The following is a 56,497-nucleotide window of genomic DNA, read 5'->3' on the forward strand; positions in this document are numbered from 1 at the left end:
TCGGCGCTCTTGGCCTGGCCGGCGCGGCCGCCAGTCGCGGAGGCGGTGGTGCGATAGAGGATAGGCATGGCAGTCTCCTTCGATGATCGTTGTCGATACGCATTCTATATCGCAACATTAAATTGCACGCAAATTAATTTTGCAAATTGCATTACGGCCGTGAATTTGCGACAATGCCGATCATGACGACCAAGCCGGCAAAATTTGAGGCAATATCCGATGAAGCGCTGACGCTGGGCCAGCAATTGTGCTTTGCGGTTTATTCGGCTGGGCACGCGTTCAACCGCACCTATAAGCCGCTGCTTGATCGCTTTGGCCTCACCTATCCACAATATCTCGTGCTGCTTGCGCTCTGGCAACAGGACAAGATGACGGTGAAGCGGATCGGCGAGGACATGGGCCTCGATTCCGGCACCCTTTCCCCCTTGCTGAAGCGGCTGGAAGCCGCCGGCTACGTCACCCGGCTCCGCGATCGCGACGACGAGCGGCAGGTGATCGTCAGCCTCACGGAAAAGGGTAGGAACCTGAAACCCGAAGCCTTCGGCATCCTTGCCGACATCAGCAAGGCGACCGGATGCACGCTGGAAGAAGTCCGTGAGTTACGCGAGGCGCTGCAGCGCCTAACCCAACGAATGACCAACAGTCAGCGAGAAAGCTGACCGGATTCGTCAACGGCGGTCGTTTCAGACCGGAGCACGCCTCAGTTGGCTAGATCATTTCATTGTTTCATTGAAGCAGTGAAATGATCTAACTCTTTGAAATAACATAATTCCGGACGGAAAACCGTTACACACTTTTCCTGGAATTGCTCTAGATCACGAGGATCGGCGCCTTGCCGCGGACGCGGTCGTAGAGATCCATGACATCCTGGTTGAGCATGCGCACGCAGCCGGAGGAAACGGCCTTGCCGATCGATTGCCACTCGGGCGTTCCGTGTACGCGATATAAGGTGTCCTGGCCGTTCTGGAAGATATAGAGCGCGCGTGAGCCGAGCGGATTGTTCAAGCCGGGCGGCATGCCGCCTGCGCTTTCCGAATAACGCGCGAGCTCCGGCTGGCGGTCAATCATCGTACCCGGCGGCGTCCAGCGCGGCCACTTCTGCTTCCACTGAATGACACCGCGTCCCGACCAGGCGAAACCCTCACGACCGAGGCCGACGCCGTAACGCATGGCCCTTCCGCCCGGCTGGACCAGATAGAGAAAGCGATCGGCAGTGTCGACCACGATCGTGCCCGGCTGCTCGCCGAACGGGTCGTCGACTTCCTGGCGGTAAAATCGAGCGTCGATCTGCTGGTAAGGCACGGCCGGGACCAGATAACCGCCATCGTCCACTCCGGCATAAATTTGCGAGTAATAAGGATCCTGCGGTGGCAGGCCGGTCGGCATTGCCGCCTCCTCGACCGGGCCTTCCAGCAAGGCGCCGGTACGCGGATCGATCCAGCGTCCCTCCAGCGCCGGATTGCGGTAAACCGGCATGGTTTGCTGACGGAAGCGGTCCGTATTCATCGACGACGTGCAGCTCGCAAGTCCAGCGGAGATGGCTACGAGTCCGGATGTACGGAGAAACTGGCGGCGGGAAAAATTGGGCATCGAACTCTAACGGGTTTGAGTGCAGCAGGCGGAAGGCAATGGCGCGACCGGTATCGGCGATTCGCGCCTCCTCGCTCTGGTCAGGAAGATCATGACGATCGCGGATTAAATCAATCCAAAATCATCGTGATCGATTCTCAGGTCGGGATGCGAACAGAACGGCTCTTGTGCTTTTCCTCACCCTCTCCGGTGGCAGGCATTGCATCTACGGCTGGAACGAAACTTATGTCAGCAAAACTCCAATCACAATCGCGGCATCGCACTCTGCAAGCCACGGCACCGCCACTCAGATAGCGTCCGCGTGGAGGCTGGGCTGGCCAAGCAGCGCTTCGAAAGCCCGGGCGGCAAGCGGCGGGCTGAAGAAATAGCCCTGGATCTCATCGCAACCGCTTTGCCGCAGGAAATCGACCTGCGCTTCCGTTTCCACGCCTTCGGCGATGACCCGCAGACCAAGATTCTGCGCGAGCGAAATGATCGCCGAAGTGATGGCCTTGTCGTCGGCGTCCAAGGGAATGTCCTCGACGAAGGAGCGGTCGATCTTCAGCCGTTGCACGGGGAACCGTTTAAGCGCGCTGAGGCTCGAATAACCCGTCCCGAAGTCGTCGATCGCGAGGTGCACACCGATCGCCTCCAACTCATGCATCGTCGCGATCGCGCCGGGCACGTCCTGCATGATCAGGCTTTCGGTCAGTTCGAGTTCGAGATAACGCGCCTCCAGGCCGGTTTCCGCGAGCACAGCCGCCACGCGGCTCGCCCAGTTGCGTTCGAGGAACTGTCGGGCGGAAACATTAACGCTGATAATCAGCGGCGGCAGCCCAGCTTCCTGCCAGGCCTTGCACTGACGGCATGCGGTTTTCAGGACCCAATCGCCAATCGGCACGATCAGGCCGGTTTCCTCCGCCAGCGGGATGAAGGCACCGGGCGAGACCACGCCATGCACCGGGTGCTGCCAGCGCAGCAATGCCTCTGCGGCGAAGATACGGCCGCTTGCAAGATTCATCTGCGGCTGGAAATGCAGGAAAAATTCGTCGCGGGCGATCGCCTCGCGCAGTTCCTCCTGCCGCAAGAGCTTCTCGTGCGCCTTGGCCGCCATTTCTTCGGTGAAGACCTGCAGGTTGTTGCGCCCGAGCGCCTTGGCGCGGTACATGGCCGCATCGGCATTCGCAAGCAATTCGCTGACCGTCTGGCCCTGGTGGGGAAAGCAGGCGACGCCCATACTGCAAGTCACCTGCAGGCTGCGGCCGTTAAGTTGCAGCGGCGCGGCAATGGCCGCGCGGATATCCTCAAGGCGCGACAGGACGACGTCGCGCTCCGTCGGCAGGCCATTCAGGAGAAGTATGAACTCGTCGCCGCCGACCCGTACGACCATATCGGACTTGCGCACTGCCGCGCGCATGCGCTCGGAAACAGCCTTCAGCAATTCGTCGCCCGCCGTATGCCCGAGACTGTCATTGATGAGCTTGAAATTGTCGAGGTCCAGAAAGGCGAGCACGGCCCACTGATCGCGTCCGCGAATCGCCTCGAGCACGCCAGCCACTTGTTCCTCAAACAGAACGCGGTTGGGAAGGCCTGTCAGCGCATCGTGATGCGCCATGAAGCTTATCCTGTCTTCGGCTCGCTTGCGTTCGATCGCGATCCCGGCGAGATACGTCGCCATGGCGATCAGTTCCTTCTGCTGCTCGCTCGGAACCCCGGCCTCCCGCGAATAGAGCGCGAAAGTTCCGAGCACCTTGCGGTCGTGCGAGTGGATCGGCGTCGACCAGCAGGAACGGAAGCCATAGGGCCTCACAACCTCGGTGTAGCCTTCCCACAGCGGGTCGGCAAACACGTCCGCAACGATCACCTGCTCGCCACGCCAGGCTGCTGTCCCACACGAACCGGTTCTTGGACCAATCTCGACTCCGTGGATCGTGGCACAAAACACCTCGTCCAGGCTTGGAGCAGCGCCGTGCAGAAGATGCCGCCCGTCGTCGGAGAGAAGCAGGATGGAACCTTTAACGCCGGGCAGCAGCAATTCGATCAGCAAGATGAGGTCAGTGAAGAACTGATCGAGCGGCTCGCTCTTTGCGATCATCTCCAGCAGCCGCGCCTGCCCCTCGAGTAAGCGTTCGGCCGCTTTTCGATCGCTGATATCGCGCGAAACACCGACGACGCCGACGATCTGGCCGCTCTTGTTGCGCAGCGGCACCTTGGACGTCATCAGCCAGCGATCGCGCCCCTTGGTGACAATGGCCCGCTCTTCTATCCCGAAGATCGGTTCGCCGGTCTCGATCACGCGCTGTTCCACGTCGGCGATGGCCTGCGCGGCCTTCGCCGGGTGCAGGTCGAAATCCGTCTTGCCGACAAGATCCTGAAGGCTTTCGAGCCCGTTGTCCGCGACGGTCACCTCATTGGCGATGAGAAAACGGCCTTTCGTGTCCTTCGCATAGATATAATCCGGGACGTGATTGATCATCGTCTCCAGCCAATAGTGGCGGTCGGCGATGTCGGGCTCGGAAGGAAAAATGCGCGCCACCTCCTCCGCCAGACGATTGCCGGCATCGATGAGCCGGCGTGTCTCCACGTTGTCTGCGGCATTGAGGGCGGCGTAGCGGGTATTGCGGGACGTTTTCCTTGCCAAGCAAAGCCTCCGGAAGAGCAACGCCGACATATTGCGGATAATACCGGGCTCTGGTCTAGCCAACAGAGGTTATGCTTCTCTAAATGTTATCGGAAAAAACGTCTAAAGGTTGCATGTTGGTCGCGATAGCCGAAACAGGCACACCTGAACGAGCGCAGCGGCTGCGTTTCATCAAGAGATTTCATGGGCAACATCAACCAAGGGCGCTTCTGCCGGCCTCGGCAATCACCTATTGATTGCGCATCACACCGGTCGGGAGGAAGCCAGCATGCTGACAGTCTATGGGGTTTATCGTTCGCGCGCATCGCGTAACTATTGGATGGCGCGCGAACTTGGCGTTCCTTTCACATCCGTGCCGGTTATCCAGGCGCGCCGCGTCGCCGATCCGCTGGCCGCCGATGCGCCGCTCAACACCCGGTCGCCGAACTTTCTCGCGATCAATCCGATGGGTCTCATCCCGGCCATCGAGGACGACGGCCTGGTCCTGACAGAGTCACTCGCCAACAATCTCTATCTCGCCCGCAAATATGGCGGTCCCCTCGCGCCGGCCGATCTGCGCGAGGACGGACAGATGGGCAACTGGACGATGTGGGCGGCGACTGAGGTGGAGCCGAATGCGGTCAAGATCGTTCTCGCCTTTGACGACGGCATCGAGGACACGCCCGAGGGTCAAGCGCGCATTGCTGCTTGCACCCAATCACTCGCGAAAGCCTTCGCGGTTCTCGAGGCGCATCTTGAGAGCTGCGACTACGTGGTCGGCAATCGCTTCACCGTCGCCGATCTCAACCTTGCCGAGGTTTTCCGCTACACGATGAGCCAGACGGCGCTGTTCGACAGGCATCCGCGCATCAAGGCGTGGCTTGCGCGCTGCCAATCGCGGCCTTGCTTCATTGCCATGATGGAAGAGCGACTGAAGGAGCCGGACTAGGATTACCGAGCGCTACAGCGCCGCGCGTCTTATCTTTAGGCTCAATTGCCGAGATAGCTGGCAACCTTGGCGTTGAGCAGCCGCATTCCCTCTTCGACCTCATCGCGCACCCAGCGTTTGAAGGCCACGGCGGCCTTGCTCTCGCGCCGGGATCGCGAACGCACGAAATAATGGCCGAAGCCAGTCTTTGCGCGGATACCAAACGGAGCGACGAGGCTGCCTTCGGTCACGGCATAACCGGCAAGCGTCTGCCAGGCGAGCATGACCCCCTGGCCCGCAATCGTCGCATCGAGTGCGAGCGAGGCCTCGTTGAACGTGTGGCGCACTGTCATCTCGGAGCCCGACAGGCCAGCCTCCTTGAACCATGCTTCCCAAGTGAACATCGAGTGACCGTCGATCACCGCCGGCAACTTTAGAATATCTGCAGGAATGTGCAGGTCTGTAGCCATACTCGGCGAACAGACCGGGAAGATCTCCTGCTCCAGCAGCAGCTCGGCATGCACACCCGGCCAGTCACCGCTGCCGACGCGGATGCCAACATCCACGTCGGAGGTGTCCAGGTTCACGAGGGTCGTCGTCGCATCGATCCTCAACCGGATATCCGGATGCCGCTCGGCAAAACGGTTCAATCGGTAAACCAGCCACCGGGCCGCAAAGACCGGGGCCACTGAGATCGTCAGCACCGATTCATCCCGGCGGCGCGCCGATGCCACTGCGTCGGCAAGTTCGGCGAAGGCGTTTGAAAGACGCGCGAGGAACAGGCGTCCGAAATCCGTGGCGACGAGCCCGCGGGCGGTGCGCTCGAACAGCGTGCGGCCGAGTTGCGCTTCCGTCTTGGTAATCTGCTGGCTGACGGCGCCGGCCGTGACGCCGAGTTCTTCCGCCGCACTCGCCAGCGAGCCCAGGCGGCCGGCTGCTTCGACCGCACGCAGGCCGTTGAGATGGATGGCGTTCAGCTCTCTCATATAGTTTTTCTAAACCGCGGCGCCGGCAATCTCAATTGAAATCTTGCTGCAACGGGCAGATGCTCAGGAGCATCGAAAGGATGATCCGTCATGCTGAAGATGCTATCGATGTTCAACCGCGCCGCATCGGCCTCAGGCAATCGAACCGAGACCCTACTCAACTGGCAACGCGATCCGCTGCAACATCCGGACCTCGCCCGCATGGACGAACGCGAACTTGCCGATCTGCCGTTTCCCGGCTGGCCATGGCCGCGCGCCGTCGGCGAACATTGCGAATGTGCCTGACCTGGCGGTACCTTTGTTCGCGCTGCTGCATGTTTCCTTAGACCGTAGCCGACTAAGGATAAAAACATGCAGTAATTCAAAGTGCTACAGCGTCCTCTGCGCGGCTGAGAAGACGCGCGGCGCTGTCGGATGCCCGATGATGCGCGATGCACAGGCGAGGGTGAGACATGAACGATGATCTCGAACGCTCCTTCGAGCGCGTGCAGCGGCTGGCGGAGACGGCGGGACTGCCGGAAACGACCGTCGGCACGTCCTATGGGACACCGGCCCTGCTCGTCAAAGGCAAGAGCTTTGTGCGGATGAAGGACGCGCAAACGCTTGTGGTCATGTGCGCGCTCGAGGAGAAGGAGATGCTGATGGAACTCGATCCGCCGCTGTTCTTCGAGACCGACCACTACAAGGGCTGGCCCGCAATGTTGGTCCGTCTCGCGGCAATCGACGATGATACACTGACGCAAAGGTTGATCGCGGCCTGGCGCGAAAAGGCGCCGAGGCGTCTTGCAAGCCGCTTCGGCGCCACGGTGTCGAAGTGATCTAACTCTTTGAAATTACGCAATGCCGGACAGAAAACCGTTACCTACTTCCTTGCTCTAGGCCTGTACCGCGGCAAGGACCTTGGCAACGGCCGGCCGTGCGACCATGCGGTTGCGGTGGTCGAGAACTTTTGGGAAGCGCCCCGGATCGACACCATCACCCTCCAGCCAGTTGGCGATCGTGAAGAGGTAGGGATCGGCGATCGAATAGTTCTCGCCCATGACGAAGGGACCGGCAAACATCCTGCTTTCGATCAGCGCGAAGCAATCGCCCATGTTCTGCGGCACCTTGGCCTTCATTGCCTCATGTGCTGCCGGATCGTCCGCCCATCTCGGACCTCGCCGATTATGGGCATGGGCGACGTGCACCGTCGAGCAGAGATAGCTCAGGAACGACTGCAGCCGCGCAAACTCGAATGGGTCGTCGAGAGGCGCAAGCCGCTTCTCGGGAAAGCTCTGGGCGACATAGGCGAGAATAGCCGGCGTTTCGGTTAGGATCCCGCGGTCTGTCACGAGCGCAGGCACCCGCCCCTTCGGATTGATGGCGAGATATTCGGGCGTGGTCTGTTCGGCCTTCGCGAAATCGACGCGACGGGCTTCGTAGGTCGCTCCAGCCTCCTCGAGCGCGATGTGCGAGGCGAACGAACAGGTTCCTGGCGCATAAAATAGTTTCAGCATCGTGCTGCCTCCCATGACGGTATTGCGGCGCGGTACCGCAAGTTCGCCAGCAGAAATAATGAAATAGCTGCTGTTGACAAGGCCCCGAACGCCGCCGCTTCCCGCAATCTGCCACGCCTGTCCATGTCACGCGGCTACCATTCCCGCGCAGCCCGGCACGTCTTCGAGCCGATAATAGACCGGAATGCCGCGCTCGCGGGCGATACGCACATCGTTGTCCGCGCCCTTGGATTCGCCCGGCAATCGCAGGACTGCATCGCAGAGCGCAAGCAACCGCCCCGCAACGGGATGGAAGATCTCCTCATAAAGGTCGTCACCCACTCTGGCTCCGCCGGCCGCATGCCACACGGGCAAGGCGACCCATTCCCCGATCATCGGCACGTGCCCGGCCTTGAAGAGCGCATAGGACGGCTCCTCCAGACGCCTCAAGTTTTCCGCCATTTTCGCTGGGTCGTCACCCGTACCCGAGCGATAAGGACCTGCAATCAGGATCAGCATGCCTTCCTCCACGATATTACACGAATTTTCACGATATTTATGTACTTCGACCATAATTCGTGCAAGATCGTGAATAGTCAAGGAGGAATCGATGCTGACGACACAGAGACGGGCGATGATCTCGGCAAGGCTTGCGCGCGAGGGGCAAATCGTCGCCAAGGCGCTTGCGGACGAACTAGGGCTTTCGGAGGACACCATCCGCCGTGATCTCAGGGAAATGGCGACCGAGGGCCTGTTAAAGCGCGTTCATGGGGGAGCCCTGCCTCTGATGCCGCCGCTCCCGGATTTCGCCGCCCGCCAGGCGATCGACAGCGACGTCAAGCGCCGGCTCGGACGACGAGCAGCGCACCTCGTCAAGCCCGGACAAACGGTCTTTCTCGATGGTGGCACGACCAATGCCGAAATCGCTCGTGCCTTGCCGCCCGACTTGCGGGCCACCATCGTCACGCACAGCCCGACCATCGCCGTCGAATTTGAAAAACACGACGCCGAGGTGATCCTGATCGGCGGCAGGCTCTACAAACACTCCATGGTGGCAACCGGTGCGGCGGCTGTCGCCGCGATCGAACATATCCGCGTGGACACCTTCTTCCTCGGCGTCACCGCCATTCATCCGGCGCAGGGGCTTTCGACCGGAGACTACGAGGAGGCGGCGATCAAGCGGGCGATCGCCGGCCAAGCGGCGGACATCTACGTACTTGCGACGCCGGAGAAACTCGGCGCAGCCTCCCCTCACCGCATCATGAGCGTCAACGAGGTTACCGGCCTCGTCGTGCCCCCGGACATGTCGGACGAGGCCCTGTCGCCCTATCGCGGCAGCACAGCTTTGATCGTTGCCTAGGCGGAAAACGCCTCCGTCACGCGCACATCGCCCACATGGATGCCGTTCCAGTTGCGCATCGAATGGTTGGCCTGCGCCATCAGCGCCGTGCGGATCTCAGGCTCATCGGCGAAGAACCGGGCAAGCGTCGCGGTCACCATCGCCTCGGCGGCGCGGGTCGTGCCGTCCTCGCATTTAAGCGCAATGGCGATTCCCTTCTCGGGGATCGCCGCGCAGAAGACGCCTTCGGCGCCGGTCTTGGCGAAGATGCGGCCCGGCGCGGTCTTCATCATCCGCGTGCAGGCCCGCTTGGTGCCCGCGACGTAGAAGGGCTCGGCCATGCAGGCCTCGATCAGCCGCTTGGAGGCGCGCGCCCGCTCGGCCGCAAGCCCTGTCCCGGTTGCCATTTTGGCGAAGCCATGGGCAAGCCCCTTCAAGGGCACGGCATAGGTCGGGATCGAGCAGCCGTCGACCCCGCAATTGTCGTGCGCAAGGATGGCGCCCGTCAGGCTTTCCATGACGCCGCGGATTTCCTGCTGGATTGGATGGTCGTAGCCGACATAGCCGCGAACCTCCGTGCCCGAATGACAGCAGGCGCAGACGAAGCCCGCATGCTTGCCGGAACAATTGTTGTGCAAGGCGCTCGGCGCCTCGATCGAACGCGCCTGGCCGATCAAAGTCTTCTGGTCGGAGGACCAGTGCGCACCGCATTCGAGCGCTTCGACATCACGGCCAGCCGCCGCCAGCATTTCGGCCGCAAGCGCAACATGCTCTGGTTCGCCGGAATGCGAGGCACAGGCGAGCGCCAGCGCCTTGGCGCCGAACCCGTAGGCATCCGCCGCCCCGCTTTCAACCAGTGGCAGCGCCTGCATGGCCTTGCAGGCCGAACGCGGGAAAATGGCAGCATCCGTATCGCCCAATGAAAACACGGCGTTGCCGTCGCCGTCGACAGCGATGACCGTGCCGCGATGGCGGCTTTCGACAAGATTTCCGCGGGTTACTTCGACCAGGACGGGATTAGACATGCTTGCCCTCAAATTTCCTCTTTCGCCTCTGCATTTATCAGGAATCCGACCGCTGGGAACCGGGGTGTGCGATGAAATTCATCCGCAGGCTGTTTGTCGCCTTTATGCTCATCTACCTGCTTCCGGCGCTTGCCTCGGCCGGCTGGTGGTACATGAAGGAGAGGCCGCAGAGCTGGCGGGACGCGGACTGGTCGTCCGCCGCCCTTCTCCCCAAAGCGGCCGAAAGTCCCGAGGCGGCAGTCTATATCCTCTCGGCAACGACCGGCGGCATGAAGGGGGCTGTCGCCAGCCACGCGTGGATCGTCACCAAGGACGGAGGAGCGCTGGCCTACACCCGATATGAAAAGGTCGGCTGGGGTAAACCCATCCGCAAGAACGCCTACCAGGCCGATGGTCGCTGGTATTCGAACGAACCGCGCATCGTCGTGATGATCAAGGGAGAGGAGGCGCAGCGCCTGATCCCGAGGGTCGAGAGAGCGATTGCCGATTACCCCTATTCCTCGCCCGGCGCTTACCGGCTCTGGCCGGGACCGAATTCGAACACCTTCGTCGCGCACGTGCTTCGCTCGGTGCCCGAGCTTGACGCCGTGCTGCCGCCGAACGCCGTCGGCCGCGACTACCTGCCTGAGGGTAGGCTTTTCCAGATCGACGCCGATGGCCGCGACCTGCACGCAACGCTCTACGGACTGGCCGGAATCTCGGCCGGCTGGCGAAGCGGCCTGGAACTGCATTTCATGGGATTGGTGGCCGGGTTCGACATTTCACGGCCCGGCATCAAGATACCCGCGCTCGGCCGTTTCGGGATCTGATTCCGGGTTCCAGCGCCTCGTGAGGACATACCGCAAAAAGGAAAAGGGCCGCGTCAGCGACCCTTCCATGAGCATTTGGCCTGTGACGGCCCGGGCTTTTCCAGCCCAAGGAAGGTTAGGTATCAAGCCGAGGGCTGCCTCGACTCCTTCACCTCTCCCATGCCTGTCACGAGGACCGAAATCTCACTAGACATTGGATCACCTTCCTTTCTGTTCGTTGACGTTGCATCAAACGTAGGTCATTCCCGCCCGAATGCAATACCGACCATCGTCGAAGGCACGCACTCTTAGGACCCGCCCACCGTCATCACGATCTTGCCGATGTGATCGCCTTCTTCCATCAGACGATGGCCATCGGCGACCCTTTCTAAGGGTAGAACCTGATGGATGACCGGCGCCACAGCGCCTCGCTCCAGCAATGGCCAGACCTTTGCCGCGAGCCCGTCGCGGATCGCCTGTTTTTCCGCAGAAGTGCGTGGCCGAAGCGCGGACCCCATCACATGCAGACGTTTCGTCAGGATCGGCCCGATATTGGCGCTTTCCACGCGCGCCCCGCCCAGGAAGGCGATGATCGACAGACGGCCGTCCTTGGCGAGCGAGCCGATATTGCGGTCGAAGTAACGCCCGCCGACCATGTCGAGGATGACATCCACCCCTCGCCCGCCGGTCTCTTCAAGCGCAATCGCCTTGAAGTCTTCCTCGCGATAGTTGATCGCCCGTTTCGCCCCGAGCGCCTCGCAGGCCTTGCACTTCTCCGCGCTGCCGGCGGTCGCCAGAACCTCGGCGCCAAAGGCTCTGGCGAGCTGGATCGCAGTGGTGCCGATACCGCTCGATCCGCCATGAACCAGGATCGTTTCACCCGCTTTGAGCCGGGCCATATCGAAGACATTGGCCCAGACCGTGAAGAAAGTTTCCGGCAGGGCCGCCGCCCTTGTCGCGTCATAGCCCTTTGGCCAGGCGAGCGCCTGCGTTGCCGGCACCGCGCAATATTCCGCATAGCCGCCGCCATTGGCGAGCGCGCAGACCTTGTCCCCGATCGAGAAGCCGGTCGCGCCCTCGCCCACGGCCACGACCTCGCCGGCCACTTCAAGGCCGAGGATCGGGCTCGCGCCGGGCGGCGGCGGATAGTCGCCCTTGCGTTGCAGCACGTCCGGGCGGTTGATGCCCGCGGCCTCGACACGGACCAAGATATCGTCGGGTTTGACCTCAGGTAGCGGCCCGCGTGCCAAAACCATGTTCTCGGGCCCACCCGGGCCCGGCAGGTCCACATAGGTCATTTCGGTCGGAAGGGTCATGGCGGCATCCTCGCAAGCGTCGTTGCGACTATACCTATCGCTTGCTCACGGTTCCAGAAAGTCGGTTCCTGACTGGGACGGTCAGTCGCTTTGGAGCAGCTCGAGCACGAGACCGCTTTCGCTCGCCTTGGCGCGCGCCTTGATTTCGGCAATCCTCGTGCTGACCGTCTGGCTGTCCGAAAGAATGAAACCCTGCGGCAGCACGAGCACGGCGATCGAACAACGCATCAGCGGGAAGTTCTTGCTGGCGCCGTCGCGGCCGTATCCGCTGATCCGCCCTTCCGCCTGGTGCTCATCGGAATAGAGCTGCCGGACGTCCGAGCGGAAATCGTCGACAAGACGCATGAGAACGGCACGGATTTCCTCATCCGTCCAGCCGCTGACGCCGACGAAGAAGTCGTCGCCGCCGACATGTCCCAGAAACTTCTCCTCGCCGATGAAGTGGCGTCTGAGCAGGGCGGCAAACAGCGTGATCGCCAAATCGCCCTTCTGGAAGCCATAGGTGTCGTTGAACGGCTTGAAGTCGTCGAAGTCGCAATAGCAGAAGTAGCGCGTCTCATCGCCGTCGAGGATCGCATCCTGCACATAGTCTCGGATCGCGCGATTGCCCGGCAGACCCGTCAGCGGGTTCTGCTCCTGCGCGGTCTTCAACTGTTTCTCGTTGATGATCTTCAGCAGCGACGAAGCGGAAAGAATGCCGGCGTAGCGCATGTTTTCCGTCAGGATCACACAGTCGCTGCCGTCCATGCCGGCGAAGATTTTCAGCATCTCGTCGGCGGGCGTATCGAGATCGGCAATCGGCGCCGGGCTGACGAAATGCGAGATACGGCGCTGATAGATGCGGTTCTTCAGAAGATCACGGCCGAAAGGATGATAGATCATTTCCTTGACGTGATACTCGTGCAGGATGCCGCGCGGCTCGCCGTTGGCGTTCAACACGGGAAAGAAAGCCTGGCGCGGATTGAGCCGGAACAGATCGAAGACGGATTCGAGTTCATCGCTTTCCCGGACCGCCGGAAGCTGTTCGATCTGTTTCCTGATCAGGATGCTATCGAGCGTCGCGGAGGAGCGCCGTGCCGCCCCGCTCGATTCAAGATGAGGGTAAGCCGGCTGCAGTTCGCCGAGATGCGTGGTGGGGCGGGCAATGAAATAGCCCTGAACCAGGTCGCATCCGAGATCGCGGCAGGCAAGGAACTCGGCTTCCGTCTCGACACCCTCCGCGATCACCCGCGTTCCGAGCACATGAGCCATGTTGACCGTATGGCGGACGAGATGGCGCTTGCGCGGGTCCCGTTCGATGCCGCCAATGAAATGCCGATCGATCTTGACGTAGTCGACCGGTTGGTCGCACAGCAATTTCAAGCCGTTGAAGCCCGCGCCGAAATCGTCGATCGCAAGCTTGAAACCAGCCAGCCGCAATTGCCGGACCAGCGCCGAGAAATCCGGCATCTTGCCACTGTCGAAGCGCTCCGAAAGCTCGAAGCAGAGCGAAGACGGGGCAATGTTGGCGCGCTTCAAGTGATTGACGAGGCGCTCGACGATATCGCCCTCGCCACCGACCAGACGCGAATCGAAATTCAGGAAAAGCGTGCGTGTCGCAAAATCCGGAACCGTCGCGAAGGCGGCAACGGCGCGACTGTTGATAAGATGTTCGAGTGCCAGAAGCTGGCCCACCTCCTCCGCCTTGTCCAGCAATTCGAGCGGCGAGGCAAAGCCCAGACGCTGGAACCCGCGCATAAGCGATTCATAACCGAACACGGCGCCGGTCGTCGCCTCGACGATCGGCTGAAAGGCGTTCTCGATGACAAGCTTGGCAAGCGTGACAATCTGGTCGTCGCCGAAGCGGCGAAGCGAGAGGATTTCGGCGGGGGCGACGGACATGCCGGGCTCCAGGGAACATACACAGACAAAGGCGGCGCCAGCATCAGGCGCAAGCGTCAACGAAACCTTTCGCGAATGTGAAAGTTTGATGAAGCTTGCGTCACAAGAACGGCCAATTCGGTCGCGCCCTCGCCTCAAACTTGCAGCGCATTGAACGTGATGGGATCCTAGCCCTTGGCGAGAACGCCGAAAGCGATCAGCGCAAGTCCCTGCATAACGAGGTCGATCGCCAGGAACAGCCCCAGAATCCACAGGCTGTTGACCGGCCATCCGGCAGCAATGATGAGGCCGGCAACCAAGGTGACGAGCCCACCGATGACGATCCAGCCCCAGCCCGCCAGCGGCCGGAGCTTGAAGCCGACCCAGATGCGGAAGCAGCCGGCCACGATCAGCGCCAACGCCATCAGGAAAGTCAGGACTGAGGAAGCAAGAAGCGGGTTGATGAAGGCAAAGAGGCCGGCCGCCGCATAACAGGCGCCGCTCAGCGCCCAATAAACGACGCTTTCCCAGGTCTTGACCTGAAACGCGTGGCCAAGGTTGAGCAGCCCACCGATGAGCATGATCAGGCCGACGTAATAGACCGAAGCGACCGTCGCTGCGAACAGATTGCCGAAAGCGATACCGCCGCACATGATCAGGACCACGCCGAGGGCGACGAACCATCCCCATTTTCCGGCAACGGCCTCTCTGCCGGCGGGATCGAACGTGTGGGCCATTTCAACCTCCAGTCTTAGCGGCGAGCATGAGCGCCGCCTCGCGATTGAGCCGGATTTCTCAGCAAAAAGAAAGAGAAAAAGCGACAAAGTTTTTATTGATTGATGAGTCAATCAAAAATAAACTGCAGGCATTCGAGGAGGTTTCGGATGCCGAAAATCGGGATGGAGCCTGTGCGGCGAAAGGCACTGGTGGACGCGGCGCTGCGCGTGATCGGCGACCAGGGCACGCTCTCGGTCACCATGTCGGACATTGCCAGAACCGCCGGCGTCTCGCCGGCGCTCGCGCACCACTATTTCGGCAGCAAGGAGCAATTGTTGATCGCAACGATCCGCAGCCTTTTGGCACAGCTGCGCGACGATGCTGTCGCTGCGCTGCAGGCGGCGGCAACGCCGCGCGAAAAGCTGAGTGCGCTGATCCGCGTGAGCTTCAGGGCCGAGCAGTTCGCGCCCGAGACCATCGCCGCCTGGCTCGCCTTCTATTCCGAGGCGCAGCGCTCGGAGGACGTTCGCCGTCTCCTCGTGATCTACGCGCGGCGTCTGCGCTCCAATCTTCTGGCGAGCCTCAAGTCGCTTTGTGCTGTCGATGACGCGGAACGCATCGCCGAGGGCGCGGCTGCGATGATCGACGGACTCTATATCCGCCAAAGTCTGCGCTCGGCTCCGATCAGCATCGAAGCTTCGATTGCGCTGACGGAGGACTACGTAACCACCCATCTCGACCAGCTCTACGAAGGACGGGCATCGTGACCGCCAGACCCAATATTCTGATCATCATGGTGGATCAGCTGAACGGAAAACTCTTTCCGGACGGCCCCGCCGACTTTCTGCATGCGCCGAACCTCAAGGCGCTGGCCAAACGCTCGGCCCGCTTCCGCAACAATTACACATCATCTCCGTTGTGTGCTCCCGCCCGCGCGTCCTTCATGGCCGGCCAATTGCCGAGCCGCACCCGCGTCTACGATAATGCCGCCGAATACCAGTCGTCGATCCCGACCTATGCCCACCATCTGCGTCGGGCCGGCTACTACACCGCGCTTTCCGGCAAGATGCATTTCGTCGGGCCGGATCAGTTGCATGGCTTCGAAGAGCGGCTGACGACGGACATCTATCCAGCCGATTTCGGCTGGACGCCGGACTACCGCAAGCCCGGCGAGCGCATCGACTGGTGGTACCACAATCTCGGCTCGGTCACTTGCGCCGGCGTAGCAGAGATCACCAACCAGATGGAATATGACGACGAGGTGGCGTTCCTGGCGAACCAGAAGCTCTACCAGCTCTCACGCGAGAACGACGACGAAGGCCGCCGCCCCTGGTGCCTCACGGTTTCCTTCACCCACCCGCACGATCCCTATGTCGCACGACGCAAGTTCTGGGATCTCTACGAGAACTGCGAGCATCTGCTGCCGGAGGTCGGCGCACTCTCCTCCGATCGGCAGGACCCGCATTTGCGGCGCATCATGCTCTCCTGCGACTACGAAAACTTCGAGATTGCCGAGGAGAACATCCGCCGCTCGCGCCGAGCCTATTTCGCCAACATCTCCTATCTCGACGAGAAGGTCGGCGAACTGATTGACACGCTCACGCGGACGCGGATGCTCGACGACACGCTCATCCTGTTCTGCTCCGACCATGGCGACATGCTCGGGGAGCGCGGCCTGTGGTTCAAGATGAACTTCTTCGAAGGCTCGGCGCGCGTGCCGCTGATGATTGCCGGACCGGGCGTCACACCCGGCCTGCATCTGGCGCCGACCTCGAACCTCGACGTGACGCCGACCCTTGCCGATCTCGCCGGCATTTCCATGGACGAGGTGAAGCCCTGGACCGACGGCATCAGCCTGCTGCCGATGGTGAACGGTGCGGAGCGCACCGAACCCGTGCTGATGGAATATGCAGCCGAGGCTTCGTATGCGCCGCTCGTCGCGATCCGCGAAGGCAAGTGGAAATATATTCACTGCACGCTTGATCCGGATCAGCTCTATGACCTCGATGCCGATCCGCTGGAACTCACCAATCTAGCGGAAAACCCGCGCGGGCCTGTCGATCAGGCGACGCTCAGGGCCTTCCGCGACATGCGTGCCGCCCATTGGGACATGGAGGCCTTCGACGCCGCCGTGCGCGAAAGCCAGGCGCGGCGCTGGGTGGTCTACGAGGCGCTCCGCAACGGCGCCTATTACCCTTGGGACCACCAGCCGCTGCAGAAGGCATCCGAACGCTACATGCGCAACCACATGAACCTCGACAACCTCGAAGAATCCAAACGTTATCCGCGGGGAGAATGACATGAAGGCCCAACCGCAAGCCTCGCACTTCATCGATGGTGAATATGTCGAGGACACCGCCGGCACGGTGATCGAGAGCGTCTATCCGGCGACGGGCGAGGTGATCGCGCGTCTCCATGCAGCGACGCCTGCGATCGTCGAAAAGGCGATCGCAGCCGCAAAACGGGCGCAGCCGGAATGGGCGGCGATGAGCCCGACGGCACGTGGCCGCATCCTGAAGCGCGCCGCCGAGATCATGCGCGAGCGCAACCGCGAGCTTTCCGAACTCGAGACGCTCGATACCGGCAAGCCGATCCAGGAAACGATCGTCGCCGACCCAACCTCCGGGGCCGACAGCTTCGAGTTCTTCGGCGGCGTCATCGCCACTGCACTCAACGGCGACTATATCCCGCTTGGCGGCGACTTCGCCTATACCAAGCGGGTGCCGCTCGGCGTCTGCGTCGGCATCGGCGCCTGGAACTATCCGCAGCAGATCGCCTGCTGGAAGGGCGCGCCGGCGCTTGCCGCCGGCAATGCCATGGTCTTCAAGCCTTCGGAGAACACACCCCTCGGCGCGCTGAAGATCGCCGAAATCCTGATCGAAGCCGGGCTGCCCAAGGGGCTCTACAACGTCATCCAGGGCGACCGGTCGACCGGCCCCCTCCTCGTCAATCACCCTGACGTCGCCAAGGTGTCGCTCACCGGCTCTGTGCCGACGGGCAAAAAAGTGGCGGGGGCGGCCGCATCCGAACTCAAGCACGTGACAATGGAACTCGGCGGCAAGTCGCCGTTGATCGTGTTCGACGATGCCGATCTCGAAAGCGCCATCGGTGGCGCCATGCTCGGCAATTTCTATTCGACCGGCCAGGTCTGCTCGAATGGCACGCGTGTCTTCGTGCAAAGGAAAGTCAAGGAGGCGTTCCTGGCGCGGCTCAAGGCGCGGACCGAAGCGATCGTGATCGGCGACCCGATGGACGCGGCGACGCAGCTTGGGCCGATGGTTTCAAAGGCGCAGCGCGACAAGGTCTTCTCCTATATCGAGAAGGGCAAGGCGGAGGGTGCGCGGCTCGTCACCGGCGGCGGCATTCCGAATACCGTCAATGCCGACGGAACCTATATCCAGCCGACCGTCTTTGCCGACGTCACCGACGATATGACGATCGCGCGCGAGGAGATCTTCGGGCCGGTCATGTGCGTGCTCGACTTCGACGACGAGGCGGAGGTCGTCGCCCGCTCGAACGCCACCGTATTCGGCCTTTCTGCCGGCGTCTTCACCGCCGACATCACCCGCGCCCATCGGGTGGTCGACCAGCTCGAGGCCGGCACACTTTGGATCAATACCTACAACCTCTGCCCCGTCGAGATCCCCTTCGGCGGTTCGAAGCAATCGGGCTTCGGGCGTGAGAATTCGGTCGCGGCGCTTAATCACTATACCGAACTCAAGACTGTTTATGTCGGCATGGGGCCGGTGCAGGCGCCGTACTGAAAGTTTGACCTGCCCCTCACCCTAGCCCTCTCCCATGCACGGAAGAGGGAGCGGAAACGTCGCAGCACGGTCCCTTCTCCCCGCAAGCGGGGAGAAGGTGGCGGCAGCCGGATGAGGGGCAGGCCGAGGGCGTCCAGATACAAGAAAGAAACGAGAATGCAGGCAGATTTCGTCATCATCGGTTCCGGTTCGGCTGGCTCGGCGCTGGCCTATCGTCTGTCGGAAGACGGCAAGCATTCTGTCATCGTGCTGGAGTTCGGCGGCTCGGACATCGGCCCGTTCATCCAGATGCCGGCAGCGCTCGCCTGGCCGATGAGCATGAACCGTTACAATTGGGGTTATCTCTCCGAGCCGGAGCAAAACCTCAACAATCGGCGCATTACCGCGCCACGCGGCAAGGTGATCGGCGGCTCCTCCTCGATCAACGGCATGGTCTATGTGCGCGGCCATGCGGAGGACTTCAACCGCTGGGAGGAACTGGGCGCCCAGGGTTGGGCCTACGCCGACGTGCTGCCCTATTTCAAGCGGATGGAACATTCGCATGGCGGCGAAGACGGCTGGCGCGGCGGAGAGGGGCCGCTGCATGTCCAGCGCGGCAGCGTCCGGAACCCGCTCTTCCACGCCTTCATCCAGGCGGGAAAGCAGGCGGGGTTCGAAGTCACCGACGACTATAACGGCTCCAAGCAGGAAGGCTTCGGCCTTATGGAGCAGACGACCTGGCAGGGCCGGCGCTGGTCGGCAGCTTCTGCCTATCTGAAGCCGGCATTGAAGCGTCCGAATGTCGAACTGATCCGCTGCCTCGCCCACAAGGTCGTCATCGAGAACGGCCGCGCGACCGGTGTCGAGATCGAGCGCAATGGCCGGACGGAGGTTGTGAAGGCCAATCGCGAAGTGATCGTGTCCGCCTCTTCCTTCAATTCGCCGAAGCTGTTGATGCTCTCCGGCATCGGCCCTGCGGCCCACCTGAAGGAGATGGGTATCGAGGTCAAGGCCGACCGGCCGGGCGTCGGGCAGAACCTTCAGGATCACATGGAGTTCTACTTCCAGCAGGTGAGCACCAAGCCAGTCTCGCTCTATTCCTGGCTGCCGTGGTTCTGGCAGGGTGTCGCGGGCGCACAATGGCTGCTCTTCAAGCGAGGGCTTGGCGTTTCCAACCAGTTCGAGGCCTGCGCCTTCCTGCGGTCCGCGCCGGGCGTCAAACAACCCGATATCCAGTACCATTTCCTGCCGGTGGCGATCAGCTACGACGGCAAGGCGGCGGCCAACACGCACGGCTTCCAGGTGCATGTCGGCTACAATCTCTCGAAGTCGCGCGGCAGCGTCACCCTTCGCTCCTCCGACCCGAAGGCCGATCCGGTGATCCGCTTCAACTACATGAGCCACCCGGAGGACTGGGAGAAATTCCGCCACTGCGTGCGGCTGACGCGCGAGATCTTCGGCCAGAAGGCTTTCGACCAGTATCGCGGACCGGAAATCCAGCCGGGCGACAAGGTCCAGACGGACGACGAGATCGACGCATTCCTGCGCGAGCATCTCGAAAGCGCCTACCACCCCTGCGGCACCTGCAGGATGGGCGCCAAGGACGATCCGATGGCGGTGGTCGATCCGGAAACGCGGGTGATCGGCGTCGATGGCTTGCGCGTCGCAGATTCCTCGATCTTCCCGCATGTCACCTACGGCAACCTCAACGGCCCCTCGATCATGACCGGCGAGAAGGCGGCCGACCACATCCTCGGCAAGCAGCCGCTCGCCCGCTCCAACCAGGAACCCTGGATCAATCCGCGCTGGGCGTTGAGCGACCGGTAGATCTACTCCGAAAGGAAACCGATCCAGCGACCGGCAAGTACCGCTCCTGTCCAGACAGCCATCGAAAGAAACGCGGAAAGGCGGACTCTCCAGGAAAGCGGTCCCCCTTTGACGGCAGCGCGCCATTGCGGCGTCAGATGCAGCAAAACCGCATTGACGATACCGAGCGCGAGCAAAGTGATCTTTGTCAGGAAGGCAGCGTTGCCGGCATATTCAAGCGGCCGGACGCTGAAAAGGCAGAAGCCGGTGGCGATCGCCAGCCCGATGCCGACTGCCGCGGCGCGCGAGAGATACGGCCCGATCACCTCGATAGGCACCTTGCCGAAGAATCCGATCAGGCGCAGGTCGAGCGGCAGGATCGCGCCGACGATTATCCCGATCGACAGGATATGGGCGGCGTTCACGAACAGGTAGAGGAGCGCGGAGCGTCGTATCGCCACCGCGAAGGTGAGGGTGCCGATCCACTCCAGCGCCTCCATCCCGTTCGTCAATTCGTCTTTATCCGTTCCGGATAGAGGTCATAGGCCTTCCCGGCGACAGTGATACGAACGGCCTTCATCCTCTTTTCATTCCGATCGAGCGAGCGGTTGCCGAGGGCCAACACTGGATCGCCGACCTTTGCCACGCCCTCGACAAAGCCCGAGCGCTCGGTCTGGCGCGGGTTGGCAAGTTCGACCCGCCAGAGGCCGTCATTCTCCGTCTCTACGTCAAGCGTCGGATGCGGCGGGGCCATGGAAATCTCCCGGATCGTCCCGGAAAGCTCGATCTGATCGGCCTCCGCCCAGGACCAGCCGTGGTGTGCGTAGGCGCCCGTCACAAGCAGAAGCCCGAGAGCACCCCCCACGATCATGCGAGCAGGTAAGGACCTGGCCATCTCTTGTCTCCTTTCATTGGATCGCGAGATCAGCCTGAACCTGGAGCACGCTGAACGAAAGGACAGGGCATTCACCTATTCTTGAATGGCGAGCACGGGGCCCATGTCGCCCAGCGGAACGTATCATGCGCCCTCCCGCAAGAATAATCTACCAAATTACTAGGTTTTCTTAGAACTTTAGGGATCAGAGAGATATTTGCTCTGATCCTTGAGCAATAGAAATCCGTTTTTCTGTCCTTTGTCACAAACGGCTGCGATATTCCGTCCAAACTGCAACAGGATGTAGCCATGACCACGCAGCCCCTCGAAGCCGAAGCGGTAGCCCTCAGCGAAGCGCTCGAAGGCCTCGATCTTGCCGGACGCCTGGCGCTTATCGCCGGTCTTGAAGGCAGGGCCGTTTTCACGACGTCTCTCGGTATCGAGGATCAGGTCATCACGGCCGCGATCGGCACCAACCGCCTCGACATCGATGTTGCCACGCTGAAAACCGGCCGCCTCTTCAACGAGACTGTCGCGCTTATCGACAAGACCGAGGAAACCTACGGGATCCTCATCAAGCGTTTCTACCCAGAGAAGGCTGACATCGACGCCTATGTGGCGCAGTACGGCGTGAACGGTTTCTATGAAAGCGTGGAGGCCAGGCATGCCTGTTGCGGCGTGCGTAAGCTGAAGCCGCTTGCGCGTGCGCTCGAGGGGGCAAGCTACTGGATCACCGGCCTTCGCCGCGGTCAGTCGGGCAATCGCGCCGCTACCCCGTTTGCCGAAGCCGACATCGAACGCGGGCTCATCAAGATCAATCCGCTCGCGGATTGGGATATCGAGACGATCCGCGCCTATGTCGCCGCACAAGCCATTCCGGTCAACCCGCTGCACGCCCGCGGTTATCCCTCGATCGGCTGCGAGCCCTGCACCCGCGCGATAAAGCCCGGCGAGCCGGAGCGCGCCGGACGCTGGTGGTGGGAGAACGACGAGAAACGCGAATGCGGCCTGCACGTGCCGGAAGCGGCCTCCTCGATAATCCCCAACGCCAGCAATGCCGCCTGAGGCCGGCCGGCGTATCAAGCGACAAGTATCCTCCCCCGGAGTTCGAAATGTCCCATAACCATCCGGAAACGGAACTGCATAATCCGCAGAGCACGAAGCCGCCGCTCGATCCGCATCTGAAGGCGCTCGAAAACGAAGCGATCCACATTTTCCGTGAGGTTGCCGCCGAGTTCGAGCGCCCGGTGATGCTCTATTCGATCGGCAAGGATTCGTCCGTGCTCTTGCATCTGGCGCGCAAGGCCTTTTATCCCGGCCGCGTCCCCTTCCCGCTGCTTCATGTCGACACCGGCTGGAAGTTCCAGGAAATGATCGCGTTTCGCGACGAGATGGTCGAGAAATACGATCTCGACCTGGTCGTCCACACCAACCCGCGCGGGGCGGCAGAAAGCGTGACCCCGTTCTCGCACGGCTCGGCGCTTTATACCGACATCATGAAGACCGAAGCACTGCGCCAGGCGCTTGATGCCGGCCAGTACGATGCCGCCTTCGGCGGGGCGCGCCGCGACGAGGAAGCAAGCCGCGCCAAGGAGCGCATCTATTCGTTCCGCACACCGGACCATCGCTGGGATCCGCGCAACCAGCGCCCCGAGCTCTGGAACCTCTATAACGGCATGATCCGCAAGGGCGAGAGCGTACGCGCCTTCCCGCTCTCCAACTGGACCGAGGTCGATATCTGGCGCTACATCCAGGCGGAAGAGATCCCGATCGTGCCGCTCTACTTCGCCAAGAAGCGCCCGATCGTCGAGCGCGACGGCATGATGATCCTTGCCGAAGATCCGCGCCTCGAACTTCTTCCGGACGAGGTGAAGCGCGAGGAAGTGATCCGCTTCCGCACGCTCGGCTGCTTCCCACTCACCGGAGCAATCCGCTCCGGCGCCGCGACGCTCGACGACATCATTTCCGAACTTGAAACCGCGACCGTCTCCGAACGGCAGGGACGCGCCATCGACCGGGACCAGTCCGGCTCGATGGAAAAGAAAAAACGCGAGGGATATTTCTGATGACCGCACCCGCAATCGCGAACGCCGCCCTGGACGACGCAACCGCCGTGGCAGCCTATCCGGCGCAGGAGCCGGTGCGCGCCACCCGCGATTCCCGCCCGCTGCGACTCATCACCTGCGGCAGCGTCGACGACGGCAAATCGACGCTGATCGGCCGGCTGCTGTGGGACACCAAGGCGGTCAAGGAAGACCAGGCCGCGACCCTTCAGCGCGATTCCAACGGCAAGCAGAACGATCTCGGCCTGCCCGATTTCGCCCTGCTTCTGGACGGGCTGCAGGCCGAGCGCGAACAGGGCATCACAATCGATGTCGCCTATCGCTACTTCTCGACCGACAAGCGCTCCTTCATCGTTGCCGACACACCCGGTCACGAGCAATACACGCGCAACATGGCGACCGGCGCCTCCACCGCCGATCTCGCCGTGCTCCTGGTCGATGCGCGCGTCGGCCTTCTCGAGCAGACCCGCCGCCATGCGACGATCGCAACGCTGATGGGCATCCGCCAGTTCGTGCTCGCCGTCAACAAGGTGGACCTCACCAACTACGACCGCGCCCGCTTCGAGCAGATCTCGCATGAGTTCAAGGAACTCGCCTTGTCGCTCGGCGTGCGGCAGGTCACGGCGATCCCGGTTTCGGCGCTCAAGGGCGAGAACGTCGTCTATGACGGCCGTGCCTCGATGCCCTGGTACGATGGCCCGACGCTGATCGAGGTTCTTGAACTCGCGACAACCCGCTCTGCGCAGACCGTCGGTTTCCGCCTGCCCGTACAGCGCGTCTCGCGCCCAGGCGAGAGCTTCCGCGGCTACCAGGGTACAGTTGCAGGCGGCTCGGTGAAGCCCGGCGATTCCGTCGTGATCCTGCCGTCCGGCATGGTCGCCAACGTCACCAAGATTGTCACCTTCGACCTCGTGCGCAATGCCGCCGTTGCCGGCGACGCGATCACGCTGGTGCTCGACCGCCAGGTGGACGTTTCGCGCGGCGACATGATCGCGGCTATCGACAGCCAGCCGATGACGGGGCTTGCCTTCGACGCGCAGCTCGTTGCCCTTCAGCCGGAGGGTATCCAGCCCGGCAAGCGCTATTGGCTGAAATCCGGCAGCCGCCGTCAGCGCGTGCAGGTTCAGCCCGCAAGCCAGCTCGATCTCAAGACCGGCAAGTGGAACCATGCGGACGAGCTGCCGATGAACGGCATCGGCAAGGTTCATCTCGTTTTCGACGAACAGGCGATCTTCGACGCTTACGAACAGAACCGCACCACCGGTGCCTTCATCTTGATCGATCCGGACACCAACAACACGGTTGCCGGCGGCATGATCACCGCCAAGCGCGCCGCCCTTGGCGGCATCCACGCTGAAGAAAGCCGGGTGATCCTGTCCTTGCCTGCCGATCTCGCCGATCAACTGATGGCAACGGAACTCTTCGCGGGCCGGCGCGAGGACGTGGAGGTCCGTCGCATCACTGCAGGCAAGGCGGCAGAAATCATCGACACGATCGACGGCTGACGAGACAACTTATCGAAGTCGAAAAAGGGGCCGCCTGGCCCCTTTTTTATTGGTCTCGCGGTCCTCGGAGATTGCTGGCTTCCGCTCTTCCAAATCGTATCCACCGCCCTAACTTTCGCCCAGGCTCGCAGGGAGGCGTAGCTATGGCTGGCAGCAACATGAACGAAACGCCCGACGGTGGCTTGGACGGCCGCACCATGACGATCGAAGTATTTGCGCGCAAATACCGCCTGGACGAGGAGGAGGCCAATCGACTGGAAGACGAATTCGGCGCGGCTGCACCCGAACTCGTCCTGCTGAGGGCTGCACGCCGCAACGGACTTCCCGAGGAGTGAGGACCATCGCGGATCGTCAAGCGCTCCGCTCGATCGGGGCCACCTGCATCGTCAGCGGCGGCTGGTCGCCGTTGCGCCAAAGCTGATAGCCGATGACACTGCCCAAAATGGCGGACCAGATAACGATTTCGCGCAGTGTGAAAATTGGTTCCTTCAACATCGCGACCTCACGGGAGTGCGTTTGCTGAGGGCATAGTGGCGCCGATCGTTCACCCTGAATAGATAACATTTGGTTTACGGTCTATTTCACAGTGAACAACAAAGGCGCCTGCTCATGTCGGCTCAGGCGGCGCGAGCCGAAGCGGTCGAACCCACGTGGGACTTTGGGATCGAAGCCAGGACACGATTCCATCTCGGGTCCGCCCTAAGAAATTAGGGTTTTAAACTCGACCCCCTATTCGTAAGTTGCCGTGTCGATCATGACGATCGATAGGACTGTTTCACCGTTTCCGAACGCCGTGGGACAGTCCGCCCGAACTGCGCGAGCACCATCATCGGAATACCCGACCGCCACCTCCCGAACAGAGGCAAAACTTAAGTCTTCCGGAAAAGCGGCCTTCCTCAGTTCTCATCTGTCCAACCAAAGCGGTCCGCAAGCGATCGCTACAGCTTGCGAACAGCCTCATCGTGCTCTGTAGCGGCACCGGTCATGGGACGCGGATCATCACGTTGGCGTGCAGGTTCGCGGCAGTCGTTGCAGTGGCCGGCGTCTGGGTTTCTTCCCCTGTGAAGGGGCTTCCTTGACCGGGTGCCAAGGTGCCGCTGTGGCCAGCCTTGTTCGTCGTAAAAGCGTGAGTGTTGGACGACGCCGTGCTGCCTGACCGCAAACCATTTTGCTGCGCCTGAAAGAGATGATCGTCCGCTTGTGCAACGACCCCGGAAAACATCAGCAGGACGGTCGCTGTGGGAATTGAAATGAGCATCTTCATGACATTACCTCCATCGTTCAGTTCCCCGACATTCGACACGGCAGTAGTCGCCGATATTCCGCGACGCGCCTTCACGGCTTTGTGAGGCCACTCGGTCAATGGTGGAAAAGGGCGCAGCAAGCGGCCTGATGGAAGCTTGGAAAAAGTTTGAGCGAAGGTTTGTTCGCTGACGCCGCGGCAATGGCGCGAGCATCCGGGCGGTCGTGGGCAACCAAGCAAGAAAACCGTGCCCAGAAGAGCCGGCGACCGATTTGCTAAGGTATTGATTTGGCTGGTCGGAGTGGCGTGATTCGAACACGCGACCCCCACGTCCCGAACGTGGTGCGCTACCAGACTGCGCTACACTCCGTGACCAGCGGCGCCTCTATAGAACAGCATTTTCGATTTCACAAGCGCCCATTGCAAAAAAGAATGCCGCCTGACGCAAAAATTTCGAGCAGTGGAAAACCTGGGGCGTACCTCGCACCGAGCAGCAATAGGGCGTTTCTGCAACGCTTCATATTTTCCTCAAAACGGGCAGCCATGGCGGATTTTCTTTCACGCGCTTTGGCGCTAGAGGCTCAGCGGAAAGCTAGGAAATCCGGGGGATACGGGTTTCCGCGCCGCAAATTTCAGAACGAGACTCAAAGGGACAAAAACATGAACTTCCGCATGATGACGGTCGCCGGCCTTGTGCTGGCGCTTGCCGGCTGCACGACGACTTCTGGGGTGGCGAGAAACGCGGTCGAGACGCAGTGGCTCGGCAAACCCGCCGGTATCTTCTTCGCTCAGTTCGGTCCTCCGATCGCCGACGTCGAAACGGGCGACGATACCGTCTACAGCTGGAAGGGCGGCTACAAGACCCGCAAAGTCCCGGCCGAGTATGAAAAGACCGCCGACGGCAAACGCGGCAAGCGCATCGCCGCCGCCCGCACGGAATACTTGAGCTGCTCGGTACAGCTCACCGTCTCGTCCGACTACGTCATCCGCGCCGTCCGCCTCGTCGGCGACCGCAAACGCGCCAGCGGCCCGAGCTGGTGCGAGGAGTTTCTCGGCGGCGCCAAGGCGGAGTAAGGTTCACCTTCTGCAACGACTCGACGAACCGTCGGCGAAAGCCGGCGGTTTTTTTGCGACCCGCGGCCGCGGGCGTTGGTCTCGAACGGCACGGTCCAGTGTACGATGGAACTGCTCGTCGTCGCTGCGATCACCCCGCCCATGGCCTCGATCGTGACACCTGCCTTTGCCGCATGATTCAGCCTTTCCATCGGACCGGCGTGGGCATAGGCTCCAAGTCCCGTGTTTTCCCCGAGACTCCCGGAGCTCCCCATGCGTGACCTGCACCTGCCCGGCCGTTCCGTCGTCATGGGCCGGCATGGCGCCGCCGCCACCTCGCACTTTCTTTCGACGCTCGCCGCGATCGAGATCCTGCGCCGCGGCGGCAACGCCGCCGACGCCGCGATTGCCGCCTGCGCCGTGCAATGCGTGGTCGAGCCGGGCTCGACCGGCATCGGCGGCGACAATTTCGTGCTCTTCGCCCCCGCCCGCAGCAATCCGACGGGCAGCACCAAGGGCGGTAGGGTCTATGGCCTGAACGGCTCGGGCCGCGCGCCCAAAGGCCTCACCCTCGAACATCTTTTGAAGCAGGGACTGAAAGAGATCGCGCTGACCTCGGTGCATGCCGTCACCATCCCCGGCGCCGTCGATTCCTGGAGCAAGCTGAACCAGCGCTTCGGCTCCATGCCGCTCGCCGAGTTGCTGCAACCCGCGATCCGCCATGCCGAGGAAGGCTTTGTGGTGACCGAGCGGGTCGCCACCGATTGGCGCCGCAACGAAGGCAAGCTGAATGCTGACGCCAACAGCGCGCGCATGTGGTTGAAGGAGGGCGGCCGCGCCCCGAAGGCCGGCGAGGTCTTCCACCAGCCCGAGCATGCGAAAGTGCTCCGCGAGATCGCCACCAAAGGCCGCGACGGCTTTTACACCGGCTGGGTCGCCGAGGACATCGTTGCCTACTTGCGTAGCCTGGGCGGCATGCATGCGATGGAGGATTTCGCCACGCAAGAGGCCTTCTGGGTTGAGCCGATTTCGACCACCTACCGCGGCATCGAACTCCTCGAGATCCCGCCGAGCGGCGTCGGCATCACGACATTGCTGATGCTCAACATCCTGAGCGGCTTCGACCTCAGCAAATACGACCCGGTCGGCGTCGAGCGTTTCCATGTCGAAGCAGAGGCCACGAGGCTGGCATTCGAGGCGCGCGACAAATATGTTGCCGACCCCGCCTTCGCCGACGTGCCGGTGCCGAAGCTGCTCTCGGCCGCCTTTGCCGACGAGCTGCGCAGCCGCATCGACATGAAGAAGGCCATGCCGGCGGCGGGCACGACCGACAGCACCAGCACTTATCGCGATACGGTTTATATCAGCGTGGTTGACGAGGAGGGCAGTGCCTGCTCCTTCATCAACTCGCTGTTCTGGTCCTATGGCACCGGCCTCAGCAGCCCGAAGACCGGCGTGCTTCTGCAGAACCGCGGCACCGGCTTCAGCGTCGATCCCGCGCATCCGAATTGCGTCGGGCCGTGGAAGCGCCCGCTGCACACAATCATCCCGGCAATGGCCATGAAGGACGGCAGGCCCTGGCTCTCATTCGGCGTGATGGGCGGCGGCTTCCAACCGGTCGGCCAAAGCCATCTGCTGACCAATGTCCTCGATTTCGGCATGAATGTTCAGGAGGCCATCGACTGCGCCCGCGGCTTTCACCAGATGGGCCGCTTCGAGGCTGAACGCGGCATCCGCGAGGACGTGCTCCATGGCCTCGCGGCGCTCGGCCACGAGATCAAGGTGGCCGAGATGCCCCATGGCGGCGGCCAGGCGATCATGATCGATGCCGCGAACGGCGTGCTGCAGGCCGGCTCGGACCCGCGCAAAGACGGCTGCGCACTGGCTTATTGAAGCAATCCTTCAGCGCCGTTCGACGTTCCGCCTCCACTCGCCACCGGCGGCAGTCATCTGGACGGTCGAACGGCCTAAATCACCGAGATGACCCTGCCGGCCGAGTCGAGGCGACATGTGATCAGGGCCCGACGGACCTGGATGCCACCTTGCCTTGCATAGTCTATGCGCACCGCGAGCGGGGCCACGAGCGCGCCGCGGCGATCCCGCTGCAGAGGACCGGCACTTATCGCGCCCACCCGCACGGCGCCAAGGGGCGACGCAGCCGACGCGATCGCCTGACTGCAGGCGCGAACCACCGCGCGTGGTATGGCGGCGCGTGGTATGACCGGGATTGCCCCAGTTCGAGTCGGGTCCAGTGAAGGGTAGCCCGGTTCGCCTCGCTCGTTTCCAAACCGCCCCAATCTAAATGGCCACAGAATTCGAGGCAGCGCGGCGCGCGGTCGTGCGCTGCCTGCGGGGGGACTGCCGTTGATCGCGGTGGGAGTGCCGATGGCCGCGCTGGGCGTGCCGGTGACCGGACCGGGGGCGCCGGTGACACTCCCGCTGACGTTGCCACTGACGCTCCCACCGACGGCGCTCCCTAGCGGCCCGGTGACTGCGGTCGGACCACCTGAAACCGTCCCCGAAACGGTCCCCGCTCCCCCACCTCCCGACGACTGACCCGACGCAGGTGCTGTGACCGACCCCCCTGAAGTCGCCGCGGGAGGTGTGCCCGCTCTTCCACCGTGCGATGACCCGGCTTTCAAACCGGCGCCCCCCCATTTGCCGCCGCCACCCTTACCGCCTTTGCCGCTGACACCACCCGTTGAGCCTCCCGCCTTGGCTCCGCCTCCCTGGCCGCCGCTGGTGCTAATACCTACTGAAACGCCACTGTTGCCGACCCCTACGCTGACACCGGCTCCGCTACCACCAACCCTGACGCCGGCGCCAAGGGCCGAGGCAGGGCCGATCGCCACTGTGACCAACAACATGACCGCTAGATTCGCGCGCATCGCCGTGTTCCTCATCTCCGGGCAGATCAGCCCCGAATTTGCCCCCCACCTCCGTTACCAGAGCCCGCTCACTGGCAACCGCTCGGGCAGCAGCGCGTCGGGGAGCGCAATCGTCGCCGGTCGAACGACTCGCGTTGTCTTGCGGACCTGCACCTTGCGGATCTTCCGCGATCCCGGATCACGGGCCGCTTGGACACCAGTCGGCGCAGCGGCCTTCGGACGCTCGCGTGTACGATTACCGGCGCGCGCCTTCGGTTGCTCGATATCCTGCACGCGGCGCTCAGCCCGGGCTTTGACGATATCCCGCTCCTTACGCGTCGCCAGATCGCGGCCATTGGCGCGCTCGCGCTCGGCCAATGCCGTACGCTGCGCCGCCAGGACCCGGGTCAATTCCGCCGTTGCCGCGTCGCGTTCCCGGCGAACAGCGTCAAGATCACGAGCGAGCGATCTTCCCTTCTCGAACTCCAATGCGAGCGCTTCGCCTGCCCGGCCTGCCGTCGCCTCGGCAAGCTTTCGAGCCTCAACCGCGGCAGCCTCCTCAGCCGCCGCGAGACTGGCGCGCGCCTCGAGGGCTGCTAGCGACTGGCGGGCTGCAGCTAGATCGCGTTCGTAGGCTCCAAGCCTAAGCCGCTCCTCATCGAGGGCTCGTTTCGCATCGGCGAGAGCCACTTCCCCAGCTTGCCGCGCTTTCAGCGCGGCGGCCTCTGATTGGATCGCTCCAGCAGCTTTGGCCTTCAGATCTTCCATCTCGCGCCGCGCCGCCGCCAGGTCACGACCATTGCCGCGCTCGCGCTCGTCCAACGCTGTGCGCTGCGCCACTAAGACCTTAGTCAACTCCTCCTTCGCCGCGTCGCGTTCCCGGCGAACAGCGTCTAGGTCGCGCGCGAGCGATCTTCCCTTCTCGGACTCCAATGCGAGCGCTTCGCCCGCGCGGCTTGCCGTCGCCTCGGCAAGCTTTCGAGCCTCCACAGCAGCAGCCTGCTCAGCCGCGGCGAGATTGGCACGGGCCTCGAGCGCCGTTAGCGATTGGCGTGCTGCCGCGAGATCGCGTTCGTGGACTCCGAGCTTATGCCGCTCCTCATCGAGGGCTCGTTTCGCATCGGCGAGAGCCACCTCCCCGGCTTGCCGCGCGGCGGCCTCTGATTGGATCGCTCCCGCAGCTTTGGTCTTCAGATCCTCGATCTCGCGCCGCGCCGCCGCCAACTCGTGGCCATTGCCGCGCTCGCGCTCGTCCAACACCGCGCGCTGGGCCGCCAGGACCCGGGTCAATTCCTCTTTTGCCGCGTCGCGTTCCCGGCGAGCAGCGTCGAGGTCGCGCGCGAGCGAGCTTCCCCTCTCGGACTCCAAGGAGAGTGCCTCGCCTGCCCGACCTGCCGTCGCCTCGGCAAGCTTTCGAGCCTCAACTGCGGCGGCCTGTTCAGTCGTGGCGAGATTGGCACGGGCCTCGAGCGCTGTTAGCGATTGGCGCGCTGCCGCGAGATCGCGTTCGTGGACTCCAAGCTTATTCCGCTCCTCATCAAGGGCTTGTTTCGCATCGGCGAGAGCCACCTCCCCGGCTTGCCGCGCTCTCAACGCGGCGGCCTTCGATCGGATCGCTCCACCGGCTTTGACCCTCAAATCTTCGATCTCGCGCCGCGCCGTCGTCAGACCGCGAGCGAGTTCTTCGGCCCTCTGGCGCTGCTGTTCCAGGGCCCGCTCTTGTTCATCCGCCGTATCCGCAAGTCTGCGCGCCTGCTCGGCAGCGTCGTCGCCGGCCTGCCGCATCGCATCAAGATCCCGTCTGGCCGCGGCCAGATCCCGGCGGAGAACTCCCTCTCGCGCACCACCGGCCGTTTGCGCACCGCTCCTGATTGCGTCGACGTCTTTGCGCGCCGCGAGCAGCTTTTGCTCCAGCGCGGCGCTCCTGGCGCGTTCGCGCGCGGCTTTCTCATTAGCCTCGTTGACGACTTCGTCCGCAACTTCCTTCGCTTGTACCGTGGTATCCGCTGCCTGATCGAGTTGAGCGCTCATGGCCTTGAGGTCGGCCCACGCAGCACTGAGCTCCTGCGTCAGGGTGGCGCCCAGCTGACGCTCCGTCTGCGTTTCTCGGCGAGCCGCTTCGAGCTCCCTGCGCGTGGCCGCCAGGTCGTGACGCAAGGCTTCGACCCTTGCCCGTTCTCGCTTCAAAGCGGACAGCAACTCCGGCGCCGACGGCACTGCCACCGGCGATTGCGCCAGCGGCGAGCGCCCTTCGGCATGGGTGGCCGATGGCTGCCCTGCCGGCGCCGGAGTTGGTCGTTGGGCAAACATGACCGCACCTTCCCGGCTGCCGCCTCCGGCATCCGACGCCGTTTGACTTACTGCCGGAGATCCGAGCAGCAGAACAAGGTAGAAGGGAGTGAAGAAGTGGGCGACACCGACCGCCCTCTGCCGCATGCGACGCCACGGTACTGCCGTGGCTAGACAGTCTCTGGAGGGAGATGCAGGCTTGCCGCAGGTCGGCTCGGATCGCTTGATATCCATGACTGATCCTCCGGCTTGGCGCGACTGGCACAAAAGTCATGGCGCACAGCGCTGGTGATCCCTCAAGGGTACCGTTCAGTGTAGCACAGCCAGTTCGTGGCGATGCCCTTCCAATAGGGTTAGGTATCCGCCAAACGGCTTAATCCGTCCTCATTACCTGAAGGTCTTGAGCCGACGTCGTAGTCGAGAGTCCGCAAGGGCCTGAGCACATCGGATGAGGAGAGACCGCCGACGAAGGACTCTCGATCGGCGAGCCCGGCGAATGGGCAAAGAGCGGGGCTGCGAAACGGTCAAGAAGCGATGGCTGGGGCGCCTGGATTCGAACCAGGGAATGGCGGTACCAAAAACCGCTGCCTTACCGCTTGGCTACGCCCCAACTTAAGCTGGCGAGAAATCGCCTTGCCAAATCGAGCGCCTGATTAGCAAAGCTCGCCGCCCGTCACAATGCTTAACTTCGCCTTCGGTGTAGATTTATTTCGCCGGCCGTCAGCCGGCTCGACGCAAGCAGCCGACGTCGCGCGTAAGATTTCGAGTGCCGGAAGCGGTTTCCTCCGATAGCGCTTTGGCCTATTGTCGCCGCGCGCCCGCGGAACGTCGTGAAGGGAGGCGCAGAGCGATGGCCACTTTCGAGATCGAGTACACGTGAAAGCCAGGAAGAGACGCATGCAGGGACCGGATTTCGACCTCGACTTCAAGCCGGCCCACGGCGAGGCGGTGCCCGTTGCCGACCGCGTACAGCGCATCACCGTCAACAATCCCGGCCCCTTCACCTTCCATGGAACGAACACCTATATCGTCGGCAAACGCTCGGTCGCGGTGATCGATCCGGGGCCTGACGACGAAGCACATTTCCGTGCGCTTATGGCTGCTCTCGATGGCCGCGAGGTGACGCACATCGCCGTCAGCCATACGCATCGCGACCATTCCCCCCTCGCCCGGCGGCTAAAGGTCGCGACCGGCGCCGTGATCGTTGCCGAAGGCCCTCACCGGGTGGCCCGGCCCTTGCATGCCGGCGAAACCAACCCCTTCGCCGAGAGCTCCGATATGGATTTCATGCCCGACATAGCGCTTTCCGAAGGCGGGAGGGTCGAGGGCGACGGCTGGAGCCTGACGGCCGTGACGACACCCGGCCACACCGCAAATCACTCCGCCTTCGCACTCGACGGCACCGGCATCCTCTTTTCCGCCGATCACGTGATGGCGTGGGCGACGAGCATCGTCGCACCGCCCGACGGCGCCATGGCCGACTACATGGCCTCGCTCGAAAAGCTGTTGCAGCGGGACGATCGGCTTTATCTGCCCGGACATGGTGGCCCGGTCTCCGACCCCGGGGCGTTCGTCCGAGCCCTTCGGGCACACCGCAAGATGCGCGAGCGCTCCGTGCTTGAACGCATCCGCGCCGGCGACCGGACGATCCCGGACATGGTGAAAGTCATCTACGCTTCTACCGACCCGCGGCTCCACGGGGCCGCGGCACTTTCAGTCCTGGCGCATCTCGAGGACCTCGTGGAACGGGGCCGCGTCGAAACCGACGGGCCGCCGTCGCTCTTCGGCAACTATTGGCTGGCGTCGGGCGTCGCCGGATGACCAAGGTGCTGTAGCGCGGTCAATCGCCGGCAATGCCCAGAAGTTCGGCGTCAAGCGCCCGCATGAATTCCTCGGCAAAGGCGGCGCCCATGCCGAGATCATGGGCACCATAGCGAGATGCCACGCGCAGATCGACGAAAGTCGTCTCCGCCTCCTCCCGGAGCCTGATCAGCACATCGAAGCGAAAGCCGACAATCAGGGTACGCCATTCGCCCTGCAGCACGACGTCGGTGGAGCGCCGTCCTGGAAGTGCATCGAGATCCGGCGCGGGACGCGCAGCCGGAACCGGAATGACGTCCGGCTCGCTGTTCGTGTCCGCTCCTGCGCCGCGCTGAACCGCCAGATCCCCGAGGTCTGCACGGGCGTTCTCGACGCCGAGTTCGGCGGTGGTGGCGATCCGCGTTTCCCCGACAACCTTGCGCACGCCCTGGAACACGCGGTCGAGTGCGCCGTCGTAGCGCCTGCCCGTCAATCCCGGATAGGCGGCGATTTGCGCTTCCCGATCCTGCGGCGTCACCGTGGGGTTGCGCGCGAGCCAGCTCTTTTCTGCGACGGGAGCCTTGATCCACGGCGGCGGCGTCACCGTGTCGGTCGTGACGTCGTAGACTTTTGGCCGCATCAGATATTGCACCGCGCCGTAGCCAAGAAAGCCGAGCGGAGGGGCGGCATAGGCGAGTGCGGACAGCGACGCAATGCCGCCAACCGCCGCCACCTTCCACAGGCGAGTGAGCCCGATCGCCGCGAGCAGCACGCCGGTCAGAGCAAGGCCACCCGACAGCAAGGCAAGCGCCAGAAAATGCGGCGTGGTCAACGGACCGAAACGGTGCGCCAGCAGCGACAGCGCGAAGATCGCAAATGCGATGCGGGCGAGCCCGCGCGCCCAGTGCGCGGCGTGGGAATAGGGACGCTCGTAGCGGATAATCATCTAACGGAATCAATCCCCGAAGCGGAACAGAGCATGGCCTTCTTAGACTATGGCGTCGGGCGTGGGAACAGACAATGCTCGTGCATCTCCCGACGAAACTGCGCTTGCGGCGGTGCCGCAAATTCGCCATTCTCGTTAAACACCTATTCCAAATTCCCGCCAAACGTTCCGTGGCGGAGAAAGTTCAACTGGAGGCATCAGCCAGCGTCGTGAGGAACGGGCGCGCGGCAATCAACGGAGAGGACATCATGGTCGCATCGGAAACAACCGTGACGAAGGCTGCCCCTACCCTCCTGCCTCAACCCGGCGACGGTGCCATACCGATGGCACTGCTCGAACTGGAACTTTCGCTCGATGGATTTTCCGGAAGCAAGGATGAATTTGCCGCCTTTGTGCGCACTGTCGCTGCCGATATCGGCGGCGAATTGCTTTTCACCCTGCCGGCCTCCGGTCTCATCGAGGATTGCCTCACGATCGCCGCCATCCGGTACAGCGATGCCGGAAAGGCGCCAACGATCCTGTTCGTCTGCCTTGGTGGAGACGGGAATGCGATCCGCGTCGAGCAGCCAGGCGAGCAAACCGCGGATCTGAAAAGCTTTGCCGAGGCCTTCGTCGGCGTGCTCGAGCGGATCTGAACAGCGGCCCAACGGTGGTTGACCAGTCGCCTGCGGCGGGCGCATGATATCGCGGTTTAATTGAATCGCGCCTTGCGGACCTTGCCTTATGCGTCACCCGTGCATGCTTGTATCCTCTCCATGCAGAGAACGAAGCGCTTCGAACTTTTTGCCTCGCTCCGACGTGGACATGACGCCCCACCCTTCGGCCGACCTCTGTTCCCAACACGCTGGCACCGGCGGCGGCCGTCAGCGAGATTGGCGCTAAGCAACATCCGTTGTGCTCGCTTGGCCTTCGGCAGAATCGTCGCGTGCCACCGGTGCCGCTCAGGAGGCAATGATGAAACCTTTGAGACTGCTGACCCTCGCTGCGGCAGGATTGATGCTTGCCGGGTGCCAGACGATGACGCCGCAGGAGCGGCGCGCAAGGGACGAAACGACCTGCGCCTCCTATGGCTTTCGGCGCGGCACAGATGCGTTCGCCACCTGCCTGCAGCGCATAGAACTTGACCGTCGCGCCGAGGCGCGCGCCTTCCGCTACGACAACGACTTCCTGATACGCAGGCCGTATTATTGGTATTGACGCCGACCGGTGCGCCGCCGCGGGCAGAGGCGCGCGCGTGGACAGCAGTCAACTCGCCGCCAGCGCCTCCGCCTTGCCGCCGCCGCTGATTGCCGCTTGCGCCGCCGCCAGCCGTGCGATCGGCACGCGGAAGGGCGAGCAGGAGACATAGTCGAGACCCGCCTCCTCACAGAAGCGGATGGAGGCGGGATCGCCGCCGTGCTCGCCGCATATCCCGAGCTTCAGGCCGTTCTTGGTCCGCCGTCCGCGCTCGGCCGCAATCTGGATCAACTCGCCGACACCATCGAAATCGAGAGAGACGAACGGATCCTGCTCGATGATGCCCTTCTGCTGGTAGGTGGCAAGAAACAGGGCCGCGTCATCGCGCGAGATGCCGAAGGTGGTCTGCGTCAAGTCGTTGGTGCCGAAGGAGAAGAAATCAGCCGATTCGGCGATAGTGTCCGCCCGGAGCGCCGCGCGCGGCAGCTCGATCATCGTGCCGATCAGGTAGTCGATGTTTACGCCGGCCTCGCCGATGACGTCCTTTGCGACTGCCTCGATCCGTTCCTTGACATAATCCAGCTCGGAGCGAAGCCCGACGAGCGGCACCATGATCTCCGGAACCACGGCAGCGCCGGTCTTGTGCGCGGCTTCCACCGCGGCCTCGAAGATGGCGCGAGCCTGCATTTCGGCAATTTCCGGATAGGAAATCGCCAAGCGGCAGCCGCGATGCCCAAGCATCGGGTTGAACTCGTGCAGAGCATCGACCCGCTGGCGCAGTTCCGAAGGATCGATCGACAGGACGCCGGCGACGTCGGCGATCTCCTCATCCGTCTTCGGCAGGAACTCGTGCAGCGGCGGGTCGAGAAGGCGGATCGTGACCGGCAGGCCGTGCATGATCGAGAAGAGCTCGATGAAATCCGAGCGTTGCATCGGCAGAAGTTTGGCGAGTGCCGTGCGCCGGCCCGCCTCATCTTCAGCGAGGATCATTTCGCGCATCACATTGATGCGGTCGTCCTCGAAGAACATATGCTCGGTGCGGCAGAGGCCGATGCCTTCGGCGCCGAAGGAACGGGCGGCGCGCGCATCCGCCGGCGTTTCGGCGTTGGTGCGGACAGTCATCCGGCGGCTCTGATCGGCCCATTCCATGATCCGGCCGAAATCGCCCGAAAGCTCGGGCTGAAGCATCGGGATTTCGCCCTTCAGCACCTGGCCGGAAGACCCGTCGATCGTAATGACGTCACCCTTCTTCAGCGTCACGCTCGCGGCGATCAAGAGTTCGTTGCGCGGGTCGACGCGGATATTGCCCGCCCCGGAAACGCAAGGCGTGCCCATGCCGCGGGCAACGACGGCCGCATGGCTCGTCATTCCCCCTCGGGTCGTCAGAATACCCTGCGCCGCATGCATGCCGTGGATATCCTCGGGGCTCGTCTCGACGCGAACCAGAATGACCTTGCGGCCTTCCTTGACCGCGTGCACGGCCTCTTCGGAGGAAAAGACGATCTCGCCGGTTGCCGCGCCGGGTGAAGCCGGCAGGCCGGAACCGATGATGTCTCGCCGAGCATGAGGATCGATCGTCGGATGCAGGAGTTGGTCGAGCGAGGCCGGATCGATCCGCGCCACGGCTTCCTTCCTGGAGATAAGCCCCTGCTCGGCCATGTCGACCGCAATTTTCAGCGCCGCCTTGGCGGTGCGCTTGCCGGAGCGCGTCTGCAGCATCCACAACTTGCCGCGCTCGATCGTGAATTCCAGGTCCTGCATGTCGCGGTAATGCCGTTCGAGCTTGCTGCAGATCGCCTCGAATTCGGCGAAGGCCTCGGGCATCAGCTTTTCCAGGGACGGCTTGTCTGAGCCCGATGCAAGGCGCGCAGCCTCGGTGATATTCTGCGGCGTGCGAATGCCGGCAACGACGTCCTCGCCCTGGGCGTTCACCAGAAACTCGCCATAGAGTTCGCTTTCGCCCGTCGAAGGATTACGGGTGAAGGCGACGCCCGTCGCAGACGAATTTCCGAGGTTGCCGAAGACCATGGCCTGAACGTTGACCGCAGTACCCCAGCCGACCGGAATTCCGTGAAGATGGCGATAGGTTATCGCGCGCGGGTTCATCCAGCTCGAAAAGACGGCGCCGATCGCGCCCCAGAGCTGGATCTCGGGATCCTGCGGAAAGGGCTCGCCAAGCACCTCCTCGATCGCCTCCTTGTAGCGCGAAATGACGTGCTGCCACTCGACGGCCGAAAGTTCCGTATCCTGCTCGTGGCCAAGCCGCCCCTTCTCGTCCTCCAGGATTTCCTCGAAGACCTCATGGTCGACGCCCATGACGACATCGCCATACATCTGGATGAAGCGCCGGTAACTATCCCAGGCGAAGCGCGCATCGCCGGCGTCGTGCCCGAGTGCATGCACGGACTGGTCGTTGAGGCCAAGGTTGAGAACCGTGTCCATCATGCCGGGCATCGAGGCGCGCGCGCCGGAACGGACGGACAGGAGAAGCGGACGGGTCGTGTCGCCGAACGTGCGGCCAGTGATCTCTTCCATCCGGGTAATGCCCTTCCGCACCTGCTCACGCAGGCCATCGGGCATGGCCCGATCATTGTCGAAATAGCTGTTGCAGGCATCCGTGACGATTGTCAGTCCCGGCGGTACCGGCAGGCCGAGATTACACATCTCCGCGAGATTCGCTCCCTTGCCGCCAAGCTTGTTGCGATCCCCCGCACGCCCCTCGGCCTTGCCTCCGCCGAAGGTATATACCCATTTCGTCATGCCTGCTCTCCACCCAGAAACAGCTTTGATGACGGTCTACAGTATATGTTTCGGAGTGAAAATGCACTCGACGAAGATTTTTGCTGCGGTGCATCAAAATTGAAACGCAAGCCGGCGACAGCCAACACGGCGGCGCCAACTCGGCTCGTTCAAGGTCACCTGACGTGATCGGGTAGGCAGCTCAAACCACTTCCCGCATGCGTTCGGCCGTCTGCAGGTCGACGGAAACGAGCTGCGAGACGCCCTGCTCGGCCATGGTGACGCCGAAGAGGCGATTCATGCGCGCCATGGTGATCGGGTTATGGGTGATGATGATGAAGCGGGTCTCGGTCGAGGCCGCCATTTCGTCCATCAGGTTGCAGTAGCGCTCGACATTGTGGTCGTCGAGTGGGGCATCGACTTCGTCGAGCACGCAGATCGGTGCCGGATTGGTGAGGAAGACCGCGAAGATCAGCGCCATCGCCGTCAGCGCCTGCTCGCCGCCCGAGAGCAGCGTCATCGTCTGCGGCTTCTTGCCGGGCGGACGGGCGAGGATTTCGAGACCGGCCTCGAGCGGGTCGTCGCTCTCGATCAGTTGCAGTTCCGCCGTGCCGCCGCCGAAGAGGTGGGTGAACAGCCGCTGAAACTGCCCGTTGACCACGTCAAAGGCGGCGATCAGCCGCTCGCGCCCCTCGCGGTTGAGATTCTGGATGGCGCTGCGGAGCTTGCGGATCGCCTCGATGACGTCGTCGCGCTCCTTGAGGATCGCCGCCAGGCGCTCGGAGAGTTCCTTCTGCTCTTCCTCGGCGCGAAGATTGACGGCTCCGAGCCGTTCCCGCTCGATCTTCAGCCGTTCGAGCTCGCGCTCGACGCCGTGCATCCCGGGCAGCGCGGCATCGGCGGCAAGCCCCGTCAGGCGCATCACCTCGTGCGGCGCGCAGGCAAGGCCCTCGTGAATGCGCGCCTCGATCTCGACGCGACGCTCGCGGGCCGAAACCAGGCGTTCCTCGGCGCGACCGCGCTGCTCACGGGCCTCGGCGAGATCCGAAAGCGCAGCGGCAGCCGCCCGATCCGCCTCGCGCTGCCGGCCTTCTGCTTCGGCGAGAACACCGGCTGCTTCGCGGCGCGAAGCCTCCGCCTTCTGCAGTTCGTTCATCAACGCGCGGCGCTTGTCCTCGAACTCGTCCGGCGCATCGATCAGTTCCTCGACCTCGTCCCGCGTTTCCGCCTCGCGGTCGCGCAGCGTCCCGATATGTTCCTCGGCGCTCGCTGCCCTCGCCCGCCACGTCTCGCGTTCTGCGGCGATTGCCGAAAGCCGGCGCTGACGCATCTCGTTTTCGCGAGCAAGACCGTCATGGGCAGCACGTGCCTCTGCGACCGCGGCGCGATCGGCGGCAACCGCCGCCGTCTGGTTGCGCAGGTGGAGCTCAAGCTCGGAGAGATCGGGTGCTGCGGCAAGCGCGTCGTTGGCTGCCTCGATCTGTTCCGCCGCCTCCTCGACCTGTCCCTCCAGCTGAAGCTTCGTTTCGGCAAGAACTGCGCGGCGGCGGGCGAGATCGCCCGAGGCACGTTCGGCCGTCGCCAGCGCTTCCCGCGCCTCGGTGAGTTGGCGGCCGATCATGCGTTGGGCATCGCGCGCAAGGCGCAGCCGTTCATCCTCCGCACGGATGCGTGCACCGGCTGCCGTGAGATCGGCTTCGGCCCGTCGCAGCGCTTCGGTCGCATCCTCGGTCTCGCTCTCGAGCTCGATAAGCCGGTTCTTCTGCGCGAGCCGCAAGGCTGCGGCGCTCGGCGCCTCCGATCCGGTCACGTGACCGTCCCAGCGCCAGACCGCGCCTTCCCTCGTCACCAGGCGCTGGCCGGTCTTCAACAGCGGCAGCAGGCGCTCCGCCTCCGCTTCGCTTTCGACGATCCCGATCTGGCCAAGCGCCCGCCCGAGCGCCTCCGGTGCGCGCACATAGCCGTCGAGCGGTACCGCACCCGCCGGCAAGGATGGATCGGAAGAATGGTCGCCTGGCATTCGCCAATGCGCGGGCGCCGCCTGATCCAAGGGCGAATCGAGATCGTCGCCAAGCGCCGCACCAAGGGCCGTCTCGAACCCGCGTTCGACCTTCATCTCCTCCACGATCGCCGGATAGGCACCGCCGCCGACCGCCTCCAGCATCCGGCGGATCGTGCGTGCCTCGGCCTCGATTCCGTTCAACGCTGCACGCGCCTCATCGACCGGCGGGCGGGCAGCAGCCTCATCGGCGCGAGCGTCGGCGAGCGCCTCCTCAATGGAAACGACAGCCGCTTCAGCTTCGTCCAGCGCAGCCTCCGCGACTTCCACCTGTCCCTGCTTCTCATGCGGATCGGGAAGTGCGGCCATCTGCCGGTCGAGATCATCGAGATCGCGTGCCTGGTCGGAAAGCTGGCGGACAAGGCGCGCCTGCCGTTCGGAGAGATCGCGAAGCGTTCTTTCGATCTGATTGCGACCCGCCTGGGCCTCGGCCCGGTCGGCCGTCACCCGTGCAAGCTCAGCTTCGCTGATCGCCAGCGCCTCATTGGCAGCATTGAGCCGCTCGCGCGCCTCCCCGGCGCGGTCATCAGCCTCCGCCAGCACGTCCCGGAGCTCCGCTTCCTCCTCGTCGAGGCGCGCGAGAATATCCGCATTGTCTGCAACCAACCGTTCCTCGCGGGCAATATCCTCGGCGAGCTGCGCCAGCCGGCGCTGCAATTCGTCGCGGCGCCTGAGAATCCGGCCGGCATCCTCTTCCAACTGCGAACGGGCGATCTGCAGGCGCTGCAGCGCCGCCGCGAGCTTCGCCTCGTTCTCTCGCAGTTCCGGCAGCTTGAGGCTGGCGACCGCCTGGGCTTTCGCAGCCTCCATCTGTGTCTGCGCCTTTTCGGCGACCAGTGCGGTGATCTGGTTAAGCTGGCTCGTCGCCTCGGCTTCCGCTTCTTTGGCCTGCACCCACCGGATATGGAAAAGGATCGCCTCGTGCCGGCGGATATCGGCCGACAGCATCTTGAAGCGATTGGCCTGGCGGGACTGGCGCTTCAGGCTCTCGATCTGGCTTTCGAGCTGGGACGTCACGTCATCGAGCCGCTCGAGATTGGTCTCGGCCGCCCGCAGACGCAGTTCCGCCTCATGACGGCGGGAATGCAGGCCGGAGATGCCGGCCGCCTCTTCGAGCAATTGACGGCGCGCCTGAGGCTTGGCAGCGATCAGTTCGCCGATCCGGCCCTGCCCGACCATCGATGGCGAGCGCGCCCCGGTCGACGCGTCGGCAAACAGCAGTTGCACATCCTTGGCACGCGCCTCCTTGCCGTTGATGCGATAAACCGAGCCCTGCTCGCGCTCGATGCGGCGGGTCACCTGGATCTCGTCACTGTCGTTGAAGGCGGCAGGCGCCGTGCGATCGTTGTTGTCGAGATAGAGTCCGACTTCAGCCGTGTTGCGCGCCGGGCGGTTGCCCGAGCCGGAAAATATCACGTCGTCCATGCCGGACGCGCGCATGTTCTTGTAAGAGTTTTCGCCCATCACCCAGCGGAGCGCTTCGACAAGGTTCGACTTACCGCAGCCGTTTGGCCCGACGACACCGGTGAGGCCCCGCTCGATGACAAATTCGGTCGGTTCGACGAAGGATTTGAAACCAAGCAGGCGGAGCTTGTTGAACTTCATGGGCGGAACGCCCGTTGGCGGCGATCTACCCGTTCACCATGAAGGAAGGGCGCATAAAGCGAAAAAACGGGCGCACGGCCGCTGCCGTCGCCCGTCGTTCGAATAAGCGAAGGATCAGAGCTTGCTGTCGATGAGGGCCGACATAACGTCAACCGACATGTCCCCCGAAAAGTGCTCACCATTGACGAAGAAGGTCGGAGTCGACTTGACGCCGAAATCCTTGGCACCCCTCTGCATCACTGCGTTCACATCATCCAGAAGTTTTTGGTTCGTCAAGCAGGCCTCGAAGCTCTCCTGTGTAAAACCGGCGAGTTTGGACATTTGCAAGAGCGCATCGCGGCCGTTCTGCGCTGCGGCCCACTGCTCCTGCTGCTTGAACAGCATCGAGATCATCGGGAAATACTGCCCCTCCGGCGCGCAGCGCGCCAGCATGAAGGCGGCGGCGGCGCGCGGATCGAACGGGAATTCACGCACGATGAAGCGGACCTTGCCGGTGTCGATATATTTCGCCTTGATGGCGTCGAAGGTCTTGTTGTGGAAGTTCGCGCAGTGGGGGCAGGTCATCGACATGTATTCGACGATCGTCACCGGCGCATTGGCTTCGCCCAGCGCCATTTCCGGCAGCGGGCCCGGTTCGAGCAGCTTCTTCATATCGACACTGCCTTCCGACTGCGGCAGTTCGACCTTGGCAGCGGGTGCGGTTGCTTGGGCAACTTCGGTTTGCGCAGGCTTCGCCTCGCTGGTGGCGGCGGGTGCTGCCGGCGTGGACGCAGTGGTCGGCGCCTCCGCGGTCGCGCTGGTTTCAGTCGGCGCAGTCGAAGCCGTCTCCTTCTTCTCCTCGCTGCAGGCGGCGAGCATCAGAGCGAGCGCGGCGACGGCGGCACCGCCCAGCAGGCGTTTCGAAAGGCTCTTTTCGGAAGCGGACATAAATTTGACCTGTGTTCTGTGAGGAAAATTGAACTGCGAATTCGATAACTTGCCTTGTTGGAGGCGACAAGGGGCGGCGTCTCAACTGAATTCAAAGAAATGTGACCGCTTGAAGATCACGTTGTCTTCCGGCGCGACGAAAACACGGCGGTGCCAAGACGCCGGAGCGCCGCCTTCAGCGCCTCGCTTTCTACGCCTTCCACCATGGCGTCGAGCTTTCGCGCGGGTTCGCCGACGAGCGGACGCGGACGACGGAACGGTTTGGGTGGGGCCGCAACCGGCTTCTGCACGATCCGGATCTGGCCGATCGCGTAGAAGCCGAAAAAACCGTTGATGCGCTGGATCAGTTCGCCCTGGGCGTGGGTCAGGAAAAGCGCCCTCGCGCCCTCGCAGGCGACAGTGAGAACGCCCGGCTGATGGCCGCCCTCGCCGCCCATTTCAGAAGCACGGCGCGGCCAGGCGATTTTTTCCGGACGTGTACAGTCGGCAAATTCCGGACCGGCGATCTCGTCCCAGGAGCCCAGCAGCATAGTGTTGATGCCCGCGCGCTTGGCGAGCACCGGATCGATCAGGCCGTTTGCGACCTCGCTGATCTGGACGACGCCCCTGCGGGCCTTCTCTTGATTCACCGGCACGACTTTCTGTTTGCAATTCCGATTGCGCCTTGAAGCCTACTGTATGTTTCCTTAAATCGTAGCCGATTTAACGACAAACATGCAGCAATTCAAAGTGCTACAGCGACCCTCGCGCGTATGATAAGACGTGCGGCGCTGTAAGTTCCCATCATCCAACTATAGGCCGGAAAAGGATTCCCCGGCAAATGATGCACGACACCCCGAAGGCGGCGGACGCCACCTTTCTTCTTCTCGATTGGTACGATCGCCACCACCGCGATCTTCCTTGGCGGGTCTCGCCGCCAATGGCGCGAAAGGGCATTGTCGCTGATCCTTACCACGTCTGGCTGTCCGAGGTCATGCTGCAGCAGACCACTGTCCAGGCGGTCAAGGCGTATTTCAACAAGTTCCTGACGCTGTGGCCGACAATCAACGATCTTGCCGCAGCGGAGACCGAAGACGTGATGAAAGCCTGGGCCGGGCTCGGCTACTACGCCCGTGCGCGCAACCTGAAAAAATGCGCCGAAGCGGTGGCGGGCGAGCACGGCGGGCGCTTTCCGGACAGTGAGGAAGCGCTGAAGGCACTTCCCGGCATCGGCGGCTACACGGCGGCGGCGGTCGCGGCGATCGCCTTCAACCGTCGAAGCGCCGTTCTCGATGGCAATGTCGAGCGCGTGATCTCCCGGCTCTACGCGATCGAAACGCCACTGCCCGCGGCCAAGGCGGAAATGCGGGCGCGGGTCCTTGCGCTCACCCCGGAGGATCGTCCCGGCGACTTCGCACAAGCGATGATGGATCTCGGCGCAACGATCTGCACCCCGAAGCGGCCGGCCTGTTCGCTCTGTCCCTTCCGGGCAGGCTGTCTGGCGCTTGCAACGGCCGACCCCGAAACCTTCCCGCGCAAGGCGGAAAAGAAGCAAAAACCGCTGCGCCTCGGCGCGGCCTTCGTGGCGATCGACCGCTCACACGCCGTCTATCTGCAGAAGCGCGCCGACACCGGCCTTCTCGGCGGCATGACCGAAGTGCCCGGGACAGGATGGACTGCACGCCGCGACGGCGAGACCTCGATCGCCGCCCAACCTTTCGCCGCGCCTTGGGAGCCCTGCGGAACGATCACGCATGTTTTTACGCATTTCGAGTTGCGCCTCTCGATCTACCGCGCCAATGTTCAGCGCGCCGAGACGGGCTTGAACGGATGGTGGGAGCCGATGGCGTCGCTCGGCGCGCAGGCATTGCCAACCGTCATGAAAAAGGCGATCGCCCAGGCTATACCAAGCGCCTTCAAGGCCGAGCGAAGCTAGAACAAACACGGCGTGAAGCGGTCCTTGCCTATCCCACACAGAACCCATTGGAAACTAAGGATTGCCGATGAGCAGCGCAAACATCCGCCACATCGTCTTCGACATCGGCAAGGTGCTGATCCATTACGACCCGCGTCTGCCCTACTGCCGCATCATCCCGGACGAAGCCGAGCGCAACTGGTTCTTCGCCAATGTCTGCACCCATGACTGGAACGTCGAACAGGACCGTGGGCGCTCGTGGGAAGAGGCGGAGGAGACTTTGATTCGGGTGCACCCGGATCGCGAGAACCAGATTCGGGCGTTTCGCAAATGCTGGCACGAGATGGTGCCGCATGCCTATGTCGAGACCGTCTCCCTCATGGAAGGACTGATCGCCGAGGGACGCGACGTCACCATGCTCACCAATTTCGCGTCCGATACGTTCCGCGAGGCGCAGAAGCTTTATCCCTTCCTGACGCTGCCACGCGGCGTGACCGTCTCCGGCGATGTCGGCCTGATCAAGCCGGAAGTCGCGATCTATCAGGCCCACGCCGAGGCCTTCGACCTGGAGCCCGCCGCCACGCTCTTCATCGACGACAGCATGCCCAATGTGGAGGGCGCGCGTGCTGCGGGCTGGCACGCCGTTCACTTCACCGACCCCGAGAAGCTGAAAGTCGATCTCGCCTGCTACCGCATTCAGCACTGAGGACCTCGACGGGCTCGGCTAACGCCGCGCGGGTTTGCGATACCCGCGACGGCTCTAAAATCATCAAAGCGCCACAATCGGTTCAGCCGTCATTCAGCTGTTGCCGTCCATGATCAGAACCAGAATTCGACGCCCACCCCGAAAGGTTCTGTTCCATGGCCACGCGTATCTACGGCACGAACTACAGCGACAAGATCGTCCAGAACGGCTACATCTCGGTAGAGATCTATGCACTTGATGGAAACGACCAGATTCACCTCAACAGGACCGACAGTTACGGCGGATATAACTTCGTCGACGCGGGCTACGGCAACGATGTTGTCGTTAATTACTTCGAAGGCGGCAACGACATCTTCATGGGCGCCGGGGACGATCTCTATGTCGCCGACGCACGTGTCCGTGACGCAAGCTCCTACGACGTGGTTTACGGCGGCAGCGGCAACGACCGCTTCGAGATTGAAACCTACGCCAGCGACTATTATGGCGATAGCGGCAACGACACCTTTCTTTCGGTCGGTTTCAAGAACTACTTCAACGGCGGCACCGGCATCGACACCATCAGCTACCAACTGCAGGACAGCTTCGGTTCGGAGCGCGGCAGGGGTGTGACGATCGACCTCGGCTACAAATATGCGACCACCGGCACCGGCCGCCGGGAAGACTTGATCAGCGTCGAGAACGCGACCGGCACCAACTACGGCCATGATGACATTACCGGCAGTTCGGTCGCCAATGTGCTACGCGGGCTCGGCGGCCACGACATTCTCGAGGGCCTCGGCGGCGACGATTTCCTCGATGGCGGCACCGGCGACGACGATCTTTATGGTGGTGCGGGCGCTGATATCCTGCGCGGCGGTACCGGTTTCGACTACCTCAACGGCGGCACCGGCACCGACAGCTTCGATTTCAACGCGATCAGCGAATCGGCGGTCGGCAGCCGGCGCGATGTGATCGCCGATTTCCACCGGTCGGAATGGGACGTCATCGACCTTTCGACGATCGATGCCGACACGACCTGGAGCGGAAACCAGAAGTTTGTTTTCATCGGCAGTGCCGCCTTTTCGGGCGACGCCGGCGAACTGAACTTCCGCTCCGGCGTCGTCTCGGGCGATGTCAACGGCGACGGCTATGCCGATTTCCAGATCAAGGTAAACGGCGTCTCCAGCCTGCGGGTCGACGACTTCTTCCTGTGATGCGCGCGCCTTTTGATGAGAAGCCCTGCTGCAATCGCGGCGGGGTTTTGCTGCTCCAGAAAACAGCGATTTCATAGCTTGATGCGTCTGCGATCGCCCCTCACCCTAACCCTCTCCCCGCCTGCGGGGAGAGGGGACTAAGAGCTCGCGGCAAGTCCCTTCTCCCCGTAAAGACGGGGAGAAGGTGGCCGGCAGGCCGGATGAGGGGCCGTTCCTGCCTCAATACAAACGCCCGGAATCCTCATCGGATTCCGGGCGTTTAAAGCTCTCCTTCCGGGACTGAAGGTACAAAAACCGGACGGAGCGCTTTTCGAAGACCCGAGCGGAACTGGTTGATCAGTTCAGTTTTGCCAGGTCATTTCGAATGACGGATCTGAGTTCGTCGATAGGCTTGAGACTGTTGCCCTCTTCGAAGTGCCAGAATGTCCATCCGTTGCAGGCATCAAGACCCTGAACTTTTGCGCCAAGGCGGTGAATGGACCCGGCCTCGCCGCCCGAGGCGAGCGTGCCGTCCGCACGCACGATCGCGCTGTAGCGACGCTTTGCATCGGTCAGAACCGTGCCGGGCTTGATCAGCCCACTTTCGATAAGCGTGTTGAAGGCAACGCGAGGCTCTGCCTTCTTGCCGGTCATGACGGAAAGCGTCGCCTTACCGAGCGGTTCGACAGCGGCGATGCGTTCGGCCGCGGCATCGATATAATCCTGCTCGCGCTCGATGCCGACGAAATGGCGGCCGAGGCGCTTGGCGACAGCTCCGGTGGTGCCGGAACCGAAGAACGGATCGAGCACGACGTCGCCGGGCTTGGTCGACGCCATCAGGATGCGGGCGAGCAGCGCCTCCGGCTTCTGCGTCGGGTGCACCTTCTTGCCATCGTCACCCTTGAGACGCTCGGCGCCGGAGCAGATCGGGAACAACCAGTCGGAGCGCATTTGAACGTCGTCGTTCGCCGCCTTCATGGCCTCGTAATTGAAGGTGTAGCCCTTGGCCTTCGCGTTCGGTGTAGCCCAGATCAGGGTTTCATGCGCGTTCTGGAACCGGCGGCCCTTGAAGTTCGGCATCGGGTTGGTCTTGCGCCAGATGATGTCGTTCAAGATCCAGAAATGCAGGTCCTGCAGGATCGCGCCGACCCGGAAGATATTGTGGTAGGAACCGATCACCCAGAGCGTGCCGGTCGGCTTCAGCACACGGCGGCAGGCAAGCAGCCACGCCCGGGTGAAGGCGTCGTAAGCCTCGAAGGAAGCGAACTGGTCCCAGTCGTCGTCGACGGCATCGACCAGCGATTGATCAGGCCGGTGGAGCATGCCGCCGAGCTGGAGATTGTAGGGCGGATCGGCGAAGACGACATCGACGGAATTATCGGGAAGCGCGTTCAGCGCTGCCACGCAATCCCCCTTGATGATGCTGTCGAGCCAGTTCAACGGACGGGCGGCACGGGAGATTTCGGCAAGCGAAACAACTGAAGACATGGACAACTCGCAAATACGCTTACTCGGACTGACTATACGCTTATGGTTACCGAAGATGGTTACCAAAGCCTGAAACCGTTCCGGAAAAATTTGCGTCCATGCCTACCCGCGATCAGTGCTCGGCTGTCGAGCGCTTCCTCTCAAGTCGTCCCGGCTCGGTCGTGCCATTGCCGGCTATCCGGAGGGGCCTGATCGCGGTCGTTGAGGCCGTAGTCCCGGACGACTGCCGCGATCCGCAGCCGGTAATCGGCAAAGACTCCGCGTCGTCCGGCCTCCTGCGCGGCGCGGTGTTCGGCACCGTTGCGCCAGGCCTTCACCGCCGCCTCGTCTCGCCAAAAGGAAAGCGACAACAGCTTGTTCGGATCGGCAAGACTTTGAAAGCGCTCGATCGAAATGAAGCCGTCGATCCCCTCCAGCAGAGGACGCAGATCGGCGGCAAGGCCGAGATAGGTGTCGCGCCTGCCTTCGGCCGGCAGCACTTCGAAAATCACGGCGATCATTGCGTCACTCCTTTCCGTGCGGCTGTGACACGCTCTTCAGGAAGATGCGGTCCTCCTTCAGGATGAAGCGCTCACGCCTGGCGAACTCGTAATTCTCGCGGCCAAGCGGATCGGCGGCAAGCCTTGCGCGGTAAGCCTCGTAGGCGGCGAGGCTATCGATGTTATAGACGCCGTAGGCAGTCGTAGCCGACCCTTCGTGTGGGCCATAATAACCGATGAGATCGGCACCGCAGCGGGGAATGGCTTCGCCCCAATTGCGGGCATAGGTCGCAAAATCGTCCTTGCGGAACGGATCGATCTCGTAGCGGATGAAGCAGGTGATCATGGTCGTCTCCTTTCTGGTTGACGACCACTATGCCGGCTTGTCCTGCGCGGATGCTTCGACTATGATCGAACTATGAAGGAAGGTCCGGACATTGCCCTGATCGGCTCGCTCATCGGCGATCCCGCGCGCGCCAACATGCTGACCGCGTTGATGGGCGGCCGGGCATTGACGGCAACCGAGCTTGCTACGCATGCCGGAATCACGCTGCAGACCGCAAGCTCGCACCTTGCCAAGCTGGAGGCCGGCGGATTGCTGACGCAGCGCAAGCAGGGTCGCCATCGCTATTATGCCTTGAGCGAGGATGAGGTCGGGCTGATGCTCGAAAGCATCATGGGCTTTGCAGCGAGCCGCGGGTTGACTCGCCATCGACCGGGACCGAAGGATCCCGCGCTCAGAAAGGCACGCGTCTGCTACAATCACCTCGCCGGCGACTACGGGGTGCGTATGCTCGACAGCCTGGTCGCCGCCCGTCAAATCGAAATCACCGGCGATGACCTCGCACTGACCGATGCCGGTCGGACCCGCGTCGAGGCCTTGGGCATCGACTATGCCGCGCTCAAGAAATCCCGTCGACCGATCTGCCGGACCTGCCTCGACTGGAGCGAGCGTCGCTCGCATCTTGCTGGCTCGCTTGGTGAGGCACTCTTGACCCTCTTCATCGACAAGGGGTGGGCGAAGCGCGAGCAGAACAGCCGCGCCATTCGCTTTACCGACACCGGCGAAAAAACCTTCTCAGAGCTCTTCCCGTAATAGGGGAAGCGGCGCCGGCACTCCTCGAACGACCGTGCCGGCAAAGCCGTCGCGCGCGACGCGCGTGCAGAGGGCGGACCACTCGCATTCATCGCAGGCGGCGCGAACAGAGCCAAGCGCAAAGGCGCCGCGCAGATCCTGAAGGCGCCGGTCGTCGAGGATGAGAACGGAGCTCGGGCCAAGCGGAAGCCCGAGCAGTTCTGCCACCGCAGCCAAAGCCCGACTGTCGCGACAGGCGATATTGTCGTTGCGGCAATGAGCCTCGGCCAGACCCAGCATCGGCGCACAGATATCATCCGGCCCGTCGACGATCTCGATTGGCTCGCCGGCGGAAAGGCGGGCGGCAACGACATGGTAGTTGCGGGTGAACGAGGGCGTGTAGCCCTCGCCCACGAAAGTCAGCAGGCACAGAAGATGATGTCCGCGCAGGCGGACTGTCAAAGCAGGTCCGCCGGCTTGCGAACGGAGTGCAGGATCGCCTTGAGGACCGCGGCGGCGAGCGCGGATTTCAGGACGGCACCGAGCAGGAACGGTACCGCACCCAGCATGACCGCCTTTTCGACGCCGATCAGCATCGCAAGCCACGCCGCACCGATGACAAGGCAGAGGACATTGGCGGAAAGGTGCGCGAGGAAGCTTAGTGTCACCCGATCGCCCGCCCAGCCCCGGGCAGCCAGCCAACCGGCAAAGCCGCCGATCAACGGGAACGACACAAGGTAGCCGGCGGTCGGACCGGCAAAATGGGCGATGCCGCCCGCGCCGTTTGCGAGCACCGGCAGTCCGACGATGGCTTCCGCCAACCATGCGAGGATTGTGACGACGCCCAAACGCCAGCCGTAGGTGACGCCGATCATGGTGACTGCGAAGGTCTGCATGGTGATCGGCACCGGCACCATCGGCACGCTGATCTGCGAGGAAAGTGCAAGGAAGGCGGTGCCTGCCAGAACGAACAGGGCCCTGAGGGGCCATGTCTTGCCGCCGAGACGCAGCGGATCGAAGACAGGGGAATGCGCAGAAACGAGATCGGACATGGGTTCTCCCAAGCTAGGATTTAGAATTATAGATAATCTGCAAAATTATCTATAATTTCTCCGATACTCATAAATAGCGATGCAATCAATAGGCAGACGCTACGCGTTTGCCCGCCGCCTGCGACAGGACACTGCCGGTCGACGCATTCAGCGAGTCCCTTCGTGTAGAAATTATAGATAATTTGAGATCACGCTCTCTGTCAGGCGTGTTAACCGATGATCGAGAAAGCGTCGCGGACTTCGCCTGCGGCGGTCCTTACCGGAGTCTTACCGATCCATCCAACATGACGCCCGAGAATGGCGGCCGCCTCCTCGCCCTTTCCTTGACGGAGAGCCGTCAGGATGGCGCGGTGATCGTGATCGGTGCGCGCCTCCCAGCTCGAACGCCAGGCTGAGAAGAGAAACCGGGCACTTGCCGCATGAAGATCATCGATCGCGGCAAGCAGGCGCGGCATACTGCAGGGCTCGAGAATGATCCGGTGAAAGGCACGGTTCGCTGCTTCCCAGGAGCGCACATCCCGAGAACTGTCGGCCGCGGCCGTTGCCGCCTCGGCCCTGTCGAGGATCGCCGGTGTCAGGTGAGGCACGGCGTGGCGCAGGGCCAGGACTTCCAGGGCGGCCCGCATCTCGGCAACCTCGCGCACCTCCTTGAGGTCGAACGCGGCGACGCGTACGCCGCGGCGCGGCTCGCTTACGGCGAGCCCTTGCGCCTCCAGCCGGCGAAAGGCCTCGCGCACGGGAACGTGACTGGCGCCGAACTCCTCGGCGACGTGATCCTGCCGCAGCCGCTCGCCCGGCGGCAGCACTCCGGAGATGATCCTTTCGGCAAGCACGCGGCTGATGCGGCTCGCAAGCGTGTCGTCGCGTTCCTTGTTCATGCGCTACAGATAGAGGTGCATCCCGACGCTGTCGAGAAAGCTCGGAGGCCCTTCGGGCGATTTCCAAAGGTTGAGCTTTGGACCGCCATCGTATAAAGCTCGCCCGACTACCGCTTTCGCCGCGATCCAGACTCCTCCCCTGCCGCTGGCGCCTTTTTCTCCCAAGGAACTGAACCCCCAAATGACCGGTATCGATCTCATTATCTTCGACTGCGACGGCGTGCTCGTCGACTCGGAAATCATCGCCTCGGAAGTCGAGGCCGGATTGCTGACGGAGGCGGGCTACCCGATCAGCGTCGAGGAGATGGCCGAGCGCTTTGCCGGCATGACCTGGCACAATACGCTGCTGGCGATCGAGAAGGAGGCGAGCATTCCGCTGTCGGCTTCGCTGATCGACAAGGTCGACGCTATTCTCGACAAGCGGCTCGCCCGCGATGTCAAGATCATCGAAGGCGTCAAGCCGGCGCTGATGCAGCTGACGCTGCCGCATTGCGTCTGCTCCAACTCCACCACGGAGCGCCTTGCCATCATGCTCGGAAAGGTCGGTATCAAGGACCATTTCGGCCAACACATCTATTCCGCACGAGATCTCGGCCCCGACCGCGTCAAGCCGAAGCCGGATATCTTCCTGCACGGCGCCGCCCAATTCGGTGTCGATCCGTCGCGCGTCCTCGTCATCGAGGACTCGGTGCATGGTATTCATGGCGCCCGTGCCGCAGGGATGCGCGTCGTCGGCTTCACCGGCGGGGCCCATACCTATCCCTCGCACGCTGACAAACTGACGGAAGCTGGCGCGGAGACGGTGATTTCCCGCATGGCGGTCCTGCCCGGCGTGATCGCCGCGCTTGCCGAATGGTCGGAGTCCATGACGGCCTGACGGTCGGGTCAGTGTGATCAGGCCAATCTTTTTCGCCCCGGCTGCTGCCGGGACGGAAAGTCCCGCGGGTCGCAGTGGGCGCGCGTTTATTTTGCGCGCGAGGACGCCATGCCGCATTGATTGCGCATGATCTCCTTCATAAATCATGGCTATCGCAATGCGCCCAAGGGCTATATCAACCAGTCCATAAGCGTTATTTCCAAGGAGGAGACATTATGCGTCTTTCGATATTGACCGGTTTGACGTTGGCGGCCGGCGTCGCATTCGCACCGCTTGCCCATGCCGATATTACGATTGGCGTGATCACTCCGCTCACAGGCCCGGTCGCCGCCTTCGGCGAGCAGGTCAAGAACGGTGCCGAAGCGGCGGTCGAGGCCATCAACAATGCCGGCGGCATCAAGGGCGAAAAGATCGTCATCAAGATCGTCGATGACGCCGGCGAGCCCAAGCAAGCCGTATCCGTTGCCAACCAGCTTGCAGGCGAAGGTCTGCGCTATGTCGTCGGCCCGGTGACCTCCGGCACCTCGATGCCGGCGTCCGACGTGCTCGCGGAAAACGGGATCCTGATGGTCACCCCGACGGCGACCACGCCGGACCTCACGACCCGCGGGCTGTGGAACGTGCTGCGCACCTGCGGGCGCGATGACCAGCAGGCGGTGGTCGCCGCCGACTATGTCGTCAAAAACTTCAAGGACAAACGCGTCGCCGTGCTGCACGACAAGGCCGCCTACGGCAAGGGCCTTGCCGACGGGTTCAAGGCTGCGATCAACGCGGGCGGTATCACCGAAGTCGTCTACGAGGGCCTGACCCCCGGCGAAAAGGACTTCGGCGCCATCGTCACGCGCCTCAAGGCCGAAAATGTCGATGTCGTCTATTTCGGCGGCTACCATGCCGAAGGCGGCCTGCTCGCGCGCCAGATGCACGACCAGGGCGTCAAGGCGCAGCTCATCGGCGGCGACGGCCTCTCCAACACCGAGTTCTGGGCGATCGGCGGCGAAGCGGCGAGCGGCACGATCTACACCAACGCAAGCGACGCGACCCGCAACCCGGAGGCTGCCTCCGTGATCGAAGCTCTCAAGGCCAAGAACATCCCCGCCGAAGCCTTCACGCTCAATGCCTACGCCGCCGTGCAGGTCCTCAAGGCCGGCATCGAAAAGGCGGGCTCCGCCGAAGACCCGAACGCTGTCGCGACGGCAATCAAGTCCGGCGAAGCGATCGACACCGCTATCGGCAAGCTGACCTACGGCGAAACCGGTGACCTCACCTCGCCGAGCTTCTCGCTCTACAAATGGGAAGCCGGCAAGAGCGTCCCCGCCGAATAAGGCGACCGCGAACAGACCAAGGAAACGCCGGGGCATGCCCCGGCGTTTTTTCGTTGCGCGCTGCGGGATACCGCCCGCCTACAGCGCCGCGCGTCTTATTCAGACGCGCATGCAGAAATCACTGGGTTGGTCCCTCGTCGAAGCCGACGAAGACCTTGGCCTCGGCGCCAGCGCCAGCGGGAAGCGTGACGTCTGCCTTGGTGAACACGAACTGCGTCGAGGCACTACCCTGCGGGACCTCGACCGGAAATTGGGTGAGTTCGGAATAGAGCGTCTTTTCGCCGTCCGTCGCGGCCACACGGATCGGCAGGGTCACCTTGCCGGGTCCTCCAGCGGGGCCGGCGACGACACGTCCCTGCACCACCACCGTGACCTTGAGCGAATCTTCACTCTGTACGCATTGGCGCGTCGTGTCGGCGAGTGACGCCTGATAGACCACCTTGGTCGGGTCGTTCTTCGCGCCCTTCGCATAGGTGCGGTAGCTGGAAGTCCCGTCCCGAAGAGTGACCTGAGGGCAGGCCGCCTGGATTACCGCCGGCGTCGCGGCGGACGCGCTGCCGCCAGATTCGATGGCGCCGCCCGTTTGCGTCTTGTTGCAGCCGGCGAGCGCCGCAAGAAGCGATACGGCGAGAACACGGCGGGATACTTTGCCAAACACGTTACACAACCTCTGCTGAACCCGGTTAAACACCAGATCACGATGAGTTTGGACTGGATCAATCCAAATCATCGTGATCGATTCCAATAGGTTAGAGCGAGACGGAGCGGAGAACTGCCTGCCCCTGCCCATCACGCCCTACTGCACGTTTCCTTAACCGTAGCCGATTCAAGGACAAAAACATGCAGCAATTCAAAGTGCTACAGCGTCCTTTCCGCGTCTGATCAAGACGCGCGGCGCTATAGGCCGAAAACGTTCGGTCGGGGCCTTTCATGGCCCACGGGCATCGTCTATAGCAGCGGCGTTTTGAAAAATCGATCCAGTCAGCCGTCCCATGCAGAAAATTCCGGAGAGCGTGGCCAGCCGGAATTGCCATGGTGACAAGATTGACGGGGTGTTTTGCCTGGGACTGACGCAAAAAGGCGGCCGGGCTCAGCGGACCTCATATAGGCCGCACGCGTGGACAGGACGAAGGGGTGAAAATGATGAAGTATGTCTCGACACGGGGAGAAGCGGCGCCCCTCGGTTTTTGCGACGCCCTCCTCGCAGGGCTCGCGCGCGACGGTGGGCTTTATTTGCCGAAGGAATGGCCGACGCTCTCGAAGAAGGAAATACGGGCGCTGCGCGGCAAGTCCTATCAGGAAATCGCCTTTGCCGTGCTCGAGCCCTTCACCAACGGCGAAATCCCGGCCGCAAAATTTCGCGAGATGATCGATGAGGCCTATGCCACCTTCCGGCATCCGGCCGTCGTGCCGCTCGTCCAGACCGGAGCGAATTCCTTCGTGCTGGAGCTCTTCCACGGTTCGACGCTGGCCTTCAAGGACGTGGCCATGCAGTTGCTCGCCCGCCTGATGGACTATGTGCTTGCGGAGCGCGGCGAACGGGCGACCATCGTCGGCGCGACGTCCGGGGACACGGGTGGCGCGGCAATCGACGCTTTTGCCGGCAGGGAACGCACTGACATCTTCATACTCTTCCCGCACGGCAAGGTCTCGGCGGTACAGCAAAGGCAGATGACGACGTCCCCGGCCGCGAACGTGCATGCGATTGCCATCAAGGGCAATTTCGACGATTGCCAGAACCTGGTTAAAGCGATGTTCAACGACGAGAGCTTCCGCGACGGCGTCAAGCTCTCGGGCGTCAACTCGATCAATTGGGCCCGTATCATGGCTCAGATCGTCTATTATTTCACCGCCGCGATCTCGCTCGGCGGCCCCGACCGGAAACTTTCCTTCACCGTCCCGACCGGCAATTTCGGCGACATCTTCGCAGGCTACGTGGCCAAGCGCATGGGCTTGCCGATCGACAAGCTGATCGTCGCGACCAACGAGAACGACATCCTCGCACGCACGCTGAAAACCGGCCGATACGAAATGCGCGAGGTCAAGGCAACGACATCGCCCTCGATGGACATCCAGATCTCCTCCAACTTCGAAAGACTGTTGTTCGAGGCTTACGATCGTGACCCTGCCAAGGTGCGCGCGGCCATGGCAGGCCTCAAGCAATCGGGCTCCTTCGCGATCGACGACGCTGCCCTGAAAAAAATCCGCAAGGAGTTCCGCGCGGGCCGCGCCTCGG

Annotated in this window: 54 protein-coding genes and 2 tRNA genes (2 of these 56 running past the window's edge); 27 read left to right on the forward strand and 29 right to left on the reverse strand. The window is 62.7% G+C overall.

The window, feature by feature from the left end; genetic code table 11:
• On the reverse strand, positions 1–68 hold the 5' portion of the coding sequence (locus QN222_RS14195; RefSeq protein ID WP_283963962.1) for an organic hydroperoxide resistance protein. Its footprint begins 355 nt before the window's first position; 68 of the gene's 423 nt are visible here — the first part of the coding sequence; it begins with the start codon at positions 66–68; its stop codon lies off the left edge, out of view.
• Between the two features lie 114 nt (positions 69–182).
• Here QN222_RS14195 and QN222_RS14200 point away from each other — a divergent pair, with 114 nt between their 5' ends.
• A complete protein-coding gene (locus QN222_RS14200) occupies positions 183–659 on the forward strand; it encodes a MarR family transcriptional regulator (RefSeq protein ID WP_283963961.1) in 477 nt (158 codons plus the stop codon).
• A gap of 151 nt (positions 660–810) precedes the next feature.
• On the opposite strand, the gene QN222_RS14205 is transcribed toward QN222_RS14200, so the two are convergent.
• Together QN222_RS14205 and QN222_RS14210 are read right to left on the reverse strand one after the other, a co-directional pair.
• A complete protein-coding gene (locus QN222_RS14205) occupies positions 811–1,590 on the reverse strand; it encodes a L,D-transpeptidase family protein (RefSeq protein ID WP_283963960.1) in 780 nt (259 codons plus the stop codon).
• A gap of 286 nt (positions 1,591–1,876) precedes the next feature.
• The gene (locus QN222_RS14210; RefSeq protein ID WP_283963959.1) at positions 1,877–4,210 is read right to left on the reverse strand and encodes an EAL domain-containing protein; all 2,334 of its coding nucleotides are present in this window, start codon (positions 4,208–4,210) and stop codon (positions 1,877–1,879) included.
• 268 nt (positions 4,211–4,478) lie between these two features.
• Between QN222_RS14210 and QN222_RS14215 the strand changes: the two genes are divergently transcribed.
• Positions 4,479–5,138, forward strand: coding sequence for a glutathione S-transferase family protein (locus tag QN222_RS14215; RefSeq protein WP_283963958.1), 660 nt, complete (start codon positions 4,479–4,481; stop codon positions 5,136–5,138).
• 41 nt (positions 5,139–5,179) lie between these two features.
• Here QN222_RS14215 and QN222_RS14220 read toward each other — a convergent pair whose 3' ends face one another.
• Positions 5,180–6,103, reverse strand: coding sequence for a LysR substrate-binding domain-containing protein (locus QN222_RS14220; protein ID WP_283963957.1), 924 nt, complete (start codon positions 6,101–6,103; stop codon positions 5,180–5,182).
• 90 nt (positions 6,104–6,193) lie between these two features.
• On the opposite strand from QN222_RS14220, the gene QN222_RS14225 reads away from it, so the two are divergent.
• Both QN222_RS14225 and QN222_RS14230 read left to right on the forward strand, forming a co-directional pair.
• Complete coding sequence (locus QN222_RS14225) at positions 6,194–6,388, forward strand: hypothetical protein (RefSeq protein WP_283963956.1); 195 nt, start codon at positions 6,194–6,196, stop codon at positions 6,386–6,388.
• A 167-nt stretch (positions 6,389–6,555) separates the two neighbouring features.
• On the forward strand, positions 6,556–6,921 hold the full coding sequence (locus QN222_RS14230; protein ID WP_283963955.1) for an MmcQ/YjbR family DNA-binding protein: 366 nt from the start codon (positions 6,556–6,558) through the stop codon (positions 6,919–6,921).
• 57 nt (positions 6,922–6,978) lie between these two features.
• Here the strand turns inward: QN222_RS14230 and QN222_RS14235 are convergent, their stop codons facing one another.
• Positions 6,979–7,599, reverse strand: a complete 621-nt coding sequence (locus tag QN222_RS14235; RefSeq protein WP_283963954.1) for a glutathione S-transferase family protein — start codon at positions 7,597–7,599, stop codon at positions 6,979–6,981.
• Between the two features lie 126 nt (positions 7,600–7,725).
• Positions 7,726–8,097, reverse strand: coding sequence for a DUF4406 domain-containing protein (locus tag QN222_RS14240; protein ID WP_283963953.1), 372 nt, complete (start codon positions 8,095–8,097; stop codon positions 7,726–7,728).
• A 91-nt stretch (positions 8,098–8,188) separates the two neighbouring features.
• On the opposite strand from QN222_RS14240, the gene QN222_RS14245 reads away from it, so the two are divergent.
• On the forward strand, positions 8,189–8,938 hold the full coding sequence (locus QN222_RS14245) for a DeoR/GlpR family DNA-binding transcription regulator (protein ID WP_283963952.1): 750 nt from the start codon (positions 8,189–8,191) through the stop codon (positions 8,936–8,938).
• On the opposite strand, the gene QN222_RS14250 is transcribed toward QN222_RS14245, so the two are convergent.
• A complete protein-coding gene (locus QN222_RS14250; RefSeq protein WP_283963951.1) occupies positions 8,935–9,942 on the reverse strand; it encodes an asparaginase in 1,008 nt (335 codons plus the stop codon). The two genes, QN222_RS14245 and QN222_RS14250, sit on opposite strands and share 4 nt — an antisense overlap.
• 71 nt (positions 9,943–10,013) lie before the next feature.
• Between QN222_RS14250 and QN222_RS14255 the strand changes: the two genes are divergently transcribed.
• Entirely contained in the window at positions 10,014–10,751 is a 738-nt protein-coding gene (locus tag QN222_RS14255) for a DUF3750 domain-containing protein (RefSeq protein WP_283963950.1), read from the forward strand.
• 287 nt (positions 10,752–11,038) lie between these two features.
• Here QN222_RS14255 and QN222_RS14260 read toward each other — a convergent pair whose 3' ends face one another.
• From QN222_RS14260 to QN222_RS14270, 3 genes are all read right to left on the reverse strand, one after another.
• On the reverse strand, positions 11,039–12,046 hold the full coding sequence (locus QN222_RS14260) for an NAD(P)H-quinone oxidoreductase (RefSeq protein WP_283963949.1): 1,008 nt from the start codon (positions 12,044–12,046) through the stop codon (positions 11,039–11,041).
• Between the two features lie 81 nt (positions 12,047–12,127).
• Entirely contained in the window at positions 12,128–13,927 is a 1,800-nt protein-coding gene (locus tag QN222_RS14265) for a GGDEF domain-containing protein (protein ID WP_284005479.1), read from the reverse strand.
• Between the two features lie 167 nt (positions 13,928–14,094).
• On the reverse strand, positions 14,095–14,643 hold the full coding sequence (locus QN222_RS14270) for an HdeD family acid-resistance protein (RefSeq protein WP_283963946.1): 549 nt from the start codon (positions 14,641–14,643) through the stop codon (positions 14,095–14,097).
• Positions 14,644–14,790: 147 nt separating this feature from the next.
• Here QN222_RS14270 and betI point away from each other — a divergent pair, with 147 nt between their 5' ends.
• The 4 genes from betI to betA all read left to right on the forward strand — a co-directional run bounded on the left by betI (position 14,791) and on the right by betA (position 20,193).
• Positions 14,791–15,390: a transcriptional regulator BetI gene (betI, locus tag QN222_RS14275; RefSeq protein WP_283963945.1), complete on the forward strand. Its 600-nt coding sequence runs from the start codon at positions 14,791–14,793 to the stop codon at positions 15,388–15,390.
• On the forward strand, positions 15,384–16,922 hold the full coding sequence (gene betC / locus QN222_RS14280; RefSeq protein WP_283963967.1) for a choline-sulfatase: 1,539 nt from the start codon (positions 15,384–15,386) through the stop codon (positions 16,920–16,922). Before betI ends, betC begins: the two co-directional genes overlap by 7 nt.
• A 1-nt stretch (position 16,923) precedes the next feature.
• Positions 16,924–18,387, forward strand: coding sequence for a betaine-aldehyde dehydrogenase (gene betB, locus QN222_RS14285; RefSeq protein ID WP_283963944.1), 1,464 nt, complete (start codon positions 16,924–16,926; stop codon positions 18,385–18,387).
• Positions 18,388–18,543: 156 nt separating this feature from the next.
• Positions 18,544–20,193, forward strand: coding sequence for a choline dehydrogenase (betA, locus tag QN222_RS14290; protein WP_283963943.1), 1,650 nt, complete (start codon positions 18,544–18,546; stop codon positions 20,191–20,193).
• 2 nt (positions 20,194–20,195) lie between these two features.
• Here the strand turns inward: betA and QN222_RS14295 are convergent, their stop codons facing one another.
• Together QN222_RS14295 and QN222_RS14300 are read right to left on the reverse strand one after the other, a co-directional pair.
• On the reverse strand, positions 20,196–20,672 hold the full coding sequence (locus QN222_RS14295; protein WP_283963966.1) for a DUF6644 family protein: 477 nt from the start codon (positions 20,670–20,672) through the stop codon (positions 20,196–20,198).
• An 8-nt stretch (positions 20,673–20,680) separates the two neighbouring features.
• The gene (locus QN222_RS14300; RefSeq protein ID WP_283963942.1) at positions 20,681–21,067 is read right to left on the reverse strand and encodes a DUF6152 family protein; all 387 of its coding nucleotides are present in this window, start codon (positions 21,065–21,067) and stop codon (positions 20,681–20,683) included.
• A 288-nt stretch (positions 21,068–21,355) separates the two neighbouring features.
• Between QN222_RS14300 and QN222_RS14305 the strand changes: the two genes are divergently transcribed.
• The 4 genes from QN222_RS14305 (at position 21,356) to QN222_RS14320 (ending at position 24,949) form a co-directional block, all read left to right on the forward strand.
• Complete coding sequence (locus tag QN222_RS14305) at positions 21,356–22,111, forward strand: phosphoadenylyl-sulfate reductase (RefSeq protein ID WP_283963941.1); 756 nt, start codon at positions 21,356–21,358, stop codon at positions 22,109–22,111.
• A gap of 47 nt (positions 22,112–22,158) precedes the next feature.
• Complete coding sequence (gene cysD / locus QN222_RS14310; RefSeq protein WP_283963940.1) at positions 22,159–23,112, forward strand: sulfate adenylyltransferase subunit CysD; 954 nt, start codon at positions 22,159–22,161, stop codon at positions 23,110–23,112.
• Complete coding sequence (gene cysN / locus QN222_RS14315) at positions 23,112–24,614, forward strand: sulfate adenylyltransferase subunit CysN (RefSeq protein WP_283963939.1); 1,503 nt, start codon at positions 23,112–23,114, stop codon at positions 24,612–24,614. The genes cysD and cysN overlap by 1 nt, the downstream gene beginning before the upstream one ends.
• Before the next feature lie 143 nt (positions 24,615–24,757).
• Complete coding sequence (locus QN222_RS14320; protein ID WP_283963938.1) at positions 24,758–24,949, forward strand: hypothetical protein; 192 nt, start codon at positions 24,758–24,760, stop codon at positions 24,947–24,949.
• Between the two features lie 16 nt (positions 24,950–24,965).
• Here the strand turns inward: QN222_RS14320 and QN222_RS14325 are convergent, their stop codons facing one another.
• From QN222_RS14325 to QN222_RS14335, 3 genes are all read right to left on the reverse strand, one after another.
• Positions 24,966–25,109, reverse strand: coding sequence for a hypothetical protein (locus tag QN222_RS14325; RefSeq protein WP_283963937.1), 144 nt, complete (start codon positions 25,107–25,109; stop codon positions 24,966–24,968).
• 487 nt (positions 25,110–25,596) lie between these two features.
• A complete protein-coding gene (locus QN222_RS14330) occupies positions 25,597–25,878 on the reverse strand; it encodes a hypothetical protein (protein WP_283963936.1) in 282 nt (93 codons plus the stop codon).
• Between the two features lie 272 nt (positions 25,879–26,150).
• Positions 26,151–26,227 (reverse strand) — tRNA-Pro (locus tag QN222_RS14335).
• A 290-nt stretch (positions 26,228–26,517) separates the two neighbouring features.
• Between QN222_RS14335 and QN222_RS14340 the strand changes: the two genes are divergently transcribed.
• The 3 genes from QN222_RS14340 to QN222_RS14350 all read left to right on the forward strand — a co-directional run bounded on the left by QN222_RS14340 (position 26,518) and on the right by QN222_RS14350 (position 29,466).
• Positions 26,518–26,931, forward strand: coding sequence for a hypothetical protein (locus QN222_RS14340; RefSeq protein ID WP_283963935.1), 414 nt, complete (start codon positions 26,518–26,520; stop codon positions 26,929–26,931).
• A gap of 252 nt (positions 26,932–27,183) precedes the next feature.
• A complete protein-coding gene (gene ggt, locus QN222_RS14345) occupies positions 27,184–28,803 on the forward strand; it encodes a gamma-glutamyltransferase (protein WP_284005480.1) in 1,620 nt (539 codons plus the stop codon).
• A gap of 471 nt (positions 28,804–29,274) precedes the next feature.
• Positions 29,275–29,466: a hypothetical protein gene (locus QN222_RS14350; protein WP_283966004.1), complete on the forward strand. Its 192-nt coding sequence runs from the start codon at positions 29,275–29,277 to the stop codon at positions 29,464–29,466.
• Between the two features lie 386 nt (positions 29,467–29,852).
• On the opposite strand, the gene QN222_RS14355 is transcribed toward QN222_RS14350, so the two are convergent.
• Both QN222_RS14355 and QN222_RS14360 read right to left on the reverse strand, forming a co-directional pair.
• The gene (locus QN222_RS14355; RefSeq protein ID WP_284005481.1) at positions 29,853–32,300 is read right to left on the reverse strand and encodes a hypothetical protein; all 2,448 of its coding nucleotides are present in this window, start codon (positions 32,298–32,300) and stop codon (positions 29,853–29,855) included.
• Positions 32,301–32,601: 301 nt separating this feature from the next.
• Positions 32,602–32,676: transfer RNA gene (locus QN222_RS14360), tRNA-Gln, on the reverse strand.
• Between the two features lie 287 nt (positions 32,677–32,963).
• On the opposite strand from QN222_RS14360, the gene QN222_RS14365 reads away from it, so the two are divergent.
• Positions 32,964–33,887, forward strand: coding sequence for an MBL fold metallo-hydrolase (locus QN222_RS14365; RefSeq protein ID WP_283962873.1), 924 nt, complete (start codon positions 32,964–32,966; stop codon positions 33,885–33,887).
• A gap of 19 nt (positions 33,888–33,906) precedes the next feature.
• Here the strand turns inward: QN222_RS14365 and QN222_RS14370 are convergent, their stop codons facing one another.
• The gene (locus QN222_RS14370) at positions 33,907–34,812 is read right to left on the reverse strand and encodes a DUF1499 domain-containing protein (RefSeq protein WP_283962872.1); all 906 of its coding nucleotides are present in this window, start codon (positions 34,810–34,812) and stop codon (positions 33,907–33,909) included.
• A 248-nt stretch (positions 34,813–35,060) separates the two neighbouring features.
• Between QN222_RS14370 and QN222_RS14375 the strand changes: the two genes are divergently transcribed.
• On the forward strand, positions 35,061–35,447 hold the full coding sequence (locus QN222_RS14375; protein ID WP_283962871.1) for a hypothetical protein: 387 nt from the start codon (positions 35,061–35,063) through the stop codon (positions 35,445–35,447).
• Positions 35,448–35,766: 319 nt separating this feature from the next.
• Positions 35,767–36,009 (forward strand): hypothetical protein, encoded by a 243-nt coding sequence (locus tag QN222_RS14380; RefSeq protein ID WP_283962870.1) that lies wholly within the window; start codon positions 35,767–35,769, stop codon positions 36,007–36,009.
• A gap of 48 nt (positions 36,010–36,057) precedes the next feature.
• Here QN222_RS14380 and ppdK read toward each other — a convergent pair whose 3' ends face one another.
• The 4 genes from ppdK to QN222_RS14400 form a co-directional block, all read right to left on the reverse strand.
• Positions 36,058–38,748, reverse strand: coding sequence for a pyruvate, phosphate dikinase (gene ppdK, locus QN222_RS14385; RefSeq protein ID WP_283962869.1), 2,691 nt, complete (start codon positions 38,746–38,748; stop codon positions 36,058–36,060).
• Between the two features lie 181 nt (positions 38,749–38,929).
• Positions 38,930–42,391, reverse strand: coding sequence for a chromosome segregation SMC family protein (locus tag QN222_RS14390; RefSeq protein WP_284005482.1), 3,462 nt, complete (start codon positions 42,389–42,391; stop codon positions 38,930–38,932).
• A gap of 114 nt (positions 42,392–42,505) precedes the next feature.
• A complete protein-coding gene (locus QN222_RS14395) occupies positions 42,506–43,318 on the reverse strand; it encodes a DsbA family protein (RefSeq protein ID WP_283962867.1) in 813 nt (270 codons plus the stop codon).
• A 116-nt stretch (positions 43,319–43,434) separates the two neighbouring features.
• Positions 43,435–43,947 (reverse strand): DUF721 domain-containing protein, encoded by a 513-nt coding sequence (locus QN222_RS14400; RefSeq protein WP_283962866.1) that lies wholly within the window; start codon positions 43,945–43,947, stop codon positions 43,435–43,437.
• Between the two features lie 191 nt (positions 43,948–44,138).
• On the opposite strand from QN222_RS14400, the gene mutY reads away from it, so the two are divergent.
• From mutY to QN222_RS14415, 3 genes are all read left to right on the forward strand, one after another.
• Complete coding sequence (gene mutY, locus QN222_RS14405) at positions 44,139–45,233, forward strand: A/G-specific adenine glycosylase (protein ID WP_283962865.1); 1,095 nt, start codon at positions 44,139–44,141, stop codon at positions 45,231–45,233.
• Positions 45,234–45,300: 67 nt separating this feature from the next.
• Positions 45,301–45,918 (forward strand): HAD family phosphatase, encoded by a 618-nt coding sequence (locus QN222_RS14410; protein WP_283962864.1) that lies wholly within the window; start codon positions 45,301–45,303, stop codon positions 45,916–45,918.
• 155 nt (positions 45,919–46,073) lie between these two features.
• Positions 46,074–47,111, forward strand: coding sequence for a calcium-binding protein (locus QN222_RS14415; protein WP_283962863.1), 1,038 nt, complete (start codon positions 46,074–46,076; stop codon positions 47,109–47,111).
• 336 nt (positions 47,112–47,447) lie between these two features.
• Here QN222_RS14415 and QN222_RS14420 read toward each other — a convergent pair whose 3' ends face one another.
• The 3 genes from QN222_RS14420 to QN222_RS14430 form a co-directional block, all read right to left on the reverse strand.
• Entirely contained in the window at positions 47,448–48,578 is a 1,131-nt protein-coding gene (locus QN222_RS14420; RefSeq protein WP_136507193.1) for a site-specific DNA-methyltransferase, read from the reverse strand.
• Positions 48,579–48,718: 140 nt separating this feature from the next.
• On the reverse strand, positions 48,719–49,078 hold the full coding sequence (locus QN222_RS14425; protein ID WP_283962862.1) for an antibiotic biosynthesis monooxygenase: 360 nt from the start codon (positions 49,076–49,078) through the stop codon (positions 48,719–48,721).
• 4 nt (positions 49,079–49,082) lie between these two features.
• Positions 49,083–49,403, reverse strand: coding sequence for an NIPSNAP family protein (locus QN222_RS14430; protein ID WP_283962861.1), 321 nt, complete (start codon positions 49,401–49,403; stop codon positions 49,083–49,085).
• Between the two features lie 72 nt (positions 49,404–49,475).
• Here QN222_RS14430 and QN222_RS14435 point away from each other — a divergent pair, with 72 nt between their 5' ends.
• Positions 49,476–50,153: a winged helix-turn-helix domain-containing protein gene (locus QN222_RS14435; protein ID WP_283962860.1), complete on the forward strand. Its 678-nt coding sequence runs from the start codon at positions 49,476–49,478 to the stop codon at positions 50,151–50,153.
• Here the strand turns inward: QN222_RS14435 and QN222_RS14440 are convergent.
• From QN222_RS14440 to QN222_RS14450, 3 genes are all read right to left on the reverse strand, one after another.
• Positions 50,136–50,594 carry a DUF1284 domain-containing protein gene (locus QN222_RS14440; protein ID WP_283962859.1) on the reverse strand — a complete coding sequence of 153 codons (459 nt, stop codon included), beginning with the start codon at positions 50,592–50,594 and terminating at the stop codon, positions 50,136–50,138. The two genes, QN222_RS14435 and QN222_RS14440, sit on opposite strands and share 18 nt — an antisense overlap.
• On the reverse strand, positions 50,591–51,184 hold the full coding sequence (locus QN222_RS14445) for a biotin transporter BioY (protein WP_283962858.1): 594 nt from the start codon (positions 51,182–51,184) through the stop codon (positions 50,591–50,593). Before QN222_RS14445 ends, QN222_RS14440 begins: the two co-directional genes overlap by 4 nt.
• Positions 51,185–51,393: 209 nt before the next feature.
• Entirely contained in the window at positions 51,394–52,062 is a 669-nt protein-coding gene (locus QN222_RS14450) for a GntR family transcriptional regulator (protein ID WP_283962857.1), read from the reverse strand.
• A 181-nt stretch (positions 52,063–52,243) separates the two neighbouring features.
• On the opposite strand from QN222_RS14450, the gene QN222_RS14455 reads away from it, so the two are divergent.
• Positions 52,244–52,939, forward strand: coding sequence for an HAD family hydrolase (locus tag QN222_RS14455; RefSeq protein WP_283962856.1), 696 nt, complete (start codon positions 52,244–52,246; stop codon positions 52,937–52,939).
• 215 nt (positions 52,940–53,154) lie between these two features.
• Complete coding sequence (locus tag QN222_RS14460; RefSeq protein ID WP_283962855.1) at positions 53,155–54,261, forward strand: branched-chain amino acid ABC transporter substrate-binding protein; 1,107 nt, start codon at positions 53,155–53,157, stop codon at positions 54,259–54,261.
• A gap of 118 nt (positions 54,262–54,379) precedes the next feature.
• On the opposite strand, the gene QN222_RS14465 is transcribed toward QN222_RS14460, so the two are convergent.
• Entirely contained in the window at positions 54,380–54,919 is a 540-nt protein-coding gene (locus QN222_RS14465; protein ID WP_180940416.1) for a hypothetical protein, read from the reverse strand.
• Positions 54,920–55,401: 482 nt separating this feature from the next.
• Between QN222_RS14465 and thrC the strand changes: the two genes are divergently transcribed.
• Positions 55,402–56,497 carry the 5' portion of a threonine synthase gene (gene thrC, locus QN222_RS14470; RefSeq protein WP_283962875.1) on the forward strand. It continues 305 nt past the right edge of the window, so only the first 1,096 of its 1,401 coding nucleotides appear in the window; its start codon is at positions 55,402–55,404; its stop codon lies off the right edge, out of view.

Source organism: Sinorhizobium sp. 6-70, assembly GCF_030124375.1.
Lineage (GTDB): Bacteria > Pseudomonadota > Alphaproteobacteria > Rhizobiales > Rhizobiaceae > Sinorhizobium.

Bases quoted from the DNA above. Each gene is read 5' to 3' on its own strand.
- QN222_RS14245 (WP_283963952.1), top strand. From the start codon at position 8,189: ATGCTGACGACACAGAGACGGGCGATGATCTCGGCAAGGCTTGCGCGC.
- QN222_RS14340 (WP_283963935.1), top strand. From the start codon at position 26,518: ATGAACTTCCGCATGATGACGGTCGCCGGCCTTGTGCTGGCGCTTGCC.
- QN222_RS14430 (WP_283962861.1), bottom strand. From the start codon at position 49,403: ATGATCACCTGCTTCATCCGCTACGAGATCGATCCGTTCCGCAAGGAC.
- QN222_RS14240 (WP_283963953.1), bottom strand. From the start codon at position 8,097: ATGCTGATCCTGATTGCAGGTCCTTATCGCTCGGGTACGGGTGACGAC.
- QN222_RS14395 (WP_283962867.1), bottom strand. From the start codon at position 43,318: ATGTCCGCTTCCGAAAAGAGCCTTTCGAAACGCCTGCTGGGCGGTGCC.
- mutY (WP_283962865.1), top strand. From the start codon at position 44,139: ATGATGCACGACACCCCGAAGGCGGCGGACGCCACCTTTCTTCTTCTC.
- QN222_RS14365 (WP_283962873.1), top strand. From the start codon at position 32,964: ATGCAGGGACCGGATTTCGACCTCGACTTCAAGCCGGCCCACGGCGAG.
- QN222_RS14325 (WP_283963937.1), bottom strand. From the start codon at position 25,109: ATGTTGAAGGAACCAATTTTCACACTGCGCGAAATCGTTATCTGGTCC.
- QN222_RS14330 (WP_283963936.1), bottom strand. From the start codon at position 25,878: ATGAAGATGCTCATTTCAATTCCCACAGCGACCGTCCTGCTGATGTTT.
- QN222_RS14375 (WP_283962871.1), top strand. From the start codon at position 35,061: ATGGTCGCATCGGAAACAACCGTGACGAAGGCTGCCCCTACCCTCCTG.
- QN222_RS14300 (WP_283963942.1), bottom strand. From the start codon at position 21,067: ATGGCCAGGTCCTTACCTGCTCGCATGATCGTGGGGGGTGCTCTCGGG.
- QN222_RS14415 (WP_283962863.1), top strand. From the start codon at position 46,074: ATGGCCACGCGTATCTACGGCACGAACTACAGCGACAAGATCGTCCAG.
- QN222_RS14370 (WP_283962872.1), bottom strand. From the start codon at position 34,812: ATGATTATCCGCTACGAGCGTCCCTATTCCCACGCCGCGCACTGGGCG.
- QN222_RS14390 (WP_284005482.1), bottom strand. From the start codon at position 42,391: ATGAAGTTCAACAAGCTCCGCCTGCTTGGTTTCAAATCCTTCGTCGAA.
- QN222_RS14460 (WP_283962855.1), top strand. From the start codon at position 53,155: ATGCGTCTTTCGATATTGACCGGTTTGACGTTGGCGGCCGGCGTCGCA.
- betI (WP_283963945.1), top strand. From the start codon at position 14,791: ATGCCGAAAATCGGGATGGAGCCTGTGCGGCGAAAGGCACTGGTGGAC.
- QN222_RS14230 (WP_283963955.1), top strand. From the start codon at position 6,556: ATGAACGATGATCTCGAACGCTCCTTCGAGCGCGTGCAGCGGCTGGCG.
- QN222_RS14320 (WP_283963938.1), top strand. From the start codon at position 24,758: ATGGCTGGCAGCAACATGAACGAAACGCCCGACGGTGGCTTGGACGGC.
- QN222_RS14265 (WP_284005479.1), bottom strand. From the start codon at position 13,927: ATGTCCGTCGCCCCCGCCGAAATCCTCTCGCTTCGCCGCTTCGGCGAC.
- QN222_RS14260 (WP_283963949.1), bottom strand. From the start codon at position 12,046: ATGACCCTTCCGACCGAAATGACCTATGTGGACCTGCCGGGCCCGGGT.
- QN222_RS14295 (WP_283963966.1), bottom strand. From the start codon at position 20,672: ATGGAGGCGCTGGAGTGGATCGGCACCCTCACCTTCGCGGTGGCGATA.
- QN222_RS14225 (WP_283963956.1), top strand. From the start codon at position 6,194: ATGCTGAAGATGCTATCGATGTTCAACCGCGCCGCATCGGCCTCAGGC.
- QN222_RS14305 (WP_283963941.1), top strand. From the start codon at position 21,356: ATGACCACGCAGCCCCTCGAAGCCGAAGCGGTAGCCCTCAGCGAAGCG.
- QN222_RS14250 (WP_283963951.1), bottom strand. From the start codon at position 9,942: ATGTCTAATCCCGTCCTGGTCGAAGTAACCCGCGGAAATCTTGTCGAA.
- betA (WP_283963943.1), top strand. From the start codon at position 18,544: ATGCAGGCAGATTTCGTCATCATCGGTTCCGGTTCGGCTGGCTCGGCG.
- QN222_RS14445 (WP_283962858.1), bottom strand. From the start codon at position 51,184: ATGTCCGATCTCGTTTCTGCGCATTCCCCTGTCTTCGATCCGCTGCGT.
- QN222_RS14450 (WP_283962857.1), bottom strand. From the start codon at position 52,062: ATGAACAAGGAACGCGACGACACGCTTGCGAGCCGCATCAGCCGCGTG.
- QN222_RS14220 (WP_283963957.1), bottom strand. From the start codon at position 6,103: ATGAGAGAGCTGAACGCCATCCATCTCAACGGCCTGCGTGCGGTCGAA.
- QN222_RS14215 (WP_283963958.1), top strand. From the start codon at position 4,479: ATGCTGACAGTCTATGGGGTTTATCGTTCGCGCGCATCGCGTAACTAT.
- ggt (WP_284005480.1), top strand. From the start codon at position 27,184: ATGCGTGACCTGCACCTGCCCGGCCGTTCCGTCGTCATGGGCCGGCAT.
- QN222_RS14380 (WP_283962870.1), top strand. From the start codon at position 35,767: ATGAAACCTTTGAGACTGCTGACCCTCGCTGCGGCAGGATTGATGCTT.
- QN222_RS14270 (WP_283963946.1), bottom strand. From the start codon at position 14,643: ATGGCCCACACGTTCGATCCCGCCGGCAGAGAGGCCGTTGCCGGAAAA.
- QN222_RS14235 (WP_283963954.1), bottom strand. From the start codon at position 7,599: ATGCTGAAACTATTTTATGCGCCAGGAACCTGTTCGTTCGCCTCGCAC.
- QN222_RS14410 (WP_283962864.1), top strand. From the start codon at position 45,301: ATGAGCAGCGCAAACATCCGCCACATCGTCTTCGACATCGGCAAGGTG.
- QN222_RS14420 (WP_136507193.1), bottom strand. From the start codon at position 48,578: ATGTCTTCAGTTGTTTCGCTTGCCGAAATCTCCCGTGCCGCCCGTCCG.
- QN222_RS14205 (WP_283963960.1), bottom strand. From the start codon at position 1,590: ATGCCCAATTTTTCCCGCCGCCAGTTTCTCCGTACATCCGGACTCGTA.
- betB (WP_283963944.1), top strand. From the start codon at position 16,924: ATGAAGGCCCAACCGCAAGCCTCGCACTTCATCGATGGTGAATATGTC.
- cysD (WP_283963940.1), top strand. From the start codon at position 22,159: ATGTCCCATAACCATCCGGAAACGGAACTGCATAATCCGCAGAGCACG.
- QN222_RS14200 (WP_283963961.1), top strand. From the start codon at position 183: ATGACGACCAAGCCGGCAAAATTTGAGGCAATATCCGATGAAGCGCTG.
- QN222_RS14355 (WP_284005481.1), bottom strand. From the start codon at position 32,300: ATGGATATCAAGCGATCCGAGCCGACCTGCGGCAAGCCTGCATCTCCC.
- QN222_RS14255 (WP_283963950.1), top strand. From the start codon at position 10,014: ATGAAATTCATCCGCAGGCTGTTTGTCGCCTTTATGCTCATCTACCTG.
- QN222_RS14435 (WP_283962860.1), top strand. From the start codon at position 49,476: ATGAAGGAAGGTCCGGACATTGCCCTGATCGGCTCGCTCATCGGCGAT.
- ppdK (WP_283962869.1), bottom strand. From the start codon at position 38,748: ATGACGAAATGGGTATATACCTTCGGCGGAGGCAAGGCCGAGGGGCGT.
- QN222_RS14455 (WP_283962856.1), top strand. From the start codon at position 52,244: ATGACCGGTATCGATCTCATTATCTTCGACTGCGACGGCGTGCTCGTC.
- QN222_RS14425 (WP_283962862.1), bottom strand. From the start codon at position 49,078: ATGATCGCCGTGATTTTCGAAGTGCTGCCGGCCGAAGGCAGGCGCGAC.
- cysN (WP_283963939.1), top strand. From the start codon at position 23,112: ATGACCGCACCCGCAATCGCGAACGCCGCCCTGGACGACGCAACCGCC.